This window comes from Micrococcus sp. H39-S4, from assembly GCF_027158145.1.
Classification (GTDB): Bacteria; Actinomycetota; Actinomycetes; order Actinomycetales; family Micrococcaceae; genus Micrococcus; species Micrococcus luteus.
On record NZ_JAPVLT010000002.1, the window covers coordinates 167,656 to 223,800 of the forward strand.

50 protein-coding genes, 1 tRNA gene and 2 pseudogenes (1 of these 53 only partly in view) are annotated in these 56,145 nt (G+C 74.7%); 15 read left to right on the forward strand and 38 right to left on the reverse strand.

Going from position 1 to position 56,145, the window contains the following annotated elements; translation table 11 throughout:
* Positions 1-38 precede the first annotated feature (38 nt).
* The 3 genes from O3T09_RS02795 to trmB all read left to right on the forward strand — a co-directional run bounded on the left by O3T09_RS02795 (position 39) and on the right by trmB (position 3,200).
* On the forward strand, positions 39-785 hold the full coding sequence (locus tag O3T09_RS02795; protein WP_144879565.1) for a DedA family protein: 747 nt from the start codon (positions 39-41) through the stop codon (positions 783-785).
* A 5-nt stretch (positions 786-790) separates the two neighbouring features.
* Positions 791-2,134: a hypothetical protein gene (locus O3T09_RS02800; RefSeq protein ID WP_041105162.1), complete on the forward strand. Its 1,344-nt coding sequence runs from the start codon at positions 791-793 to the stop codon at positions 2,132-2,134.
* A 70-nt stretch (positions 2,135-2,204) separates the two neighbouring features.
* Positions 2,205-3,200, forward strand: a complete 996-nt coding sequence (gene trmB, locus O3T09_RS02805; protein ID WP_041105161.1) for a tRNA (guanosine(46)-N7)-methyltransferase TrmB — start codon at positions 2,205-2,207, stop codon at positions 3,198-3,200.
* Positions 3,201-3,222: 22 nt separating this feature from the next.
* On the opposite strand, the gene O3T09_RS02810 is transcribed toward trmB, so the two are convergent.
* The 5 genes from O3T09_RS02810 to dnaK form a co-directional block, all read right to left on the reverse strand.
* Positions 3,223-4,290, reverse strand: coding sequence for an alpha/beta hydrolase (locus O3T09_RS02810; RefSeq protein WP_230594536.1), 1,068 nt, complete (start codon positions 4,288-4,290; stop codon positions 3,223-3,225).
* Complete coding sequence (locus tag O3T09_RS02815; protein ID WP_269295320.1) at positions 4,269-4,820, reverse strand: heat shock protein transcriptional repressor HspR; 552 nt, start codon at positions 4,818-4,820, stop codon at positions 4,269-4,271. The genes O3T09_RS02810 and O3T09_RS02815 overlap by 22 nt, the downstream gene beginning before the upstream one ends.
* A complete protein-coding gene (locus tag O3T09_RS02820; protein WP_060973522.1) occupies positions 4,817-5,809 on the reverse strand; it encodes a DnaJ C-terminal domain-containing protein in 993 nt (330 codons plus the stop codon). Before O3T09_RS02820 ends, O3T09_RS02815 begins: the two co-directional genes overlap by 4 nt.
* Positions 5,810-5,877: 68 nt before the next feature.
* Positions 5,878-6,540: a nucleotide exchange factor GrpE gene (locus tag O3T09_RS02825; protein WP_036383663.1), complete on the reverse strand. Its 663-nt coding sequence runs from the start codon at positions 6,538-6,540 to the stop codon at positions 5,878-5,880.
* A 166-nt stretch (positions 6,541-6,706) separates the two neighbouring features.
* Positions 6,707-8,566, reverse strand: a complete 1,860-nt coding sequence (dnaK, locus tag O3T09_RS02830) for a molecular chaperone DnaK (RefSeq protein WP_041104534.1) — start codon at positions 8,564-8,566, stop codon at positions 6,707-6,709.
* 325 nt (positions 8,567-8,891) lie between these two features.
* Between dnaK and O3T09_RS02835 the strand changes: the two genes are divergently transcribed.
* Entirely contained in the window at positions 8,892-9,518 is a 627-nt protein-coding gene (locus O3T09_RS02835; protein WP_036317229.1) for a Dps family protein, read from the forward strand.
* A 76-nt stretch (positions 9,519-9,594) separates the two neighbouring features.
* On the opposite strand, the gene O3T09_RS02840 is transcribed toward O3T09_RS02835, so the two are convergent.
* Positions 9,595-11,889, reverse strand: a complete 2,295-nt coding sequence (locus O3T09_RS02840; RefSeq protein WP_036317226.1) for an MMPL family transporter — start codon at positions 11,887-11,889, stop codon at positions 9,595-9,597.
* A 63-nt stretch (positions 11,890-11,952) separates the two neighbouring features.
* On the opposite strand from O3T09_RS02840, the gene O3T09_RS02845 reads away from it, so the two are divergent.
* The 5 genes from O3T09_RS02845 (at position 11,953) to O3T09_RS02865 (ending at position 17,803) form a co-directional block, all read left to right on the forward strand.
* The gene (locus O3T09_RS02845) at positions 11,953-12,429 is read left to right on the forward strand and encodes a MarR family winged helix-turn-helix transcriptional regulator (protein WP_036317223.1); all 477 of its coding nucleotides are present in this window, start codon (positions 11,953-11,955) and stop codon (positions 12,427-12,429) included.
* Positions 12,426-12,938, forward strand: coding sequence for a para-aminobenzoate synthase component I (locus tag O3T09_RS02850; protein WP_036317220.1), 513 nt, complete (start codon positions 12,426-12,428; stop codon positions 12,936-12,938). The genes O3T09_RS02845 and O3T09_RS02850 overlap by 4 nt, the downstream gene beginning before the upstream one ends.
* Before the next feature lie 161 nt (positions 12,939-13,099).
* Complete coding sequence (locus O3T09_RS02855; RefSeq protein WP_095353950.1) at positions 13,100-16,381, forward strand: MMPL family transporter; 3,282 nt, start codon at positions 13,100-13,102, stop codon at positions 16,379-16,381.
* Positions 16,382-16,445: 64 nt separating this feature from the next.
* Positions 16,446-17,447, forward strand: coding sequence for an aminotransferase class IV (locus O3T09_RS02860; RefSeq protein ID WP_036383651.1), 1,002 nt, complete (start codon positions 16,446-16,448; stop codon positions 17,445-17,447).
* A 77-nt stretch (positions 17,448-17,524) separates the two neighbouring features.
* A complete protein-coding gene (locus O3T09_RS02865) occupies positions 17,525-17,803 on the forward strand; it encodes a DUF4235 domain-containing protein (RefSeq protein WP_036383649.1) in 279 nt (92 codons plus the stop codon).
* 78 nt (positions 17,804-17,881) lie between these two features.
* Here O3T09_RS02865 and mnhG read toward each other — a convergent pair whose 3' ends face one another.
* The 9 genes and pseudogenes from mnhG to O3T09_RS02910 all read right to left on the reverse strand — a co-directional run bounded on the left by mnhG (position 17,882) and on the right by O3T09_RS02910 (position 28,013).
* Positions 17,882-18,289: a monovalent cation/H(+) antiporter subunit G gene (gene mnhG, locus O3T09_RS02870; RefSeq protein WP_036383647.1), complete on the reverse strand. Its 408-nt coding sequence runs from the start codon at positions 18,287-18,289 to the stop codon at positions 17,882-17,884.
* A complete protein-coding gene (locus O3T09_RS02875; protein ID WP_036383645.1) occupies positions 18,286-18,624 on the reverse strand; it encodes a monovalent cation/H+ antiporter complex subunit F in 339 nt (112 codons plus the stop codon). The genes mnhG and O3T09_RS02875 overlap by 4 nt, the downstream gene beginning before the upstream one ends.
* Positions 18,624-19,241: a Na+/H+ antiporter subunit E gene (locus O3T09_RS02880; RefSeq protein WP_036383643.1), complete on the reverse strand. Its 618-nt coding sequence runs from the start codon at positions 19,239-19,241 to the stop codon at positions 18,624-18,626. The genes O3T09_RS02875 and O3T09_RS02880 overlap by 1 nt, the downstream gene beginning before the upstream one ends.
* Positions 19,228-20,859, reverse strand: a complete 1,632-nt coding sequence (locus tag O3T09_RS02885) for a Na+/H+ antiporter subunit D (protein WP_036383641.1) — start codon at positions 20,857-20,859, stop codon at positions 19,228-19,230. Before O3T09_RS02885 ends, O3T09_RS02880 begins: the two co-directional genes overlap by 14 nt.
* Positions 20,856-21,416, reverse strand: coding sequence for an NADH-quinone oxidoreductase subunit K (locus tag O3T09_RS02890; RefSeq protein WP_078025521.1), 561 nt, complete (start codon positions 21,414-21,416; stop codon positions 20,856-20,858). The genes O3T09_RS02885 and O3T09_RS02890 overlap by 4 nt, the downstream gene beginning before the upstream one ends.
* Positions 21,413-24,511, reverse strand: coding sequence for a Na+/H+ antiporter subunit A (locus tag O3T09_RS02895; protein WP_041104517.1), 3,099 nt, complete (start codon positions 24,509-24,511; stop codon positions 21,413-21,415). The genes O3T09_RS02890 and O3T09_RS02895 overlap by 4 nt, the downstream gene beginning before the upstream one ends.
* A gap of 68 nt (positions 24,512-24,579) precedes the next feature.
* Positions 24,580-25,947 (reverse strand): annotated as a pseudogene (locus O3T09_RS02900) (MFS transporter); the annotation flags it as partial.
* Positions 25,899-26,480, reverse strand: coding sequence for a dCTP deaminase (gene dcd, locus O3T09_RS02905; protein ID WP_041104515.1), 582 nt, complete (start codon positions 26,478-26,480; stop codon positions 25,899-25,901). The pseudogene O3T09_RS02900 and the gene dcd, both read right to left, overlap by 49 nt.
* 3 nt (positions 26,481-26,483) lie before the next feature.
* Positions 26,484-28,013 (reverse strand): hypothetical protein, encoded by a 1,530-nt coding sequence (locus tag O3T09_RS02910; protein WP_041104513.1) that lies wholly within the window; start codon positions 28,011-28,013, stop codon positions 26,484-26,486.
* 121 nt (positions 28,014-28,134) lie between these two features.
* Here O3T09_RS02910 and O3T09_RS02915 point away from each other — a divergent pair.
* Together O3T09_RS02915 and O3T09_RS02920 are read left to right on the forward strand one after the other, a co-directional pair.
* Positions 28,135-28,323 (forward strand): annotated as a pseudogene (locus O3T09_RS02915) (cation:proton antiporter); the annotation flags it as partial.
* Between the two features lie 99 nt (positions 28,324-28,422).
* A tRNA-Gly gene (locus tag O3T09_RS02920) sits at positions 28,423-28,496 on the forward strand.
* A gap of 167 nt (positions 28,497-28,663) precedes the next feature.
* Here O3T09_RS02920 and O3T09_RS02925 read toward each other — a convergent pair.
* Positions 28,664-29,110: a DUF2087 domain-containing protein gene (locus O3T09_RS02925; protein ID WP_020626108.1), complete on the reverse strand. Its 447-nt coding sequence runs from the start codon at positions 29,108-29,110 to the stop codon at positions 28,664-28,666.
* Positions 29,111-29,370: 260 nt separating this feature from the next.
* Here O3T09_RS02925 and O3T09_RS02930 point away from each other — a divergent pair, with 260 nt between their 5' ends.
* Positions 29,371-30,351 carry an AEC family transporter gene (locus tag O3T09_RS02930; protein WP_020626109.1) on the forward strand — a complete coding sequence of 327 codons (981 nt, stop codon included), beginning with the start codon at positions 29,371-29,373 and terminating at the stop codon, positions 30,349-30,351.
* A gap of 55 nt (positions 30,352-30,406) precedes the next feature.
* Here the strand turns inward: O3T09_RS02930 and O3T09_RS02935 are convergent, their stop codons facing one another.
* The 15 genes from O3T09_RS02935 to O3T09_RS03005 form a co-directional block, all read right to left on the reverse strand.
* Complete coding sequence (locus O3T09_RS02935) at positions 30,407-31,366, reverse strand: diaminopimelate dehydrogenase (RefSeq protein WP_020626110.1); 960 nt, start codon at positions 31,364-31,366, stop codon at positions 30,407-30,409.
* Positions 31,367-31,410: 44 nt separating this feature from the next.
* Positions 31,411-32,004, reverse strand: coding sequence for a hypothetical protein (locus O3T09_RS02940; RefSeq protein ID WP_041104510.1), 594 nt, complete (start codon positions 32,002-32,004; stop codon positions 31,411-31,413).
* A 124-nt stretch (positions 32,005-32,128) separates the two neighbouring features.
* A complete protein-coding gene (locus O3T09_RS02945; protein ID WP_069941971.1) occupies positions 32,129-32,608 on the reverse strand; it encodes a flavodoxin domain-containing protein in 480 nt (159 codons plus the stop codon).
* Between the two features lie 40 nt (positions 32,609-32,648).
* A complete protein-coding gene (locus O3T09_RS02950) occupies positions 32,649-34,748 on the reverse strand; it encodes an NHL domain-containing thioredoxin family protein (protein ID WP_269295321.1) in 2,100 nt (699 codons plus the stop codon).
* A 95-nt stretch (positions 34,749-34,843) separates the two neighbouring features.
* On the reverse strand, positions 34,844-35,698 hold the full coding sequence (locus tag O3T09_RS02955) for a hypothetical protein (protein ID WP_205804840.1): 855 nt from the start codon (positions 35,696-35,698) through the stop codon (positions 34,844-34,846).
* Positions 35,688-37,946 carry a cytochrome c oxidase assembly protein gene (locus O3T09_RS02960; protein WP_269295322.1) on the reverse strand — a complete coding sequence of 753 codons (2,259 nt, stop codon included), beginning with the start codon at positions 37,944-37,946 and terminating at the stop codon, positions 35,688-35,690. Before O3T09_RS02960 ends, O3T09_RS02955 begins: the two co-directional genes overlap by 11 nt.
* A 73-nt stretch (positions 37,947-38,019) precedes the next feature.
* A complete protein-coding gene (locus O3T09_RS02965) occupies positions 38,020-39,456 on the reverse strand; it encodes a Dyp-type peroxidase (protein WP_041104504.1) in 1,437 nt (478 codons plus the stop codon).
* Positions 39,443-40,054 (reverse strand): copper chaperone PCu(A)C, encoded by a 612-nt coding sequence (locus O3T09_RS02970; RefSeq protein WP_041104502.1) that lies wholly within the window; start codon positions 40,052-40,054, stop codon positions 39,443-39,445. The genes O3T09_RS02965 and O3T09_RS02970 overlap by 14 nt, the downstream gene beginning before the upstream one ends.
* A 103-nt stretch (positions 40,055-40,157) precedes the next feature.
* A complete protein-coding gene (locus tag O3T09_RS02975; protein WP_020626118.1) occupies positions 40,158-40,841 on the reverse strand; it encodes a copper resistance CopC family protein in 684 nt (227 codons plus the stop codon).
* Positions 40,842-40,951: 110 nt separating this feature from the next.
* Complete coding sequence (locus tag O3T09_RS02980) at positions 40,952-41,647, reverse strand: hypothetical protein (RefSeq protein ID WP_036316817.1); 696 nt, start codon at positions 41,645-41,647, stop codon at positions 40,952-40,954.
* 157 nt (positions 41,648-41,804) lie between these two features.
* Complete coding sequence (locus tag O3T09_RS02985) at positions 41,805-42,086, reverse strand: HU family DNA-binding protein (protein ID WP_002858339.1); 282 nt, start codon at positions 42,084-42,086, stop codon at positions 41,805-41,807.
* A gap of 229 nt (positions 42,087-42,315) precedes the next feature.
* On the reverse strand, positions 42,316-42,621 hold the full coding sequence (gene rpsN, locus O3T09_RS02990) for a 30S ribosomal protein S14 (RefSeq protein WP_002858338.1): 306 nt from the start codon (positions 42,619-42,621) through the stop codon (positions 42,316-42,318).
* Position 42,622: 1 nt separating this feature from the next.
* Entirely contained in the window at positions 42,623-42,790 is a 168-nt protein-coding gene (rpmG, locus tag O3T09_RS02995; protein WP_002858336.1) for a 50S ribosomal protein L33, read from the reverse strand.
* A gap of 1 nt (position 42,791) precedes the next feature.
* Positions 42,792-43,028 carry a 50S ribosomal protein L28 gene (gene rpmB, locus O3T09_RS03000; RefSeq protein WP_002858335.1) on the reverse strand — a complete coding sequence of 79 codons (237 nt, stop codon included), beginning with the start codon at positions 43,026-43,028 and terminating at the stop codon, positions 42,792-42,794.
* 466 nt (positions 43,029-43,494) lie between these two features.
* The gene (locus tag O3T09_RS03005) at positions 43,495-44,250 is read right to left on the reverse strand and encodes a VIT1/CCC1 transporter family protein (protein WP_095353969.1); all 756 of its coding nucleotides are present in this window, start codon (positions 44,248-44,250) and stop codon (positions 43,495-43,497) included.
* Between the two features lie 169 nt (positions 44,251-44,419).
* Here O3T09_RS03005 and O3T09_RS03010 point away from each other — a divergent pair, with 169 nt between their 5' ends.
* Positions 44,420-45,703, forward strand: a complete 1,284-nt coding sequence (locus O3T09_RS03010) for an NRAMP family divalent metal transporter (RefSeq protein ID WP_070709387.1) — start codon at positions 44,420-44,422, stop codon at positions 45,701-45,703.
* Positions 45,696-46,508 (forward strand): putative hydro-lyase, encoded by an 813-nt coding sequence (locus O3T09_RS03015; protein ID WP_070709385.1) that lies wholly within the window; start codon positions 45,696-45,698, stop codon positions 46,506-46,508. Before O3T09_RS03010 ends, O3T09_RS03015 begins: the two co-directional genes overlap by 8 nt.
* 22 nt (positions 46,509-46,530) lie before the next feature.
* Here O3T09_RS03015 and O3T09_RS03020 read toward each other — a convergent pair whose 3' ends face one another.
* The 6 genes from O3T09_RS03020 to O3T09_RS03045 all read right to left on the reverse strand — a co-directional run bounded on the left by O3T09_RS03020 (position 46,531) and on the right by O3T09_RS03045 (position 54,415).
* Positions 46,531-47,238, reverse strand: a complete 708-nt coding sequence (locus O3T09_RS03020) for a GntR family transcriptional regulator (RefSeq protein WP_002858329.1) — start codon at positions 47,236-47,238, stop codon at positions 46,531-46,533.
* Positions 47,235-49,013 carry an acetyl/propionyl/methylcrotonyl-CoA carboxylase subunit alpha gene (locus tag O3T09_RS03025; RefSeq protein ID WP_269295323.1) on the reverse strand — a complete coding sequence of 593 codons (1,779 nt, stop codon included), beginning with the start codon at positions 49,011-49,013 and terminating at the stop codon, positions 47,235-47,237. The genes O3T09_RS03020 and O3T09_RS03025 overlap by 4 nt, the downstream gene beginning before the upstream one ends.
* A complete protein-coding gene (locus tag O3T09_RS03030) occupies positions 49,010-50,770 on the reverse strand; it encodes a carboxyltransferase domain-containing protein (RefSeq protein ID WP_269295324.1) in 1,761 nt (586 codons plus the stop codon). Before O3T09_RS03030 ends, O3T09_RS03025 begins: the two co-directional genes overlap by 4 nt.
* Complete coding sequence (locus O3T09_RS03035; RefSeq protein WP_145015394.1) at positions 50,767-51,534, reverse strand: LamB/YcsF family protein; 768 nt, start codon at positions 51,532-51,534, stop codon at positions 50,767-50,769. The genes O3T09_RS03030 and O3T09_RS03035 overlap by 4 nt, the downstream gene beginning before the upstream one ends.
* Before the next feature lie 225 nt (positions 51,535-51,759).
* Positions 51,760-53,004, reverse strand: a complete 1,245-nt coding sequence (locus O3T09_RS03040; protein ID WP_119217813.1) for an alpha-hydroxy acid oxidase — start codon at positions 53,002-53,004, stop codon at positions 51,760-51,762.
* 49 nt (positions 53,005-53,053) lie between these two features.
* Positions 53,054-54,415: an MFS transporter gene (locus O3T09_RS03045; RefSeq protein WP_269295325.1), complete on the reverse strand. Its 1,362-nt coding sequence runs from the start codon at positions 54,413-54,415 to the stop codon at positions 53,054-53,056.
* Between the two features lie 39 nt (positions 54,416-54,454).
* Between O3T09_RS03045 and O3T09_RS03050 the strand changes: the two genes are divergently transcribed.
* The gene (locus O3T09_RS03050) at positions 54,455-55,183 is read left to right on the forward strand and encodes a GntR family transcriptional regulator (protein WP_144819996.1); all 729 of its coding nucleotides are present in this window, start codon (positions 54,455-54,457) and stop codon (positions 55,181-55,183) included.
* A 98-nt stretch (positions 55,184-55,281) separates the two neighbouring features.
* Here O3T09_RS03050 and O3T09_RS03055 read toward each other — a convergent pair whose 3' ends face one another.
* Positions 55,282-56,145: the 3' portion of a glutathione S-transferase family protein gene (locus O3T09_RS03055; protein WP_269295326.1), read on the reverse strand. It continues 288 nt past the right edge of the window; the window shows 864 of its 1,152 coding nt (coding positions 289-1,152); its start codon lies beyond the right edge, outside the window; its stop codon occupies positions 55,282-55,284.

Genomic DNA, 56,145 nt, shown 5'->3' on the forward strand with positions numbered 1-56,145 from the left:
CACGTCGCGGAGGCGGTCGATGATGGACAATGGGGCGCATGCTCCCCCTCGTCACACCCCTGACCGTGGCCGCCGCCGCGCCCACCGACTACGGCTGGCTCGGCAACATCGTCGTGGACATCATGGAGGCCGTCGGCCCGATCGGCGTCGGCCTGGCCGTCTTCGCGGAGAACATCTTCCCGCCCATCCCGTCCGAGGTGATCCTGCCCCTGGCCGGCTTCACCGCGGCCGGCGGCGCCTTCAGCCCGCATGCCGCGCTGGTCTGGGCGACGGTCGGCTCGATCGCCGGAGCGCTGGCCCTCTACGGCATCGGCGCGTGGCTCGGCCGCCGCCGCATGTACCGCATCGCGGACCGCATGCCGCTGGTGGACATGGAGGACGTGGCCAAGACCGAGCGCTGGTTCATCCGCTACGGCTACTGGACCGTGTTCCTGGGCCGCATGGTCCCCGTGTTCCGCTCCCTGATCTCCATCCCCGCGGGCATCGAGCGGATGAACCTCGCGAAGTTCACCCTGTTCACGGCGCTGGGCTCCCTGATCTGGAACGCGATCTTCGTCTACGGCGGCTACGCGCTCGGGGAGCGGTTCCACGTCGTCTCCGAGTACGCGGACGTCTTCTCCAACATCGTCCTGGTCCTGATCCTGGCCTTCCTCGCGATCTGGGTGGTCCTGCGCCTGCGCCGCGACGCCCGCCGCCGGAACGACCCGGACTGGCGCCCGCCGACCGCGGACGAGATGGCCGCCCGCGTCGAGGCCATCCTGGAGTCCTCCGACCACCGGAAGTGAATCGCATGCACCCCGTCCTGCCCTCCCCCCGCCGTGGCCGCGCGGCCCTCGGCCTGGCCGCCGTCGCCCTGGTGACGCTGAGCGCCTGTGCCCGCACCGAGCCGCAGCCCGAGCCTGCGCCCGCCACGACGGCGGCCTCCGCCCTGCCGTCCATGGACATGGCCCCGTTCACGGTCGAGGTCCCCTCGCACGACCTCGAGCGGGTGCCGGAGGCGAGCGTCGCCGTGCTCGAGGGCGAGGACCCGGACCACCACGGGGCGTGGCTGCAGGTGCCCGGGGCGCCGGCCTGGACGGAGGCCATGGCCGAGGCCGTGCGCGCCCAGATCGACCAGTACCGCCGGGACACCGACCCGAGCGCGGACCCGCGTCTGGAGATCCAGCCGCAGCTCGCCGTCGTGGCGGAGGACATCGCCGCGGCCCGCCTGCTCGCCACGGAGCGGCGCGGCACGGACTCCGTGTCCACCTCGCACGTGATCTGGTACTCGGCCCGCGAGGACCGCGTGCTCGAGACCGCCGATCTCTTCACCCCCGACGGCTGGGACGCGTTCCGCGCCGAGGTGCGCCAGCGCATGGCCAACGACCCGGACGTGATCGGCTCGCGCCTGGACTCGGCGGTCGACGCCCCGGAGCAGGTGGAGAACCGCCGGGTGTGGGACGCGGTGGTCTTCCTGCCGGACGGCAGCCTGATGCTCGAGGCGGACCAGGCGTCCATGGCGCCGGCCGCCGCGGGCGTGCTGACGGTGCGGATCCCTCGGGACACGGCGACCGCCTGGCTGTCCGACCTGGGCCACGTCGCCGCGGACGCCGCCTCCGCCCCCGCCGACCTGCGTCTGCCGGACCGCTCCACCCCGACCCCCGAGGAGCAGCAGCCGGAGCCCGCCCCCGAGCCGGAGCCCGAGACGTCCTCGTGGACGGAGGAGGCCACCGGCGCACCCGTGCCGCCCCCGTCCGCGCCCGCCGACACGGCGGCCCCGACGCCCAGCGCGAGCACCCCGGTGCCGAGCAGCACGGCCCCGTCCTCCTCGGCCCCCGCGCCCACCCGCTCGGCCACGCCGTCCTCGCCGACGTCGACCCCCACCTCGTCCTCGCCGTCGGGCACGGGATCCGGCAGTCCGACGCCGAGCACCCCCGACCCGACGCCGACCTCCGCGACGCCGACCCCGACGTCCCCGACCCCGACGTCCCCGAGCCCGTCCGGTCCGTCCACGAGCGCGTCCGGTCCGTCCACGAGCGCGCCGGCCACGGACCCTGCGCCGGACCCGACCGAGTCCGCACCCGAGCCGACCGCCACCACGGCCTCCGCGTCCGCGTCGCCCACGTCGGGGGACCGCTCCAGCAGCACCCCCTGACCCCGGCGCCGGGCGCCGTCGTCGGCCGCGGTCTGCACCGTCGACGCGCGGCCGTGGCAGGATCGGGGCGATGACTGAGCACCTGCCCCGCCCCTGCCCGGACGCACCCGGCCCCGACGCCGTGCCGCCGCCCGCCGAGCGCGTCCACGCGCACGACCACAATCGGGACAAGGACCCCGCCCTCGTCCGACGGGAGCCGGTCTCCTTCGTCCGGCGCGGCGCGCGCCTGAACGCGGGGCGACAGGCGGTGTGGGACCGCCAGGCGGAGCGGGTCCTCGTGGACGTGCCCCGCGGCCGCGGCGCCACCTCGGTGGACGCCCGGGCCCGACTGGACTGGGCGGGGGTGTTCGGGCGCGAGGCTCCCCTGCTGGTGGACATCGGCTCGGGGCTGGGCGAGTCCACGGCGCAGGCCGCCGCCGACCGGCCGGACTGGAACGTGCTCGCCGTCGAGGTCTACGTGCCCGGCCTGGCCGCGCTCATGACGCGCGTGGAGCAGCAGGGCCTGGAGAACGTCCGCGCCGTGGAGGCCAACGCGCCCGAGCTGCTGGACGCCCTGCTCACGCCCGGCTCCGTCTCCGAGGTGTGGGTGTTCTTCCCGGACCCGTGGCACAAGAAGCGGCACCACAAACGCCGTTTGGTCTCCCCCGCCTTCGCCGATCGCGTGGCGCGGGTGCTCGCCCCCGGCGGGGTGCTGCGGCTGGCGACGGACTGGTCGGGCTACGCCGTGCAGATGCGCGAGGTGCTCGAGGCGCACCCGGGGTTCGAGAACCTCTTCCCCGGGCGCGCCGCGGGCGAGGACTCCCCGCTCACGCGGGTGCGCCGCGAGGGCAGGGAGACCGAGGTGGGTGCCCAGCCGCTGCCCGCGGGCTGGGAGAGCGCGGCCGAGGAGGAGCGCCCGCTGCGGGCCGGCCTGGGCGAGGCGCGGGCCGGCGCGGCGGCCGCGGACCCCGTGGACCACGACGGCGGCTGGGCGCCCCGGTTCGAGGGCCGACCGATCACGAGCTTCGAGGCGAAGTCCCAGCGGGCCGGGCGGCTCGTGTTCGACCTGGCGTACCGCCGGCGCTGAGCACGGGGCCCGACGGGGTCGCTCAGACCGGGGCGACCGGCCCGGCCGGGTCGGCACCGTCCGGGACGGGCGGCAGCGGCAGGCCGGCGGTCACCCGGGCGGTCGCCGCGAGCGTCACGGACCCGACGTCCCGGTAGCCCCTCGGGGCGTCCTCGGGGGCCGTCGGCGACCAGCGGGCCGTCTGGTGGCCGCGGACGGCGGCCCCCGCCAGACCGGGCCGCGGGGCCACCGGCAGCGCGGCGGCGTCCGTCCAGTCTCGACGTCGGCCCACCGTGCGGCCGACCCGGGCGAGGAGGTCGCCCGGGGCCAGGGCACGGAACGTCCGTCCGGACCGCAGGCCGAGGTGCGCGGCCCGGGCCGCCAGGGCGGTGGGCAGGCCGACCGTGCCCGAGACCACGAGGGCCTCGACGGGACGCTCGGCCGGCCACGGGGCCTCCGCGTCGTCGGGCTGCAGGCCCCGGTCCGCGAGCAGGCGCAGGGCGTGCGCGGCCACGAGCGAGCCGTACGAGTGGGCCTCCACGGCCCCGTGCACGGCGGTCCCGCGGGCGCGCAGGGCCGGGGCGACATCGTCGTCCTCCCCCGGCCCGTGGCGCAGGAACTCCCACCAGGCCCGCACATCCGCGGCGAGCATCGCGCCGCCGCGCCGGCCGGGGCCGTCGAGCACCACCCGCCAGGGCGTGGGTGCGGGGTAGCCGAGCCACCCGATGACGACGGGGCGGGGTGCGCCGGCGGCGCGCTGGGCGGCGGCGAGGTGGGCGGCCTCCCGGGCCGTCCCCCACATGGCCGTCTGGGGGCGGATGCCCATGCCGGAGACGAGCCAGGTCAGGTGGGTGGCGGTCACGGGGTCCCCCGCGGCGACCACCGCGCGCGGCCCGTCCGGGCCCTCGAGGACGTAGTCCAGCAGATGCCGGGCGGGCAGGTGCGGGTCCATGCCCTCCGGCTTGAGGGCGTGGACGATCCCGTCCAGGGCGCTCCGGGCCTGCCGGCCGAGGCCGTCGCGCCGGGCCATGTCGGCGCGCAGCCGCTCCTGCACGCGGGACCGCGCGGCCGCCCCGAACGACGCCCGGCTCAGTCCTGCTCGGACTGCCACGTGGGCACCCGTCGGAGGCCTGCGACGCCGGAGGGCAGCCTCCGCAGGCCGCTCGGGCAGGCCTCGCCCGCGGTGTCCGCCCCGGCCCGTGCCGCGGCGTGACGGCGGACGGCCATCCGGTCGGCGTAGCGGGCCGAGACGTCACCGCCGGAGCCCACGGTGAAGACGCGGGCCAGGCGGGAGGCGTGGTGGAGGCGGTCCACCTGGGCAGCCAGCTCGACCACGGTGTCCTGCAGCTGCTCGACCTCGCGCTGCAGCGCGATCACGCGGCGGATGCCCTCCAGCGAGATGCCTTCGCGGCTCAGGGTCTGCACGGTCTGCAGCCGCTCGACGTCGGCGAGGGAGTAGCGGCGGTGCCGTCCGTCCTGGCGGGCGGGGACCACGAGGCCGAGCCGGTCGTACTGGCGCAGGGTCTGCGGATGCATGTCCGCCATCTCGGCGGCCACGGAGATCACGAAGACCGGGGCGTGCGGGTCGGGACCCCCCTCGCGGCCCCGGTCCGCACGGGCGGCGCCGTCGCGGGCGCTCACCAGGCTGCCTTCCGGGCCAGCTCCCGCCGCGGATCGTCGCCGGCAGTGGCGGCCTGCAGGGCCTCGACGGCGGCGCGGGCGTCGTCGTTGAGCGTGGTGGGCACGGTGACGCGCAGCTCCACGAGCAGGTCACCCGTCGTCTTCCCGCGCTCGACACCGCGGCCCTTCAGGCGCAGCACGCGGCCACACTGGGAGCCCGCCGGCACCTTCACCTTCACGGGGCGCTCCAGCGTCGGCACCTCGATCGTGGCGCCGAGGGCGGCCTCGGGGAAGGTGACGGGCACGGTGATCCGCAGGTCGTCCCCGTCCCGGCGGAAGAACTCGTGCTCGCGCACGTGCACGGTGACCAGCAGGTCGCCGCGGCCGGCCGGGCCGGGCGAGCCCTTGCCGCGGGCACGGACCTTCTGGCCGTCGCGGATGCCCTTCGGGATCTTCACCTCGATCGTCTCGCCGTCCGGGCCGCGCAGGGACACCGTGGTGCCCTGGATCGAGCCGCGGAAGGAGATCGTGGTGGTGGCGGTGCGGTCCGCGCCCTTCGTGGGGCGCGGCCGTGCGTACCCCGCATCGCCGAAGCCGCCGGGGCCGAAGCCGCCGGTCTGGCCGGCGGCGCCGCCGAACATCCCGCTGAACAGGTCCGACAGGTCGGGCTCGGACTGCGTGGTGCGGGGGCCGCCCCCGCCGCCGAACATGCCGCCGAAGACGTCCTCGAAGCCGCCGCCGCCGGCACCGCCCGGGGCGGAGAACCGGGCGCCGCCGCCCATCGCGCGGATCGCGTCGTACTCCTGGCGCTCCTGGGGGTCGCTCAGGACGGCGTACGCCTCCGAGATCTCCTTGAACTTCTTCTCGGCCGCCTCGTCCCCGGGGTTCTGGTCCGGGTGGTGGGTGCGGGCGAGCTTGCGGTAGGCCTTCTTCACATCCGCATCGGAGGCGTCCTTGGACACCCCCAGGGTCGCGTAGAAGTCCTTGTCCATCCAATCCTGCGAGGCCATGGTGCCTCCTCTCGTGTGCATCGGTCAGGGGGTCGGCCGGCGGCGGGGTGGGCCGCCGGCCGACGGGGTCACTCGTCTCCGGCGGAGACCATCACCTGGGCGGCGCGCAGCACGCGGCCGTCCCGGACGTAGCCGTTGCGGAAGACCTGGACCACGTGGTCCGCGGGCACCTCCGCGTGCGGCTGGCGCATCACGGCCTCGTGCAGGGCCGGGTCGAACTCGACGCCGGCCAGCGCCGCCTGGTCGTGGCGCTCGAGGCCGAGGCCGGCCAGGACGGTGTCGAGCTTGGTCGCGATGGCGGCGAACGGGCCGTCCGTCAGGTCGCCGGCGGCGCGGGCGGCGTCGATGTCGTCGAGCACCGGCAGCAGCGCGGTGACGGCCTTGAGCACGCCGGCGTCCCTGGCCAGGTCGCGGTCGCGGTCCACGCGACGCTTGTAGTTCACGAACTCGGCCTGCAGACGTCGCAGGTCGGTCTCGAGCTCGGCCTCGCGGTCCGAGGCCGCGGGCTGCGGCGCCTCGGTCCCGGCCTCCGCGCCGGCCTCGTCGAGGATGCGCTCGGCCTGGGCGAGGGCGTCGCCGTCCTCGGCCTGCTCGGCCGCGCTCTCGGCGGAGACGCGGGGCTCACCGGTCTCGGGGTCGATGCGGCGACGGTCGTTGAACACGATGGGCTCCTCCTCGGAGCCGCGCTCGGCGTCGGAGGAGCCGTGCGGACGCTGCTGGTCGGCGCTCATGGTGTGTCCTTTCGAAGCGGGTGGGCGCGGCGGGTCCGCCGCGCGGGGGTGGTGCGGGAAGGGCCGCGGGGGGGGGGGGCCCGGCAGGGGCGCTGCCGGGCCGGCCCGCCGGCGTCGTGGGCCTCCGGGCGGGGCGGGCGTGGACGCCCGCCCCGGCCCCGGGGTGTCAGGCCTTCTTCTCGTCGTCCTCGTCGACCACCTCGGCGTCGACGATGTCCTCATCGTCGCCCTGCGGGGCGGCGGACTCGGCGCCGGCGTCGGCCGACTCCGCGCCCTGCTGGGCGTAGAGGGCCTCGCCGATCTTGACCTGGGAGGCCTGGAGCTTCTCGAACGCGGCGGCGACCTCGTCATCGTTGTCCTGCTTCTCCAGGGCGGCCTTCAGGGCGTCGACGTCGGCCTGCACCTCGGTCTTGACGTCCTCGGGCAGCTTGTCGCCGTTGTCCTGCAGGAGCCTCTCAACGGAGTAGGCGGACTGCTCCGCCTGGTTGCGGCGGTCGGCGGCCTCGCGGCGCTTCTTGTCCTCGTCCGCGTGGGCCTCGGCGTCCTTGACCATGCGGTCGATGTCCTCCTGGGACAGCGAGGAGCCGCCCGTGATGGTCATCGACTGCTCGGTGCCGGTGCCCTTGTCCTTCGCGGAGACGTGCACGATGCCGTTCGCGTCGATGTCGAACGTGACCTCGATCTGGGGCATGCCGCGCGGGGCCGGGGCGATGCCGGTCAGCTCGAAGGTCCCCAGCGCCTTGTTGTCCCGGGTGAACTCGCGCTCGCCCTGGAAGACCTGGATGGACACGGAGGGCTGGTTGTCCTCGGCCGTGGTGAACGTCTCGGAGCGCTTGGTCGGGATGGCCGTGTTGCGCTCGATGAGCTTGGCCATCACGCCGCCCTTGGTCTCGATGCCCAGCGACAGCGGGGTCACGTCGATCAGGAGCACGTCCTTGCGCTCACCGGCGAGCACGCCCGCCTGCACCGCCGCGCCGATGGCGACGACCTCGTCCGGGTTCACGCCCTTGTTGGGCTCCTTGCCGCCGGTCAGCTCCTTCACGAGCTCGGACACGGCGGGCATGCGGGTGGAGCCGCCGACGAGGATCACATGGTCGATGTCGGAGACCTTGACGCCGGCCTCCTTGATGACGTCCTCGAACGGCTTGCGGGTGCGCTCGAGCAGGTCCTTGGTGAGGTCCTCGAACTTGGCGCGGGAGAGGTGCTCGTCCAGGTGCACCGGGCCCTCGGGGGTCACGGACAGGTACTGCAGCGAGATGCTGGTGGAGGTGGCCGAGGAGAGCTCCTTCTTGGCCTGCTCCGCCGCCTCCTTCAGGCGCTGCAGGGCGATCTTGTCCTTGGACAGGTCCGCGCCCTTGGACTTGGCCTGCTGGAGCAGCCAGTCCACGATCCGCTGGTCCCAGTCGTCGCCGCCGAGGCGGTTGTCGCCGGCGGTGGCGCGCACCTGGATGGTGGCGAAGTCGTCCTCGTCCTTGGCGACCTCGAGCAGGGACACGTCGAAGGTGCCGCCGCCCAGGTCGAAGACCAGGATGAGCTCGTCCTCCTTGCCCTTCTCCAGGCCGTAGGCCAGCGCGGCCGCGGTGGGCTCGTTGATGATGCGCTTGACGTTCAGGCCCGCGATCTCGCCGGCCTCCTTGGTGGCCTGGCGCTCGGCGTCGTTGAAGTAGGCGGGCACGGTGATCACCGCGTCGGTGACCTTCTCGCCCAGGTACTCCTCGGCGTCGTGCTTGAGCTTCATCAGCGTGCGGGCCGAGATCTCCTGCGGGGTGTACTTCTTGCCGTCCACCTCGGTGGTCCAGTCGGTGCCCATGTGGCGCTTGACGGACGCGTAGGTGCGCTCGGGGTTGTTGACGGCCTGGCGCTTGGCGACCTCGCCGACCAGGACGTCCCCGCCCTTGGAGAACGCGACGACGGACGGGGTGGTGCGGGCGCCCTCGGCGTTCGCGATGACGACCGGGTCGCCGCCCTCGAGGACGGCGACGACGGAGTTGGTGGTGCCGAGGTCGATGCCGACTGCACGGGACATGGTGGGGTCCTTCCTGTCTGACGGTGAAGCGGGGGCCGGACCCGCGGGCCGGGGGCACCGACGCCACAGGGACTTGAGCCTTCATGACTCAGGTTGCCACCGGGTCGGTGGACTGTCAAGTGAACCTGAGTCGACTTCACTCACTTCTGCTTCTGCGGGGGTCAACGCGGGCCGTCCGCGATCCATTCCCGGCGCCGCGGATCCGCTCCGGACCCGCCCGCGCACGCCGCTCAGACCTGGAAACACGACGACCTCACGCGGTTGGATGGCGGATCACGGGGCGTCGCCGACGGCGCGCCCACCCCAACGGAGAAGGAGCACCACCATGGCCGAGAAGAACGCCGCCGAGTACACCGTCCCGGGCCTGTCGCTGAGCACGGGCCGACGCACCGCCGAGATCCTCCAGGGCCGTCTGCACGCCCTCAACGACCTGCAGCTCACCCTGAAGCACGCCCACTGGAACGTGGTGGGCCCCGGCTTCATCGGCGTGCACGAGATGCTCGACCCCCAGATCGAGCTGGTCCGCGGGATGGTGGACGTCCTCGCGGAGCGCATCGCCACCCTGGGCGTCTCCCCCGCCGGCACCCCGGGCGCACTCGTGGCCGCCCGCGCGTGGGACGACTACACGCTGGGCCGCGCGTCGACCCTGGAGCACCTGGCCGCGCTGGACCTCGTCTACGACGGCGTCGTGACGGACCACCGCGCCGCGATCGACGCCACCGAGGACCTCGACCCGGTCACGCAGGACATCCTCATCGACCAGGTGGCCCAGCTCGAGCTGTTCCAGTGGTTCATGCGCTCGTTCCTGACCACCGACGACGGCCGGCTGAGCAGCGCAGGCACCACCACCGAGGCCGCCGCCGCGGGCCGCGTGAAGGGCGCCCAGTCCGCGCCCGCCCCGAAGGCCGGGCGCACGAAGAAGTCGGACGCGAAGAAGTCCAAGAAGAAGTGACCGCGCGCCCCTGAGGCGCCCGTGCACCGGAGGGGCCCGACCGCACTGACGGTCGGGCCCCTCCCTCCTGCGCGGTTCAGTCGACCTTCGCCGGCCACCACACCTTCGGGCCGATGTCCCGCACGAGCGCCGGGATCAGCAGGGAGCGCACGATCAGCGTATCGAGCAGCACGCCGAACGCGACGATGAACGCCAACTGCACCATGAACATCAGCGGGATCACCGCGAGCGCGGCGAAGGTGGCCGCCAGCACGACGCCGGCCGAGGTGATGACCCCGCCCGTGACGGTGAGGGCGCGCAGCACGCCCGCCCGCGTGCCGTGCCGCGGCGTCTCCTCCCGCGCCCGGGTCATCAGGAAGATCGTGTAGTCGATCCCGAGCGCCACGAGGAAGACGAAGCCGTACAGCGGCACGGTGGGGTCGGCGTCCTCGAAGCCGAACACGTGCCGGAACACGAGGGCCGAGACGCCCAGGGCCGCGCCGAAGCTGACCACGGTGGCCGCCACGAGCAGCACGGGTGCCAGGAGCGAGCGCAGCAGCACCGCGAGGATGACCAGCAGCATCGCGAGGATCAGCGGGATGACGACCCGCAGGTCGCGCTGCGTGGTGACGTTCGTGTCCAGCGCCTGGGCCGCCGGGCCGCCCACGAGGATCTCGCCCGTGGCCGGGAGGTCCGCGAGCCGGTCGCGCAGGCGGGCCACGGTCTGCTGCGCGGCAAGGGACTCGCCCGGGTCCGCCAGGGTGGCCGAGACCAGCACGCGGCCGTCCACCACGCGGGGCTGCGGCTCCGGCGCGGACGCGGCGCCCGCCCCGCCCTCCGCGTCGGTCACGCCCGGGGGTGGGCCCGCGGCGGCCTCGGGGGCGTCCGTGGTGACCTCGGCCTCGGCCACGCCGGGGTCCTCCGCGACGGCGGCGAGCACCGCCTCCGCGTCCCCGGCCGGGGCGAGGATCTGGGCGGGGGCGCCCGCGCCGGCGTCGAAGTGCTCGCTCAGCAGGGCCTGGGCCTGCCGGGCGTCGGAGTCGCCGAGCAGCACGTCCTCCTGGGCGACGCCGTCCGCGCGCAGCTGCAGCAGACCGCCGCAGAGGGCGAGGAGCACGACCGTCGTGGCGACCCAGACGAGACGGGGCCGGCGCGCGACGACGGCGCCCACCCGCGTCCACACCCCGTGGTCCTCCTCGAGGCCGGCGACGGGTCGGCCCGCGCCGTCGAGCGGCGGGGTGAAGGCCCGGCCCCGGGCGGCTCTGCGCTGCGCGCGACGGCGAGCGCGCTCGGGGGACGGGATCGTGGGCCAGAAGGCGGCACGCCCGGTCAGCCGCAGCAGCGCCGGCAGCAGGGTCAGGGCGGCGAGCCACGCGAACGCCACACCCGTGGCGGCCACGGGGCCGAGGGAGCGCGTCGAGTTGAGGTCCGAGGCCATCAGGATCAGCAGGGCGAGGGCCACGGTCGAGGCGGACGCGGTGATCGCGCCGAAGGACCCGCGCACGGCGGCCCGCAGCGCCTCCCCGACGTCCGCCCGGACCAGCAGCTCCTCGCGGTGCCGGGCCACGAGCAGGAGGCAGTAGTCGGTGGCCGCGCCGATCACGAGGATCGAGAGGATGCCCTGGGCCTGGCCGTTGAGCTGGATCCAGCCCGCCAGTGCCATCCCGTAGACGGCCACGATCGCGCCGCAGAGCGCGGCCACGGCCGTCAGGAGCACGAGGACCGGCAGCAGGACGGAGCGGTAGACCGCCACGAGGATCACGAACACCACCGCGAGCGCCACGAGCAGCAGCAGCCCGTCGATGCCCGCGAACGCGCCGCCCAGCTCCGCGACCAGGCCCGCCGGACCGCCCACGTGCCACTCGGTGTCCGCGGCCACGGTGCCGGCGAGGGCGGGGTCGGCGGCCGCCGGGTCCGCCACGACCTCCCGCAGGTCGGCCACCACGTCGGCCACGGGCCGCTCGGCCCCGGCCGAGGAGTCGACGAAGGCCAGGAACTGCACCGCCGCGCCGTCGTCGGAGGGGATCGGGCCGGCGACGTCGGTCACGCCCGGCACCTCGCCCAACCGGCCCGCGAGGTCCGCGAGCGCGGGGAAGGCGGCCGCGGGGTCCGCGGTGCTCGCCGGGCCCACGACGACGGCGGGCACGGCCTCGCCGTCCTGGAACGCCGCCGCCTCCTGTCCCGCGCGGGTGGACTCGGCCGACGCCGGCAGGAAGGTGGCCTGGTCGTTCGAGGAGACGTCGCCGATCCTGCCGAACACGGGGCCGCCCAGGCCGAGCACGGCGAACCAGACCACGGCCAGCGCCGCGGCCAGGCCCAGCCGCAGCCCCCGAGGGGGACGCCCCGTGGCGGCGGGGGTGCGGAAGGCGGAGAGGTCGGGCGGGGTGGGCATGCCCCGAGCGTAGGGGATGGTTCGATGATCAAACAACCATGGGGGCTGGCTAGACTCCCGGCCATGACCACGCAGCCCCCCTCCGCCCCCGCGGAGCACCTCGCCGTGGTCCACGCCCTGCGCGTCTTCAGCGAGAGCGCGGAGCACGCCGTCGACGAGGCCGGCCGCGGCGTCGGCCTGCACCGCACGGACCTCAGAGCCCTCGCGTACCTGATGGCCCGCGCGGCGGCCGGTGAGCCCGTCACGGCCTCGGACCTCGGCGCCCACCTGCACCTCACCCGGGCCTCGGCCACCGCCCTCGTGGACCGCCTGGCCGCCGCGGGCCACGTCCGCCGCCACCGGGACGAGGGCGACCGGCGGCGCGTGCTGGTGGAGCACACGGACACGGCCCGCCGCGACGGACAGCGCGCGTTCGAACCGATGTCCCAGCGGCTGAGCGCCGCCCTCGAGGGGTTCTCCGCCGCGGAGCTGCGGGCCGCGGTGCGGGTGCTCGAGGCGGCCACCGCCGCACTGACGGACCCCGCCCCGGAGGACCCGTGACCCGACCGGCGCTCATCGGCCTGGACGGCCGCTCGGGGTCGGGCAAGACCGTCCTCGCCGCCGCGCTCGCGGCCCGGATCGCGCCGTTCGCGCGCGTCGAGGTGATCGAGATCGAGTCCATGTACCGGGGCTGGGACGGGCTGGCCGCCGCGGTGGACGACGACGGCCCCTACCCGGGCGTCGTGCGCGCGCTGCGGGAGCGGGGCACGGCGACCTGGACCACGTGGGACTGGCACCGCGCCGCCCCCGGCCCGCCGCGGCGGACCGCGCCGGCCGACGTCGTGGTGTGCGAGGGCGTGGGTGCGCTCAGCACCGCCGCCCGACCGCTGCTCGACCTGGCGGTGTGGCTCGAGCTCGAGACCCCCGCGCGACGCACGCGGGCGCTGGCCCGGGACGGTGAGACCTTCGCCCCGCACTGGGACCGCTGGGCCGCACAGGAGGAGGACTACCTGGCCCGGCACGCCCCGCGCGCCGCGGCGGACCTGATCCTGCGTCTGCCCTCCGCCTGACGGCGGCGGTGCCCGGGGCCGGGGGCGTCGGGGTCTGCGTGCGGGCCGGTCGGGCGCCCGCGCTGGGACCGGAGCGGTTCGCTCCGCTTAGGTGTAGCATCGGAGGCGGCGCGCCGCGTCCGGCCGCGTCCCACCCCAGCGCACGGAGACCTCCCCTTCCCATGGCTACACTGCTCTACCGTCTCGGCCTCGGCGCCGCCCGCCGCCCCCTCCTCGTGATCCTCGCCTGGGTGCTCGCCCTGGCCCTCGCCGTCGGCGGGTTCCTCGCCTTCGGCGGCACGCTCTCCTCCACCGTCACCATCCCCGGCACGCCCACCGCCCAGGTCACGGACCGCCTCAAGGAGGAGTTCCCCGAGGCCTCCCGCGGCAGGGGCCAGGTCGTGTTCACCACCGAGGACGGCTCCCCCCTGACCGACGCCCAGCGCGAGCAGATCACCGCCCTGTTGGACGACGTCGCCGAGCAGCCGGCCGTGGAGGGCGTCGTGAACCCGTTCGAGGCCCAGGCCCAGCAGGACGACGCCCGCACCCGGCTGGACGAGGGCCGCACCGAGCTGGCCGACGGCGAGCAGCGCCTCGCGGACGGACGCCAGGAGATCGAGGACGGCCGGGCCGAGCTCGAGCGTCGCACGGCCGAGGCCGACGCGGCCGAGCAGCGCCTGGCCGAGGCCGCCGCCCAGCTGGAGGAGGGGCAGGCGAAGCTCGACGCCGCGCGCGCCGACCTCGAGGAGCGTGGCCTGGACGCCCTGCCGGCCGAGGCCCTGGCCCCGCTCCGGGAGGCCGAGCAGCAGGTGGCCGAAGGCCAGGAGCAGCTCGACGCCGGCCGCGCCGAGCTCGAGGAGCAGGCGGAGCGCCTCGAGGCCGGGCAGGCCAAGCTCGACGCACAGCGTCAGGAGCTCGAGGCCGCGCAGGCCGAGCTCGACGCCCGGTGGGCCGAGCTCGAGGCCGGGCAGGCCGAGCTCGACGCCCGGGCCGAGCAGCTGGCCGCGGGCCGCGCCGAGCTCGAGCAGGCCCGGGACGCCGCACTGGCCGAGGCCGAGGCCGCCGGCATCCCGGCGGAGCAGGTCACCGAGCAGTTCGCCGACCAGGAGGCGCAGCTCGCCGCCGCCGAGGCACAGCTGGCGGCCGGTCAGGACCAGGCCGACGCCGCCCGCGCCCAGCTGGAGGCCGCCCAGGCCGAGGCCGACGCGGGCGCCGAACAGCTCGCGGCCGCCCAGGCCGAGGCCGACGACGGCGCCGCCCGACTCGCCGCCGGCCGGCAGCAGCTGCAGGAGTCCGAGGCCGAGCTCGAGGCCGGCCGCGAGCAGGTGGCCGCGGGACGGCAGCAGGCCCTGGACGCGGCCGAGGCCGAGCTCGACGCGCAGCAGCAGAAGATCGACGAGGGCCGGGCCGAGTACGAGCGCGGCGTCGCCGAGCTCGAGGACGGCCGGGCCCAGCTGGCCGCCGGCGCGGAGCGCCTGGACCAGGCCGAGGCGGACCTCGCCGACGGCCGCGCCGAGCTGGAGGACGGCCGCGTCGAGGCCGAGCGCGGCGAGCGCACCCTGGCCCTCGCGGAGGACTTCCGCACCGTGTCCGAGGACGGCAGCACCGCCGTCGGGATCGTCACCTTCACCACGCCGACCCTGGACGTCACCGCCGAGGACAAGGAGGCGGTCACCGGCGCCCTCACCGGCGCGGACATCGACGGCGTCGCCGTGCATCCCTCCCAGGAGCTCAACGCCACCGCGCTCTCCCTGCTCGGCCCGGGCGAGGTCGTGGGCCTCGTGGTCGCCGCGATCGTGCTGGTGGTCATGCTCGGCACCCTCGTGGGCGCGGGTCTGCCGCTGGTCAACGCGCTGGTGGGCGTGGGCGTGGGCGCCGCCGGGGCGCTCGCGTTCTCCTCCGCCGTGGAGATGATCTCCGTGACCCCGGTGCTCGGGGTGATGCTGGGCCTGGCCGTGGGCATCGACTACGCGCTGTTCATCGTCAACCGGCACCGCCAGGAGCTGCGTCGCGGCACGGGCCTGCACGAGTCGATCGCGCTGGCCAACGGCACCTCCGGCAACGCCGTGGTGTTTGCCGGCATCACCGTGATCGTCGCCCTCGTGGGCCTGAACGTCACCGGCATCCCGTTCCTGGGCCTGATGGGCACCGTGGGCGCGGTCTGCGTGGCCGTGGCCGTGCTGGTGGCCGTCACCCTGACCCCGGCCCTGCTCTCCCTGGCCGGGATGCGGATCCTCTCGAAGAAGGAGCGGGCCCGCCTCGCCGACGAGGGTCCCGCCTCCGTCGCCGAGGGCTCCGCCGCCGTGCGCCGCGCCGGGCGCCGCTCGACCATGTCCACCCCGGCCGCGATCGCCTCGGCCCTGGCGGCCGTCGCCCTGCTGGTGCTCGTGGCCCTGCCGGTCGGCTCGATGCGCCTGGGCCTGCCGGACGGCGGGTCCGAGCCGGAGGGCTCCGACTCGCAGGTTGCGTACGAGCTCACCGCCGAGAAGTTCGGCGAGGGCTACAACGGCCCGCTCGTGGTGACCGTGGACCTGCCCGCCGGCCTGGACGAGGACGCGGCCGAGGACGCCCGCCTGGCGGTGGGCGAGCAGCTCGCCGGCCTCGAGCACGCGCACGCCGTGGTGCCCGCGGGCTTCAACGAGGACCGCACCGTCACCATGTTCCAGGTGCTGCCCGAGGAGGGCCCGAACGCCGTCTCCACCGAGGAGCTGGTGCGCGACCTGCGCGCCACCGAGCCGGCCGGCGAGGCCTCCAACCTCGGCGTGGCCGGCATGACCAGCGGGTTCATCGACGTCTCGGAGAAGCTCTCCGACGCCCTGCCCCTCTACCTGGGCGTGGTGGTGGGCCTGTCCCTGCTGATCATGGTGCTGGTGTTCCGCTCGATCCTGGTGCCGCTGATCGCCACCGGCGGGTTCGTGCTCTCCATGTTCGCCGCCATGGGCGGCGTGGTGGCCATCTACCAGTGGGGCTGGCTCGGCTCGGTGTTCGGGGTCCACAACCCCGGCCCCGTGCTCAGCTTCCTGCCGACCATCATGATCGGCGTGCTGTTCGGCCTGGCCATGGACTACCAGCTGTTCATCGCCTCCGGCATGCGCGAGGCCTACGCCCACGGCCTGCCCGCCCGCCAGGCCGTGCTGACCGGCCTGCGCTCGGGCCGGGCCGTCGTGATCGCCGCGGCGATCATCATGATCTCCGTGTTCGGCGGGTTCATCTTCGCCCACGACGCGATGATCCGCCCGATGGGCTTCGGCCTGGCCTTCGGCGTGCTGCTGGACGCGTTCGTGGTGCGCCTGCTCCTGATGCCGGCGCTGATGCACCTGCTCGGCGAGAAGGCGTGGTGGCTGCCGCGCTGGCTCGACCGGATCATGCCGGACGTGGACGTGGAGGGCGCCCAGCTCGAGCGCGCCCACGCCCCGGCGCAGCCCTCCGTCCCCGCCCCGGACGGCGGCGCCCACCGGGCCTGACCGCCCCCGACTGATGCCCGCCCCCGGCCCCGATCGGCCGGGGGCGGGCGTCTATCCTGGGCGGATGCGTCCCACCGCCTTCTCCCCCGCCGCCGGCTCGCCCGTCCTCGTCCTGCTCGAGACGGACGCGGACGGCGCCCCCGCCCCGCGGCTCGCGGACCCGGCCGTCCCGCACCTGAGCGTCACGGACCAGGGGGTCACGCGCGGCGACGGCATCTTCGAGACGGCGCTCGCCGTCGCCGACGGGCTCGGGACCCTGCGCATGCGCAAGCTCGGAGCCCACCTCGGCCGGCTGGCCGCGTCCGCCGCCGCCCTGCAGCTGGCCGCCCCCGAGGCGGCGGCGTGGGAGGCCGCCGTCGCGCTCGGCCTGCGGGCGTTCACCGAGGCCAACGACGTCGCGCCCGGGGACCGTCTCGCCGTGCGCCTGACCGTCACCCGCGGCCCGGACGCGGCTCCCGGCGCGGTGCCCACGCCCACCGCGTGGGCGCTGCTGAGCCCGGCCCCGGCGATCCAGGACGAGGAGCGGCAGCGGGGGCTGCGGGTGCTGCTGCTGGACCGCGGCATCGACTCGCAGGCCCCCGAGCGCTCCCCGTGGCTGCTCACCGGCGCGAAGACCCTCTCCTACGCCGTGAACATGGCCGCCCTGCGCTACGCCCGCGCGCACGGCGCCGACGACGTCGTCTTCACCAGCGCGGACGGCTACCTGCTCGAGGGCCCCACCTCCACGGTGCTGATCGTGCGCACCGGGGAGGACGGCGTCCGCCGCCTCCTCACCCCGCTGCGCCAGAAGGGCATCCTCGCCGGCACGTCGCAGGCCGTGATCTTCGCGGCCGCCCACGCGGACGGCTGGGAGCTCGGCTACGGCCCGCTCGTCCCGGCGGACCTCCAGGGCGCCGAGGGCGTCTGGCTCGTCTCCTCGGTGCGCGGCGTCCTGCCGGTGCGCGCCGTCGACGGCGTCGAGATCCCCGTGGACCACGAGCTCACCGGCATGCTGCAGGCCCATCTGGACGCCGACGGCGACCCCGGCCGGCACGTCAGCGGCGACCCGGTGCCCACCGCGGGCTAGGCTGGGGACCGGCCCGTCCGGCGTCGTCGGCCGCGGCCGCAACCGCACGTGAGATCCCCGACCACGGAAGGCGCACCATGAACACGCTCGCCCAGAAGGCCCTGTCCGCCGGCATCACGCTGGTCGGCGGCATCGTCGGCTCCCGCGTGGTGGCGGGCGGCTGGCGGCTCGTCACCGGCCACAGCGCCCCGAACGACGCGGCCGACGAGACGCTGCCCCTCATCGAGGCCCTGTCCTTCGCGTTCATCTCCGCGGGCGTCGCGGCGCTGCTGAAGGTCGCCGGCCAGCGCGGCGCCGGCGCCGCGATCCGCAAGGTGTCCGAGTCCACCGCGCACCGCGTGGACCACGAGGTCTGAGCCGCCCCGCCACCACCACGACGACGGCCGCCGCCCGGAGGGATCCGGACGGCGGCCGTCGTGCTATGCGGGGTGGTGTCAGCGGCGCCCGCGCGGCCGGGCGCCGGCGCGGCGCGGCCCGGGGTCCGCCGGGGGCTCGGCGCGACGGACGACGGCGGCCAGCTCGTCCCGGTGCAACAGCTCACGGCGGGCGTGCTTGGTGCGGTAGCCCGTACGGCCCACCAGGTGGGAGGCCACCGGGGCCGTGACCATCTGGGTGACCCACGCCAGCAACAGCACGGGCAGCCACACCCACGACCGCCACTCGATCGCCAGCCCGGCGAGCATGAGCAGCAGGCCGAGGACCTGCGGCTTGGCGGCGGCGTGCATGCGGGCCAGCAGGTCCGGGAGCACGAACAGGCCCACGCCGGCCACCAGGGAGAAGAAGGCACCGCTGACGAGCAGGAACGCGGCCAGCCAGTCCAGGAGCGTGGCGGTGTCGGTCATCGGCCCTCCTCCCCGCCCGGCACGTCCGTGGTGCCGGGCACGCGCGCCTGGTCCTCGAGCGAGTGGTCCGGGCGCCGGTCCTCCGCGAAGCGCGCCACCGTCACCGAGCCGACGAAGCCGACGGTGGCGGCCAGCACCACGAGGACCACGTGGTGGGTGTGGCGGTGCACGGCCATCTCCAGGACGAGCATCCCGGAGAACACCACGAGCAGCACGTCCGTGGCGACCGCCCGGTCCAGCAGCGAGGGGCCGCGCACGATCCGGTAGAGCGCACCGACGGCGCCGACCACGAGCAGCGCCCCGCCGGCCCACGTGGCCAGGTCCATGGGGTCCATCAGGCCTCCTCCTTCGGGGGGCGGGCGGCGGGGGGCGCCGAACTCGGGAAGCGGCGGACCAGCTCGAGGTCCTCACGCGTGCCGACGGCGCGGATGATGCCCGCCTCCACGTCGAGGGCCTTGGCGCGGAAGCCCGCCACGTCCTCGTCCGTGGTCGCGTCGAGCACGTGCAGGTACAGGACGGAGCGGACCCGGTCCACGTCCAGCACGATCGAGCCCGGCACCAGGGCCAGGGCGTGGCTGACGAGCGTGATGATGAGGTCGTCGTGGCTGCGCAGCGGGACGCCCACGATCGAGCCGCGGGCGCGGCGGCCACGCAGCAGCACCGTCCCGGCCACGTTGACTGAGGCGCGCACGACGTCGACGAGGAACCGCACCGTGAACACGAGGGACCACCAGGGGTTCAGACGGCCGCTGAACGGGATGCTCGGCATCGGGAAGAGCCCGATGATCAGCAGCGCGAAGGCGAGGCCGGTCAGGGCCACGTGCGGAGCGAAGTCCTGCCACAGGGCGCACCACACGGCCACCATCACGAGGATCAGCGGCCACTGGGCCACGATGCCCCGGATCCGGTCGGGGCGCACCACGCCGCGGCGGGCGGAGTCACTTCCGGGCATCGTGCACCTCCGTCGGGTCGACGCTGAGGGTGGCCGCGGCCCGCTCGGCCGCGGCGTCGTCGAGCACCGCCGCGATGTAGGGCGAGCGGTCGAGCATGTCCGTGGCGGCCTCGTCGGCCAGCGCGAACAGCGGACCGGCGGCCACCGTGAACACCAGCGTCAGGCCCACGAGCGCCGTGGTGGGCAGCACGAGGCCCGGCTCGAGCGGGCGGGGGCGCTCGCCACGGGCGACGGCCCGCTCGTAGGCGGCCACGAGCTGGGCGGGCGGGTGCTCCACGTCCTCGACGCGGCGCCAGAACGCGCGGGTCCACACGCGCACCACCACGAGCAGGGTCAGCAGGGACACGAGCAGGGACACGCCCACCAGCGTGTAGGCCAGGGGCGTGGCCTGCTCGACGCCGCCGCGCAGCAGGCCGACCTTGCCGAGGAAGCCGGAGAACGGCGGGATGCCGCCGAGGTTGAGCGCGGGCACGAGGAACAGGACGCTCACGAACGGGGAGACCTTCGCCAGGGACCCGAGGCGGTCGATGTTCGCTGTGCCGGCGCGGTTCTCGATCAGGCCCGTGACGAGGAAGAGCGCGGTCTGCACGGTGATGTGATGGGCCACGTAGTACACGGTGGCCGCCAGCCCCGCCTCCGTGGCCAGGCCCAGGCCGAAGATCATGTAGCCGATGTGGGAGACGAGGATGAAGGACAGGATGCGCTTGATGTCCGTCTGGGCCAGCGCGCCGAGGATGCCCACCACCATGGTCAGCGCGGCCACCACGAGCAGGAGCGCGTTGACGTGCTCCCCCGGGAAGAGCAGCGTCTCGGTGCGGATCATCGCGTACACGCCCACCTTGGTGAGCAGGCCCGCGAACACCGCGGTCACCGGGGCGGGCGCGGTGGGGTACGAGTCCGGCAGCCAGAAGGACAGCGGGAACACGGCCGCCTTGATGCCGAAGCCCACCAGGAGCAGCACGTGCAGGACCATCTGCACGTCGGTGGGCAGCTCGCCCAGCTTCACGGCCAGGTCCGCCATGTTCACGGTGCCGGTGGCCGCGTAGATCATCGCGATCGCGATCAGGAACACCACCGAGGAGAGCACGGAGACCACCACGTAGGTGACGCCCGCGCGGATGCGCTGGGCGGTGCCCCCCATGGTCAGCAGCACGTAGGAGGACGTCAGGAGGATCTCGAAGCCCACGTAGAGGTTGAACAGGTCGCCGGCGAGGAACGCGTTGGACACGCCCGCCACGAGGATCAGGAACGTGGGGTGGAAGATCGAGACCGGCCCACCCTCGTCCCGGTTGATCAGCCCCTGCGCCGAGGCGTACAGCAGCACCGCCAGGGTGATCAGCGCCGACACCACGAGCATGAGGGCCGAGAGCCGATCCACCACGAGGCTGATGCCCAGCGGGGCCGGCCAGCCGCCGAGGTGGACGGCCGCGACCCCGGTGTCCCAGACCGCGGCCAGCAGCAGCGCGTCCAGCACGAGGGTGAGCACGAGCGCGGAGACCGTGACGGTGATCTGCGCGCGGGGGCGGCGCACGAGCATGAAGGTCACGGCCGCGCCCAGCACGGGCAGCATGACGGCCAGCGGGGCCAGGTCGGTCAGGGGGAGGGTGCCGATGCTCACGGGCGCGGCCCCCCGTCGGCGCGGTGGGCACGGACGGCGGACGCCGGGCCGGGATGGGCGGGCGGCGTGGGTGAGGCGTGGCGCACGTGGGGTCGGGACTCCGTGGCGTGCTCGTAGTGGGCGTTGGGGTCCGCGGCGTCGTCCAGGAACTCCGAGGACTCCTCCACGAGCTCCGCGTCGTCCTCCGCGTCCCAGGCGGGCATCCGGGCGATCTTGACGTCCTCCGCGTCCACCTCGACCTCGTCCTCGCGGACGAGCAGCCACGAGCGGTAGATCATGGCGGTCAGGAACGCGATCACGGCGAAGCCGATCACGATCGCGGTGAGGATCAGCGCCTGCGGCAGCGTGTCCGCGTACTCGTGCGGGTCCCGTCCGCGCACGAACAGCGGGGCCAGGCCCGTGCCGCCCGAGGAGAGGAACAGCAGCATGATGGCGCCGTTGTTGATCAGCACGATGCCGAGCAGGATGCGCGTCAGGCTGCGCTCGAGCACGAGGTAGATGCCCCCGGCGAACATCACGCCCATGGCCAGGAGCAGGGCCAGGTCGACGGTCATCATCGGGCGGCCTCCTGGGTGGACGGAGTGGACGGGGTGGGCATGCGCGGATGGCGACGGCGGGCCGCGGCGCGCAGGCGGGCGCGGCGGGCCTCCTCGCCCCGGCGGTCCACCTCACCGCCGAGCGAGCGCAGCACGTCGATCACGAGCCCGACCACCACGAGGTACACGCCGATGTCGAACGCCGTGGCCGAGACCAGCTTGAGGGCGTCGCCGAACAGCGGCAGGTCGGTGAACTCCACCACATAGGACTGCAGGATCTGCCCGCCGAAGAAGAGCGGGGCGATCCCGGTGAGCGTGGCGATCGCCAGGCCCAGGCCGATCATGGGCCCGGCCGGGATCACGGAGGCCTCCTGCAGCTCGTACCGGCCGCCGGCGAGGAAGCGCAGCGTGAGGGCCAGGCCTGCGAGCAGGCCGCCGGCGAAGCCGCCGCCGGGGGTGTTGTGCCCGGCCAGCAGCAGGTAGACGGAGAGCAGCATCATGATCGGGAACATGAAGCGGGTGACGACCTCGAGGATGATCGAGCGCCGCTCGGGGGCCATCGTGTGGCCGGCCACGAGCCACTGGCCCTTGCGATCGTCCACAGCGAAGCTGCGCACGACGGACAGCTCGCGGGCCCCGAGCGAGGAGTCGGCGCCGAAGTCGCCGACGGAGCCGGGGGCGACGTCGTCGATGCTGCGGGTGCGCCCGTCGCGGTGCTGCAGGAAGATCAGGGAGGCCACGCCGGTGGCCGCGGCGGCCAGCACCGTGATCTCGCCCCACGTGTCCCACGCGCGGATGTCCACGAGGGTGACGTTCACGGCGTTCGTGCCGTAGCCGTCCGTGTAGGCGAGCTCCGGCATGGGCAGCGAGATCCGCTCCGCCGTGCGGGCGGCCAGCGCGGTGGCGGCGATCCACATCATGGTCAGCGCGAACCCGACGGCCACGGCCAGGCGGCCCAGCCGCCGCGAGCCGGTGCGGCGGTCGTACCAGTCCGGCGGCAGCACGCGCAGGCCCAGGATGAGGGTGACCAGGATGATGGTCTCCACGAGCACCTGGGTGATCGCGAGGTCCGGGGCGCCGCGCATCGCGAACAGGGCGGCGGCGCCGTAGCCGGTCACGGACACCAGCATGATCGCCTTGAAGCGGCGGCGCGCGCGGACGGCGAAGACGGTGGCGACGGCGATCATCAGCACCACGACCAGCTGCGCCGGGGTCTGGAACCAGGCGACGTCCGCGGAGAGGAACGAGGTGGCCAGCGTGCGCTCGCTGCGCCCCACGGGGAAGAGCAGGAACGCGGCCGGCAGCAGGAACGCGGTGGCCAGGATGATGCCCAGGTAGCGGCGCAGGGAGCCGGTCTGGGTGCGCCCCGTGACCCAGATGGCGACCTCGTCGAGGGCGCCGGTGATCTTCCGGTACGTGCGCAGGGCGTCGACCGGGAACTCGACGCGGCGCTGGAACGCCTCGACTCCCGGCCGGCCGAGGGCGAGCAGCGCGCCGAGCACCCAGACCCCCGCGGAGAGGGCGAGGATGGGCGTCCAGCCGTGCCACAGGGCCAGGTAGGCCGGCGCCTCCTCCGGGTCCAGCGGCGGCAGGGAGCCCGTGTGGGCGGTGATGATCCCCTCCACCGGGCCGGGCAGGAAGGCGAGCACCAGGCCGGCGAGCGCGAGCAGCGCGGCCGGGGCCAGCTCGAGGGTGGTGACGCGGGTGTGGAAGCGCGTGACGGGGACCGCGGCCCCCTCCTCGTCCCGCTTGGCGGCGAACGAGCCCCACAGGAACCGCCACGTGTAGGCGAAGGTGAGCACCGAGCCCACGGTCATGAGCACGAGCGGCGTCCAGCCCCACACGTCCGCGTGCGCCACGCCGTGGGCGGCCAGGCCCTCCAGGACGGACTCCTTGGCCACGAAGCCGAACAGCGGAGGCAGGCCGGCCATGGACAGGCCCGCCACCACGGCGACGGCGGCCAGGGCCGGGTGGCGGCGGCCGATCCCGGAGAGCTGGCGCAGATCGCGCGTGCCGGCCTCGTGGTCGATGATGCCGACCACCATGAACAGGGGGGCCTTGAACACCGCGTGGGCCAGGAGCATGGCGAGGCCGGCCATGGCGGCGTCGCGGGTGCCCAGCCCGTTGGCCACCATGAGGAAGCCGAGCTGGGAGACCGTGCCATACGCGAGGACGAGCTTGATGTCTGTCTGCCGCAGGGCGCGCCAGCCGCCGAGCAGCAGGGTCCACAGACCCACGCCGATCACGAGGACCTGCCACATGGCGAGGCCGTGGAACTCCGGGGCCAGGCGGGCCACGAGGAAGACGCCGGCCTTCACCATGGCCGCCGCGTGCAGGTACGCGGACACGGGGGTCGGCGCGGCCATCGCGCCCGGCAGCCAGAAGTGGAAGGGGGCCTGGGCGGACTTCGTGAGGGCGCCGATCAGCACCAGGGCGACGGCGACCTCGAGCAGCCCGCGCAGCCCGGCGTCGGCCATGAGGGCGGGGGCGGCCTCGAGGACCCCGGAGATCCGCCAGGACCCGGCGAAGTGGGCCAGCATGATCAGGCCCGCGAGCATGGCCAGGCCGCCGAACGTGGTGACGATCAGGGCGGTGATGGCGGAGCGGCGGGCGAAGATGCGGTGGCCCGAGTAGCCGATCAGCAGGAAGGACAGGACGGACGTGATCTCCCAGAAGGTGTAGAGCACCATCAGGTCGTCCGTGGTGACGAGCCCGAACATCGCGCCGGCGAACGCCAGCAGCTGCCCGCCGAACACCGCGTTGCGCGGCTCGTGCTCCCGGAAGTAGCGGGCGCAGTAGGCCAGGACCAGCGCGCCGACTCCCAGCACGATCAGGGACATGAACGCGGCCAGCACGTCCATGCGGAACGCGAGCTCGGTCTCGAGGTACGGCACCCACGGCACGGCGCGGTCCAGGCGCGCCGCCGAGGCCGGGACCGGCCGGCCGGCGTCGAGCGCCTCCTGCAGCGCGAACACGTGCGGCAGCTGAGTGAGCAGCCAAACGAAGCCCGCCGCGGGAGCGGCGGCGAGCAGATAGAACCCCTGACGTCCCGTCCACCGGAAGAGCACCGGGGCGGCGAGCGCGACGACGAAGAGCGCGGTCAGGATGACGAGCATGCGGTCCCTTCGTCAGGCACGGGCGAGGGTCCGGTCCAGCCTAACGGAGGGATGCGCCCCACCCGGGGTCAGCGGACCGATTCCGCGCTCCGCGTGATCGGCTCCGTGACCCGGGCGAACAGCAGCCCACCGGCCACGAGCACGACGGCGATCACGGGGATGACCACCCGGTTGTCCGGGTGCAGGGCGAGCGCGAGCGTGACGAGCGCGGGCGTGATGAACCCGACCGCGCGGCCCGTGGTGGCGTACAGCCCGAACACCTCGCCAGCCGTCCGCGGCGTGGTGAGCCGGCCCAGGAACGCGCGCGAGGCCGACTGCACCGGGCCCACGAACAGGCACAGCGCCAGCCCGCCGACCCAGAACGCGAGGGTGCCCGAGGCGAAGAAGAGCGCCCCGGCCACGAGGACCATGGCGGCCAGCGAACCGAGGATCACCCGGCGCGGACCGACCGCGTCGTCGAGCCGCCCGCCCACGAAGGCGCCCAGGGCGGCCACCACGTTGGCCGCGATCGCGAACAGGATCACGTCCGAGGCCGCCAGCCCGTAGACCGTGGTGCCCAGGATGGCGCCGTAGACGAACACCGCGCCCACGCCGTCGCGGAACACCGCCGAGGCCACGAGGAACCACAGCGTGTTCCGGTCCTCGCGCCACATCCGGGCCAGCGTGGCCCCCAGCTCGCGGTAGGAGCCCAGCACCGACTCACGGCGCGGCCCGCCGTCCGCCGCCGGGGCGGGGGCCGGGTCCGGCACGGCCACCAGCACGGGGATCGCGAACACGAGGAACCACGCGGCGGCCACGAGCGCGACCACCCGGATGTTCAGCGCCGCGTCCTCCGTGACGCCGAACCAGTGCGCGTCCCCCGAGACGAAGCCCACGAACACGATCAGCAGCAGCAGGATGCCGCCGAGATACCCCGCGCCCCAGCCGATGCCCGAGATCCGGCCGATCGTGGCCGGCGTCGAGATGTGCACGAGGATCGCGTTGACCTGCACCTCCGCGAACTCGAAGAACACCGTGCCCAGGGCGATCAGGGTGACGCCCAGCAGCAGGGAGGACTCCTCCGGGGTGACCCAGAAGCAAGCTGCGGTGCACGCGATCACGGCGCCCGTGGTCAGCGCCAGCCAGAGGCGGCGCCGTCCCGCGCCGTCCGCCCGACGCCCCAGCACGGGCGCGGTGACCGCGATGACGACGCCGGCCACCGCCATCGCCGTCGAGAGCCAGGCCGTGCCCCGCTCGTCCGGCCCGAACGCGTCCGAGGCCAGGTAGGTGCCGAACACGAAGGTGACCATGACCGCGTTGAACGCGGCCGAGCCCCAGTCCCACAGCGCCCACGCGGCCACCTGGCGGCGCGGGGCGGCGGAGGCGACCGGCGGGAGCGCGACGTCGGTCATCGCTCGATGCGGGTGAGGTGGAAGTCCCGGTGCGCCCGGGAGGCCGTGGGCCCGCGCTGACCCTGGTACCGGTTCTGGTTGGCCCCGGTGCCGTACGGCGACTGGGCCGACGAGGAGAGCCGGAAGAAGCACAGCTGGCCGATCTTCATCCCCGGCCACAGCGTGATGGGCAGCGTGGCCACGTTGGACAGCTCGAGCGTGACGTGCCCGGAGAACCCGGGGTCGATGAACCCGGCGGTCGAGTGCGTCAGCAGGCCCAGCCGCCCCAGCGAGGACTTGCCCTCGAGGCGGGCGGCGAGGTCGTCCGGCAGGGTGACCTGCTCATAGGTGGAGCCGAGCACGAACTCCCCCGGGTGCAGGATGAACGCCTCGTCCGGGTCCACCTCCACCAGCCGGGTCAGCTCGTCCTGCTTCTGGCGCGGGTCGATGTGCGCGTACCGGTGGTTGTCGAAGAGCCGGAAGAACCGGTCCAGGCGCACGTCCACGGACGCGGGCTGGACCATCGCCGGGTCGAGGGGGTCCAGGCCGACGCGCCCGGAGTCGAGCTCGGCGCGGATGTCGCGGTCGGAGAGCAGCACGGCTCAGTCCATTCGCACGACGACGGCCAGCGGGGTGCGCTCGCGGCCCTGGCCCAGCGGGTTGTCCGCGAAGGCGGCTTCGAGGACGGCGGCCGACGCGGCGGTGTCCTTGCCGAGGGCGTTGCGGCCGATGTCGTTGGCGTCCATCACGACGGTGCCGGCGAAGGAGGCCTTCGCCCAGGCCGGGATGTCCGCCGCCCGGATCATCGCCGAGACCTCGGCGGCCACCCGGTCCGGCTCGGCCGGCGGCAGCTTGGCCGAGACGTTGGCCGGGAACGTGGAGTAGGTGGTGGGCCCGTCGATCGCGCGGACGTTGCCGCCCACCACGTTGTAGAACACACCGCGCTTGCCGGCGACCTTGCCGGCGGCGCCGGCCGCCGCGGAGAGCACGATGCGCGGCAGGCCCGCCTCCTGGATGGCCAGCTGCATGGTGGTGGGATCGCCCAGGCCGATGCCCGCGGGCGTGCGGGTGACCAGGCGGGAGAGGACGCGGGCGGCCACGGAGGGGCGGACCTCCCACGTGTAGTAGGAGCGACCCTGGGTGATGGCCACGATCTTCTCGGACACGGAGAAGTGCCACGGGGCGTCCTGCGGCATCGCGTCCGCGGGCAGGTCGCGGAAGAAGTCCTCGATCTCGCCGCGCAGGTAGGCCTGCAGGTCCGTGTCCCGGTCCACCAGGCCGGTCTGCACCGGGAAGCGGCGGTAGCGGCGGCCGTCCTCGGCGGAGACCAGGTCGAGCTCCTTGCCCGGGTTCGGCTCGTGGTCCGGTTTGGCCGGTGCCGGGGCGGTGGGGGCCTCGTCGACCGCGGTGGCGGGGCCGGCCGGGGCGGCGTCCGCGTCCACCGCGTCGCGCAGCCAGAGCTCGAGGTTGAGCAGGCGCCAGAAGCGCTCGGGGTCGTGCCGGCGCGGGTGGGCGAGGAAGTCCTCGAAGAGCGCGCGGACGGTGGGCGCGTCGGCGTACGGGCGGGCGGCGAACGAGTCGGAGGCGAACACCTCGCGGACCGGCTCGCGCAGGGCGAGCAGCAGGCCGGCCGCGGCGTCGTCGTCCGCGTGGCGGGCCGGCGGGAGGACGGCGTCCACCAGGCCGGCGAGCCGCCCGCGCGGCACGCCGCGATCGGCGGGGCGCTCGTCCGCGTGGGCGTCGACGAAGGCCGAGTTCAGCAGCGCCTCGACGGGCACGTCGGCGCGCTCGCGGGAGTCGGCCAGGCGTGCGGCGACGTCGCGGCGGGTCGCGGTCAGGGTGCGCGCGGCACCGCGCAGGCCGCGGGGCGCGTCGGCGGCCGAAGGCGTCGGGGCGGGGCGGCCGCACACGTGCGCGGTCGAGGCCAGGGGGCCGCCGTGGGCGCGGATCGCGGCGCGGACCGACTCGAGGTCGGCGACCGGGGACGGCGTCGCGGCGGGGGCCAGCGGTGCGGGCCGGGGACCGCCGACGAGGAAGGGGCGGTCCGCCTCCCCGAACGCGAGGTAGCGGTACACCGCCGCGTCGTCGGGGCGGGCGGGGACCTGGGCCGCGTCGGCCGTGGTGTCGCGCATGGGACGTCCTTCCGGGACAGGGGCTGCCGGACGCGTCCGGCCGCGGCCGGGCGCGGTTCGGACTCTACCAGCGGCCCCCGGCGCGCTTTCGTTCGGGAAACGGCGGCCCCTGGTGCGCTTTCGTTCGGGAAACGGCGTGGCCGGCCGCTGGCGCGCGGGTGCGGCCCTGACCATCCGCGGGGAGTTCTCCATCGTGATCGCCGGGCCGGTGCTCACGCGGTACGCGGACGCGTTCGGTCGTTCGCGCGCCCGGGCGGCGACGCGGCGGGTGCAGGCGCGCGAGGTCGCCGTGGCGGACCCGGTGCACTGACGTACGGGGCCGTGGGGCGCGAGGACGACGCGGGGCCGGTGCACCGGCCGGGCTGGTGTATGGTGGTGCCCGCGCCGCAGGCGGAAGCCGAGCGGTTGCGCGGGCGTAGCTCAATGGTAGAGCGCTTGCTTCCCAAGCAAGATACGCGGGTTCGATTCCCGTCGCCCGCTCCACACCACGACGACGGCCCCGGGCCCCTCACGCGAGGGACCCGGGGCCGTGTCGGCCCACGTCGCCCCGCCACGGCCGCACCGGGAACGCGAGACGTCGGAATGCGGCCACATTCCGGCGTCATGGCGACCGCTGGCGTTCCAGGTCGACGTGCGGGGTCCCGCTCCCCTCAACGGCCCGCGCGGATCTCGCGCAGCCGGCGTTCCAGGTCGACCGGCAGGTCCGCGGCGAAGCGCGGGTCGAGGTCGGGCCCGGCGTCCGCCAGCCGGTAGACGCCGTCGGCGCGGTCGAGGAACCCGTAGTCCACGAGTTCGCGACGCAGCGTGGCCACGTCCTCGTGGGCGGGGCGCAGCAGGTCGTTGACCTCGGCCTCCGCGTAGGCGCGGCCCGCTCTGAAGCGACGCAGCAGCTCGAGAAGGACGGCCACCCGCGGCTTGCGACGCGCAGGGATGGAGCGCAGCCGGTCCCCGTCGAAGAAGCGGGTGAGCACGGTCGCGTGGTAGCGCTCGGCGGACTGCCACTCGTCGGCGAGGGCCGCCGCCGCGGCGGTGTACCGCTCACCGGTGACGGCCATGCGGGCGCGGATCAGGGTCTTGAGGTCGGACTGACGGGTCATGGTGCATCCTCGCCGGCGCGCTCCCGGCCATGCCGCGCCGCGGGTCGGGGACGACGTCCGTCGCGTGCGGGTGGGCCCGAGGATCCGCTCCCCTTCGCGCCGGGCCGCAGGGCCCTGCCGCGCGGGGCCGGGCCGCGTGGCGCGCTCGGCGGTGGGCGCCGCCGTCGTGATCCAGGCTAGCCCACGCCCGCGGCGTAGGATCGCGCCATGCCCCTGACCCCTCCGCGGACCGCCCCACCCCGACCCGTGGAGGCCCGTCCGTGACCCAGGTGCTCTCCGGCTTCGCGGTCGTGTGGGTGATCATCCTCGTGGGCGTCCTGGTGGGGCGCACGGGGGTGCTCGGCGAGCACGGCCGCACCGTGCTCTCCCGCGCGGCGTTCTTCATCGGCAACCCGGCGCTGCTGTTCGTCACGCTCTCCCGCGCGGACGTGGGCGCCGTGCTGGGCCCCCAGCTGTGGGTGGCCACGCTGTCCGCGTTCACCGCGGCCGCACTGTACCTCGCGGTGACGGTCCCGCTGCTGAAGGGCAGGTCGGCCTCGGAGCGGATCATGTCCGCGCTCAGCGCCTCGCTCGTGAACTCGGCGAACCTCGGCATCCCCATCGCGGCCTACGTCCTCGGCGACGCCGCCCTGGCCGCCCCGGCGCTCATCTTCCAGCTGGCGATCTACACGCCGCTCTACGTGGCCGCGATGGACGCCGCCACCGCGCGCGAGGTCCGGCGACGCACGACGGCGGGCCGGCGCCGGGCGGTGCGCCGCTCCCCCGGGCGCGCCGTGGCCGACCAGGTCCGCCACACGGTCACCAACCCCCTGATCCTGGGCTCGGTGGCCGGCCTGGTCTTCTCCCTCACCGGCTGGTCGTTGCCGGGCCCCCTCATGGAGTCCGTGGAGCTCATCGGCGGGCTGTCCATCCCGGCGATGCTCCTGGCGTTCGGCATGTCGCTGGTCGGCTCGCGGCCGCTCGAGCGGGCCGGCGGGCGACGCGCGGACGTGCTGCTCGCCTCGGCGGTGAAGCTGGTGGTGCATCCGCTGCTGGCCTGGCTGCTCGCGCAGTTCGTGTTCGGCCTGGACGCGCGGCACGTGTTCGTCGCCGTCGTCCTGGCCTCCCTGCCGACCGCACAGAACGTGTTCGTCACCGCCGTCCGCTACGACACGGGCCTGCGCGTCTCGAAGGACACGATCCTGGTCACCACGATCGTCGCGATCCCCGCGATGATCGCCGTCGCCCTGCTGCTGGCCTGAGGCCGACGACGGCGGCGCCCGGCCCGGTGCCCCGCGCCGGACGCCTCGCCGCGGCTCAGACGTCCCGGCGGATCAGCTCGTCCAGCCCCGTGGGCGAGAGCAGGTACGGGGCGACCTCGAGCACGGTGCGCGCCCCCGTCTCCCCCTGGGCCTTCAGCCGCGCGGCGGCACGGCCGTAGGCGACCTGCGCGGCGGCGGTGAAGTCGGGGTTGGACTCCAGCTCCAGCACGAACTCGACCGCGCTGCGCGAGCCGCCGAGGTCGCCCGAGGTGACGACGTGGCCGCCGTGCGGCATGCCCTGGTGGTCGCGCTCGAACTCCTCCTCGGAGATGAAGTGCACGGTGGTCTCGTACGGGGCGAAGTAGTCGGGCATCGTGGTGATGGCCTCGGTGATGGCCGCGTGGTCGGCCTCGTCGGCCACCACGTAGCACTCACGCACGTGCGCGGAGGCGCCGGTGATCTCGGCGCCCCGTCCGGCGCGGGCCTCGGCGATCGCCTCCTCGCTGGGGATCGTGTACTGCACGCCGCGCCGCACGCCGGGGACCCGCCGGACGGCGTCGGAATGGCCCTGCGAGAGGCCCTTGCCCCAGAACGTGTTCTGCTGCGGCTGCGGGAACAGCGCCGCGCCCAGCACCCGGTTCACCGAGAACAGGCCCGGGTCCCAGCCGGTGGAGATCATCGCCACGTGCCCGCCCTCCCGGGCCGCGGCGTCCATCTCGGAGCGGTGCCGCGGGATGAGCTGGTGGTTGTCGTAGGTGTCCACGGTGGTGAAGTGCCGCGCGTAGCCGGCCGCCTGCTCGGGGATGTCCGTGGCGCTGCCGAGGCAGAGGAACAGCACGTCGATCTCCCCGGCGTGCTCGGCGGCCCGCTCCGCCGGGAGCACGGGCGTGTCCGTGTCCAGGCCGGTGCGGCGCGAGAAGATGCCCACCAGCTCCATGTCCGGCTGGAGCTTCACGAGCTTCTCCACACTGCGGCCGAGGTTCCCGTATCCGACGATGCCGGCGCGGATGGTCATGTGCGTCCTCCTGGTGGGGTCGTGGTCAGGTCGGTCCCGCCAGCCTAGGCCCGGCGCCGCGGGGCGCCGAGTCCGCCCGCCGGACCGCGCAGCAGGAGCACGACGACGGCGACCAGCCCCGCCGACGCCAGCATGCTGACCACGTAGATCGGCCAGGACCACGGGCTGTGGTCGCCCCCGCCGATGCCGTAGGTGTCCGCGAGCGCCATGCCCGGCCCGAACGAGGCCATGAAGTAGGCCGGGGACGCGGCGACGAGCGAGGCGAGGCCCAGGGCGAGGACCGCCAGCGGGTCGACCTCCTCGCGACGCCACGTGAGGAACCACAGGACGGCGGCCACACCGAGCCCGGCCGCCAGGATCACGGCCGACAGGACGAAGGGGACGCCGAGCTGGCCCGCCGCGCTCAGGTCCGCGTAGATCCTCCCGAGGCTGCGGTCGCCGGGCGCGGCGGCCAACGGGTTGAGGACGAACACCTGCAGGGCCGCGAGCGCCGCGGCGGCGGCGATGACGCCCGGGACCACCGCGCCCGCGGCGAGCCGCACCCACCCGGGCCGGTCGGGCAGGGCGAGGGGCGCCGTCGTCGGGCGGGGCCGGGCGGGGCGGGAGGACGCGGCGGGGCGACGGGCGGAAGGGGACATGCGGCCAGGCTAACCGCTCGCCTCCGCCGCGGGCACGAGCGCCTCCGGCGCCGTTTCGTCAACGACAGCGGCTGTGGAGGCTCCTGCGCCCCCGCCGTCTCGTCGACGAGCGCGGTGGGTGAGGTCAGCGGACGCCGGCGCCGGAGAGGGTCTTGGCCCAGGCCTCGATGGCGTCCCAGTCGCGGTAGTCGCCGTAGTGCTCGTTGCGGGAGAGCTTGAGCTTGAGCTTCTCCAGCCGGCCCAGGCGCTCCTCGACGAGCGCCCCGCGGAAGTACGCCACCTCGCGCGGACCGTAGGACTCGAGCTTCTCCCGCACCGGCGGGGCCAGCTCGGGCGCGCCGCCGGAGGCCAGGATCACGAGCGGCAGGTCCGCCAGCTCGGCCCGACGGGTGTCGAGGAACGCCCGCGCGTCGGCGGCGAGCGAGCCCGTGTAGACCGGGGCCGCGACGATCACCGCGTCCGCCGTGGCCAGCCACGCGGCGGCGCCCTCGACGTCCTCCACCACGGTCGGGACGGCCTGCGACGTGCGCAGCACCTCCGCGACACGCTCGGCGATCTCTCGCGTGGATCCGTGGGCGGACGAGGTGACGATGAGCGTGGTCATGGTGGGGCGCAGCCTTCGGGGTCGGGGGCGGACGACGCGCTCAGTGTATCCCGCGCAGGTCCAGGTCCAGGCGGGTCTCGGCGCCCTTCGGGGCCCGGTCCGGGGTGTGCACCGTGACCGGGATGCCCCAGTCCTGCTGGTACAGGTGGCAGGCGGCGTGGTCCGGGATGGGCTGCCCCTTCTCCCCGTCGCACGCGGCGGCCCGGGCGGTGATGTGCAGGACGCCCTCCTCGACCTCGGGGTTCAGCCGCAGCGTCCGGTGCAGCCCCGTGGACGTGCCGGCGCCCTCGAGCAGCAGCTCCTCCGGGGACGAGGAGACCTTCAGCTGCGTGGGGTCGCCCCAGCGGTCGTCCAGCTTCTGCCCCGTGGGCGCGGCGAAGCCGATCGTCAGGTCCAGGTCGCCGGCCACCACCGGGGTGCGGGGACGCTGCGTCTGCCGCGCGCCCTCGTCCACGGTGAGGAACTCCTCCGGCACCGCCAGCCGCGTGAGCCGGTGGGCGTTGGACTCGACCACCACGATCGCAGTGTCGTTCCCGTCCGCGTCGTGCTCCACGAGCACGTCCGAGGGCTCGAGCAGTCCGCGCGCCACCGTGGTCACCGTGGCCGGGACCGCCCGGCCCGCGGCGTCCTCGCCGGCCGGGGCGTACCGGCGGATCGCGCCGTTGTACGTGTCGGCGATCAGCACGGAGCCGTCCGGCAGGGCTGTGACGCCCAGCGCGTGCTGCAGGCGCGCGCGGTCCGCCTCCCCGTCCACGTGGCCGAAGTCGAACAGGCCCGCCCCGACGGCGGTCCCGACCTCGCGGCGCCCGTCCTCCCCGGTCCGCACCCAGCGCACCGCGGAGGTCTCCGAGTCCGCGACCCACAGCGTGCCGTCCGCGCCCACGGACAGCCCCGAGGGCTGCGCGAACCAGGCCCGTCCGGCGTCGCCGTCCAGCAGGCCCTCGAGCGCCGTGCCCGCGTGCACCGCGAGCGCGCCCGTGACGGGGTCGAAGTCGAAGAGCTGGTGCGTGCCGGCCATCGCGATCACCACACGCCCCAGGGCGGGGTGCCACACGACGTCCCACGGGGAGGACAGCGAGATCGCGGTCGGCTCCCCGGGCAGGTCCGCGAGGTCGACGGCGACGTCCCCCTCGTCGTCGACGGCGGCGGCCTCCTTGGCGCGCTCGGAGTCGATGAGCTTCTGCACGCCGTTGCCGGCGAGGGTGCTGACGCGCCCGTCCGACAGGCGCAGGCCCCGCAGCCGGTGGTTGACGGAGTCCGCCACGACGACGTCGTAGCCGACGCGCCCCGCGACGTCCTCGGGCAGCAGCGCCAGGCCCTGGGGCTCGTTGAACAGCGCCTGGTCCGGCCCGCCGTCCGCGTGGCCCTTCTCCCCGGGCGTGGGGAATGCGAGCTCGGCCTGGCCCGCGTCCGCCGCGGCGGGGTCCCCGCCGCCGAACGCGCGGAGCACCGTGGTCAGGTCCTCGGCGACCTCCAGGAGGCGGTGGTGGCCGGTGTCCGAGACGAGGAACGTGCCCGGGCGGGAGCCGCGGCCGCCGAGGGACACGGCCTTGCCGGGGAACGACAGGTCCCGGGCCACGGGCGTGGGCGGGACGTAGGGGCCCGAGCCGCGGTGCAGCGTGCCCTTGGCCTCGTGCTCGGCCACGAGCTCGCGCACGAGCCCGTAGAGCCCGGCCACGTGCCCCTCGCCGGACAGGTGCGCGGCGATGTAGCCCTCCGGGTCCACCACCACGAGGGTGGGCCACGCGCGCGCCGAGTACGCCTGCCACGTGGTCAGCTCGGGGTCGTCCAGCACGGGGTGCTCGATGGCGTAGCGCTCGACGGCGGCCGCGAGCGCGTCCGGGTCCGCCTCGTGCTCGAACTTGGGCGAGTGCACGCCCACCGTGACGAGCACGTCCGCGAACTCCTCCTCGAGCGGGCGCAGCTCGTCCAGGACGTGCAGGCAGTTGATGCAGCAGAACGTCCAGAAGTCGAGGAGGACGACCTTGCCGCGCAGGTCCTCGAGGGCCACCTGCTCGCCGCCGGTGTTCAGCCAGCCGCGGCCCACGAGCTCGGACGCGCGCACCCGGGTGGCCGCGCGCGGCACGGCGGCGGGGGCGTCAGCGGACGGGGCGGGGTTCGGGGTCTGCGGTGCGGTCATGCCCACCATCATGGCGCACGTCCCGGACGCGTCAGCCGTGAGCGGACGCCGGCGGCGTCACAGGGGGAAAGACGACGCCGCCGGGCGGGCCCGGCTCAGTCGGCGGCCAGGGCGGCGGCCAGCATCTCCTCGGCGATGAGCGTGAACTCCTTGCGCCCGGCCTCGGGCCGGCCCACGAAGGAGACCATGACCACGGCGTCGGAGGTGACGGCGGTGAGCACCTGGGCCGTGAGCTGGGGCTCGGACTCCGAGGCCAGGGTCCGCTCCCACACGAGGGCGGACTGCGCGGGGGTGCCGTCGGACAGCGGCGCGTCGGAGACCTCGAGGCGGTAGTCGACGGTCGCGTCCCCCTCCTGCACGGTCATGGTCATCTCGCGGCAGTCGGCGCGCAGGGCGTTGACGGTCTGGAGGTGCCGCTCGACGTCCTGGCGGCCCTGGCCCGTGAGCCGGGCGACCTCCACGGTGCCCGTGCCCGTGAAGGTGTCGGCGCCGACGTCCACCCGCGTGGCCTCGGCCGCGTCGAGGATGATCGGAGAGAAGTCCAGGGCGGTCAGCGGCGCCTTGCACTGCGCCGGCTGCACGGTGGTCCGGTCCGCGTCCGCACGCCGGTCCCGGGAGTCCTCGCGGGCCGCGTCGATCTCCTCCGCCGTGGCGGCCCGCTGCCGGACGAAGCCGAATGTGGCCGCACGCTCGGCCGCGGCCTCCGCCATGCGCTCGTCCTGACGGTCGCCCAGGCCGAGCCCCTCCGGGGCCGCCGACTCCGTGGGCGCCGCGGTGCCGGCGTCGTCGTGGACTCCGTCCGCGGGCGCGGACGCGGCGGCCGGATCGCCGTCCCCGGCCCCGCAGCCCGTCAGGGCCAGCAGACCGGCCGCGACGGCGGCCACGAGGCGCAGCCGACCACGCCGGGGCGCGGCCGGGCTGCCGAGGGGAGGGAGGAGGTCAGCGGACATCACGGGCCTCCTCGGGGCCGGTGGAGGAGTCACGGGCCGCGGGCTCGGCACCGCTCGGGGCGTCGGTGACCGGGGTGCCGTGCATGCGGGCGTACATCTCGTTCCAGCGACGCAGCTCCGCGTCGCCGTCGCGGTCGGCCTGCCGGTCCAGCCGGACCGCGTTCTTGCGGTCGCTGCGATACCAGAGCACGGCCACCATCACCGCCATCATCACGGTGGGGAACTCGCCGATGCCCCACATCACCGCGCCGCCGATCCGCTGGTCCTCGAGGGCAGTGGGACCCCAGTCGCGGCCCATGTTGCCGAACCAGGACGCCTGCATCAGGCCGGTGGAGGTGGTCATGGCCACGCCGATGAAGGCGTGGAAGATCATCGTGGCCATCAGGAGCACGAGCCGCAGGGCGTACGGGGGCCGGCGCGGCAGCGGATCCGAGCCGATCATGACCAGGGCGAACAGGAACCCGGTCAGCAGGAAGTGGACGTTCATGAACTCGTGGCCCACGTGGGTCTCCAGCGAGAACCGGAAGAAGTCCGTGTAGTAGAACACCAGGATCGAGCCGGCGAAGTTGACCCCCGCCACGATCGGGTTCGTGATGAACCGACCCCACGGGGAGTGCACGATCCACAGGATCCACTCGCGCGGGCCGCGCGTCCCGTCCGTGCGGGACGGCAGGGCCCGCAGCGCCAGGGTGATCGGCGCGCCCAGGACGAGGAAGACGGGGCTGAGCATCGTCAGCGTCATGTGGCCCACCATGTGCGCGCTGAACAGGACGCGGCCGTACACGGCCGGGGACCCGGAGGTCGCCCACAGCAGCACGGCCAGGCCCGCGAGCCACGCGACGGTGCGCAGCACGGGCCAGCGGTCGCCGCGGCGGCGCAGCTGCCACACGGAGCGCAGGTACCAGAGGGTCAGGAACGCGATGATCGCGACCCACAGCCAGTCGAACCGCCACATCGTGATCCACCGGGCGCCCTCGAGGGCCGGCGGCAGCTCGTAGCCGGTGAGGATGCGGGCCGGGGAGGCGTCCGGCGCGATCTCCTCCGGCACGGGCGGGGCCGTCCGGGAGAGCACGGAGGAGACGCCCATGACGGCGCCCATGATCACGGCCTCCACGGCGATGAGCTGCCACAGCAGGCGACGCGCGGGGGCGGGGCTGGGACGGTCCGGACCGGCGTCGAGGCGGGGGATCACCCACCGGCGGTGCAGCAGGCCGATCAGGCCGAGGCCCAGGGCCGCCAGGAACTTGGCCGACACGAGGATGCCGTAGGGGCTCAGCAGCTGAGCCGGATCGTCCATGCGGATCGACGCGTTGACCACACCGGACAGCGCCACCGTGACCAGGCCCAGCCCGGCGAGCACGGAGTACCGGGTCAGGACCGTGTGCAGCAGGGGCGCCGGACCCTGCCGGCGCAGGCTGCGGCCCCGCCCCTGCGCCCCGTTGGGCCCGACGAGGGTGTCCGAGATCGCGACGAGCACGAGCAGTCCGCCCACCCACACGACGACGCCGAGCAGGTGCAGGCCGATCGAGTTCACGGCGCCGTTGTGGTCGTCACCGCCCGCCGCGTGCCCGATCAGGGCCAGGGGCACGAGGGCGAGCATCGCCAGGATGCCGGTCCAGAACAGGCCGTTGTGGGAGCGGACGGCGATCGCCAACGTGGTCACGACGGCGGCGATCACGGTGACCCAGAACCACGCCTGGCCCACCGAGATGCCGACCACGTAGGCCGCCAGGCCGTCCGTGAAGCCCTGCCCCGCCGTGACGGGGATGCCGGCGAGGTCCGAGTAGGACAGCACGCCGACGGCCAGCGCGGCCACCGTCCACACGCCGGCGCTGACGGCGGCGATCCGCATCACGCGGGTGAACGCGGGGTGCTCGGGCAGCGGTGCGGCGTCCGCGTCCTCGCGCCGCTGCCGGGCGGAGCGGTGCCACCGTTCCGTGCCCGCCGCGTGGGGCGGCAGGACCCCGGCCGCGAAGATCAGCGCGGCGATGGTCAGGGACATCGCCAGGTTGGAGACGAGCTCCCCCACGGGCACGCCCCAGCGGGTGATCCACCCCGGGTCGGAGAGCTGGCGCGCGGCGGTGACGCCGGTCAGCCAGCCGGCGGCGGCGAGGCCGGCGGCTCCCGCGGCGGCCACGAGCACCCAGATCCACCGGGGCACTCCGACCGGCCCCGACGGACCGGGGCGGGCGGCGTCGTCGTTCTCGGTGGGGTGGCTGCCCCGGGCGGGGGCGGTGGCGGCGGACATGGGGTCCATCCTCTCAAAGCATGCGGACGCCCGAAGACGGCGGGAGCGGCCCCGCCGTCGTCGGGCCCCTGGGTCAGGCGAACAGGGCGTCGCCCACGAACCCGCCCTCGGCGCAGCCCGGCGGGATCGCGAAGACCGCCGAGCCCACGGGCACGGTCCACAGGTTCAGGTGGTCCGACTCGGCGAGCCGGGCCTGCACCGGGACGAACTGCCGGTCCACGTCCGCCTGGTAGGCGGCGAAGATCAGGCCGGAGCCCGCCTCCAGCGCCCCGCGCGGGTCGTCGTAGTTGTAGCCGCGGCGCAGCATCCCGTACTCCGGCACGTCCATCCGGGCGCGCCGCAGGTGGGAGATGTCCGGGATCACGGGGAACCCGGCGGGGCCGAGCGCCGCGAAGTCCGGCTCGTCGTGCTCCTGCTCGCCGGTGAGCGGCGCCCCGGTGCCGAGGCGACGGCCGATGACCTTCTCCTTGGCCGGGCGGTCGAGCTCGTCCCACGTGTCCATGAGCATCTCGATGCGCCGGATCACCACGGACGTGCCGTCCGCGATCCACGGGGTGACGCCCACCTGCTCGGCGCCCACGCCCCACACCACGCGGTCGAGATGCGGGGTGTCCGCCGCCGGGTTGCCGGTGCCGTCCACCTGCCCGAAGAGGTTGCGCATGGTGGTGCCGGTGGGATGGGCGCCGCGGGCGGAGCGGAAGCCCTCCTGCACCCAGCGCTCGGTGGCGAACGGCCGGGCCGCCTTGAGGAGCATGCGCCGGGCGTGGGCCACGGACATCCGGTCGTCGCCGCAGATCTGCAGCAGCAGGTCGCCGTCGCTGAACGCGGGGTCCAGGCGGTCGATCTGCTCGAACGCCGGCAGCGGGCGCAGCCAGGCCGGGGCCCGGTCCGGGGCCACGCGGCGGACGAGCTCCGGGCCGAAGCCGAACGTCACGGTGAGCCGTGCGGGGGCGGCGGCGAGCTCCGGCTCGGTGTCCGCGATCGTGGCCCGGCCCTGGGTGAGGCGCGCGGCGTCGTCGGTGAGCAGGCGCAGCATCCGCTCGATCCCCAGCCGGTCCGTGTCCGGGAGCAGGTCGAGGGCGAGGAACACCGCGTGGGCCTGGGCCGGGGTGTCGACGCCGGCCTGGCGCGGCCCGTGGAACGGCACGGTGTCCGTGCCCACGGGCGAGCTGACGGCCACCCGGGCGGACTGGCCGCCGGGCTCGGCCCAGCCGGCCCGGCCGACCTCGCCCTCGATGCCGGTGTCGCCCATGACCTCGGAGGGCGAGGCCCCCGCCCCGGCCGCCCCCGACGCGGCGGGCGCGTCCGGGGTGGCCGAGGCGTGGCCGGCGCCGTAGCCGAGCGCGGTGCCCAGCAGGCCGCCGCCCACCGCGCCCGCCCCGAAGAGCAGGCCGCGGCGGGAGGGCCCGGCCGGGAGGGCCGGGCGGGCGTCCTCCCCGCGGGGGGACGCCTGGCGGGCGTCCTCCCCGCGGGGGGCGTCCGGGTGCTCGGCGGGGTCAGTGGTCGGCATGCTCGTCCGACTCCTCCGCCTCGCCGCCGTGGTAGGACTCGTTGGCGCCGCCGAACGGGCGGGCCACGGAGACGACCTCCATGGTGGAGCCGTCCTCCAGCTCGAGCTCGTAGGCGACCTCCTCGCCGGGCTCGATCGGCTCGGTCAGGCCCATCAGCATCACGTGGGCGCCGCCGGGGGCCAGCTCGAAGGACCCGCCGGCGGGCACCGTGAAGCCGTCCGGGGACTGCTGCATCACCATTTGGCCGTCCTCGTCGGAGACCATCTCGTGGAGCCCGACCGTCTCGCCCAGCTCCGAGCGGACGCCGACGATGTGCAGGTCCTGGTCCGAGGAGTTCTCGAGCATGCCGAAGGAGCCGGTCATGCCCTCCTCGGTGGCCTTCGTCCACGGGTCGGTGATCGTGAGGCCGGCGGCCTGGCCGTCCGCGGTGGACGCGGCCGACGAGGCGTCCGTGGCCGGCGCGACGCTCGAGGCGTCCGACGCGCTCGGGGCGGACCCGACGTCGTCTCCGGCGCAGGCCGTCAGGCCGAGGGCGGCGACGGCGAGCACGGCGGCGGCGCCGAGGCGGCGAGGGACGCGGGGGGAGGTGGTGGTCATGTCTGTGGGGTTCCTTGTCATGCGGGCGCGCGACGACGCGCGGGGCGTGCGGGCGCGCGAGGGCGGGGCCGGTCCCCTCAGGGGGCCGGCCGGGGATCAGAGGTCAGCGGCCGTCGTCGAGGTGGCCGAGTGCGCGGGCGCGGCGGCCCATCAGGAGGAAGGCCACCACGAGCACGGCCAGGCCGGCGATGCCGGCGACCCACACCCAGGCGGGCAGCGCGTCGGAGTCCGCGGGCTGCGCGGCGTCGGAGCCGTCCGCCTGCGCGGTCGCATCGGCCGAGGCGGCGTCGCCCTGGCCTGCCGTGGCCTCCGGGGAGGCGGCGGTCGAGGCCCCGGCGACGGCGGTGCCGCAGCCCTGGGGCGCGGTGCCGGCGGCCGGTGCGGCCGGGTCGTCCACCGCGAAGTCGAACGAGCGCTCCTCGGAGTGTCCGTCCGAGTAGACGACGCGGTAGGCGACCTCGTAGTCGCCGTTGGGCAGGCCCTCGCACAGCGGCGCGGAGAAGGTGGGGCCGTCCCCGGTGCCGGCGGCGGACTGCCACTGGTTGCCGTCGGCGTCGCGGACCTGCACGAGGTTCTGGATGCCCTCGCCGTCGATCAGCTCGCCGCTGAAGGTCAGTGAGACCTCCGACGGCGCCGTCGTGACCGTCTCGCCGACCGCGGGGGCGGTGCGGATGAGCTCGTCGTGCGCGGCCGCGGGGGCGGCTCCGGCGACGACGAGGGCGGGCAGCAGGGTGAGTCCGGCTGCGGCGCGAGCGGCGCGGCGGACAGGGGTGGTCTGGTGATGCATGGTGGTGTCCTCACGGGTCTGCCGCGGTCCCGGACGGGAGTCGCGGGCGGACCGTTCCGAAGGGTCGTCGGGCGCGGTCGGGGCTCGAGACGCGGACGGAGCCGGCGTCCTCAGGCCGCGAGGGCGAACGGCGGGCCGCGCCGCCCCGGAGAGCTGAGGAGGGCGAGGGACGTCACCGGCCGGAGCACCGGCGGGACGGGGACACGGAGGCGGGCCGGCGTCGGCAGGGGGCCGTGCGCTGCCGGCGGCGGGCAGACGACGGCCACCACGCGTTCGGCGATGGTGAGCACGAGGGCCTCACCGCGCCGCAGCACCAGCACGGTGAGGACCGCGGCGATCACGTGGGCCGCGAGCATGCGCAGGTCGGTCAGGTGGCCGGCGGGGGCGCCGGACAGGGCCTCCCCCGGTGCCAGGAGGGCCCCGGCGCCGGGACGGGCGTGGCCGAGGTGGGCGGGGTCGACGCCGGCGGCAGGCGCCACGGCGTGGCCGCCGGCGGCGAGCCCGTAGAGCACGTGGAACAGCCCCTGGGCGATCGCGACGGCGGCGGCGGTGCGCCACAGCGAGAGGGCGCGGCCCGCCAGGGCGGTGCAGAGCGGGGCGGCGAGGACGGCCGCGAAGGCGACCACGCCGACCTCGGGGAACCCGTGGCCGGGCTCGGCGGCGGTGTGGAACAGCGCGGCCAGGGCGGTCATCGCCAGGGCCCCGGCCCAGCCCCGGGCCAGACGGGCCGGCCCACGCACGACGCGCGGAGGGGCGTCCTCGAGGCCGGACGGGGCCCACGGAGCGGCGGCGACGGCGCTGCGCATGCCACGACTCCTCTCCTGACGGCCCCGGTCCACGTCGGCCGGACGATCGTCCGCCCATCCTACGCGGCCGGACACGACGACGGGCGCCCCACCCGAGGGTGGGGCGCCCGTCCTGCGGTGTCCGACGCGGGTCCGGGGACCCGCGTCGCGACCGGGATCACTCGGAGGCGGCGGCCTTGAGCTTGGAGCCGGCGGTCACCTTCACGGAGTGACCGGCCGGGATGGTGATCTCCTCACCGGTGCGCGGGTTGCGACCGGTGCGCTCCTTGCGCTCGGTGCGTTCCACGGCCAGCCAGCCCGGGATCGAGACCTTCTCGCCCTTCTTGACCTGAGCGGTGAACACCTCGAAAAGGGCGTCCAGCACGTCGCTGACAGCGGCCTGGGTGTTGCCGGAGCGCTCTGCGACGGCGGCGACGAGTTCCTTGCGGTTCATGGCCATGGGTCCTCCCTATGGGACGTCGGTTACGGTTCCCGGACCGTTCGGACCGGGCTGCCAGTTGTGAACGTACCACCTCCGGGCCGGCGATTCGCCCCCCGAACGGCGAGAATCCGCGATTTCCTGTGACCCTGACGGCCTTCGCCCCCGATGCACGACGACGGCGGCGCCCCTCTCAAGGAGGGGCGCCGCCGTCGTGGTGGTGCCTAACGCCCGGAGACCGGGCCGCGGGTCACCAGGAGGACTTGGTCACGCCGGGCAGCTCGCCACGGTGCGCCATGTCGCGGAAGCGCACGCGGGAGATGCCGAAGCGCTGGAAGGTGCCGCGCGGACGGCCGTCGATGGCGTCGCGGTTGCGCACGCGCACCGGGGAGGCGTCGCGGGGCAGCTTCTGCAGGCCCAGGCGAGCGGCCTCGCGGGCCTCGTCCGAGGCGTTCGGGTCCACGAGGGTCTTGCGCAGCTCGAGACGCTTCTCGGCGTAGCGGGCGACGATGGCCTTGCGCTGCTCGTTCTTGGCGATCTTGGACTTCTTGGCCATCTCAGCGCTCCTCTCGGAAGTCGACGTGCTTGCGGACCACCGGGTCGTACTTCTTCAGGGTGATGCGGTCCGGGTTGTTCCGGCGGTTCTTGCGGGTCACGTAGGTGAACCCGGTCCCGGCGGTGGACTTCAGCTTGATGATCGGACGAACGTCCTTGTCCTTGGCCATGTCAGAGCTTCACTCCCTTCGCGATCAGGTCCGCCACGACGGCGTCGATCCCGCGCACGTCGATGGTCTTGATGCCCTTGGCGGACAGCGTCAGCGTGACGTTGCGGCGCAGGGAGGGGACCCAGTAGGTCTTCTTCTGGATGTTCGGGTCGAACCGGCGCTTGGTGCGACGGTGCGAGTGGGAGATGCTGTGGCCGAATCCCGGCCCAGCCCCGGTTACCTGGCAGTGAGCTGCCATGATCACTCCTCGTGGCAAGTAGTAGTAAAAGGACGGGCGGAACCCGCATGGCGGCGAGCCGCGGACCTGTCCGCGGACACCTGTTGTGAGCCCCGCCCCGGGTGTGGACACCGCACTCTTACTGCGACTTCTCGAAAAGGGGGACCAGGCTGGGTGAGAGCCAACCGAAGTTCCTTATGGGATCGCTGGTGTGGACGGTGAGCCCCGGTCCGCCCTGAGGACGTCCCGGGATCCGGTCTGCGGGAGCGCGTTGCTTTTCCGACCCGCCGTCCGCCCGGTCACCTGACCGATGGAACGACGAGAACAACGCGGCGTGCGCCGTCCCACCTTACGCGAACCGTGGGCGTCGCTTCAACTCGACGGGGGGGCGCCTGTGGTATGCGCACGGTCCTCGGCCCCCGGGGCCGCTCCGCGCGCGCCACGGCGCGGCCACGGGCGCTGGGCCGGCCCACCCCTCCGGCGTGGATCAGGCGACCGACGCCCCCAGCAGCGAGCCCACCGCGAAGGTCAGGCCGAGCGCCAGGGCGCCGCCGAGGACGACGCGCACGGCCGCCCGCAGCGCGGGCGCGTCGCCGAGCCGGGCCCCGACCCAGCCGGTGACGGCGAGGGCCACGAGGGTGACGGCGAACGTGAACGGGACGCGGAGGCCCACCGGCGCCAGGACGACCGTCAGGAAGGGCAGCAGCGCGCCCACGAGGAACGCAAGGAAGGACGCCCCGGCGGCGGCCCACGGGCTGACGACGTCCTCCTCCGCCATGCCCAGCTCCATGCGCAGATGCGCGGCGAGCGCATCCTTCTCGGTGAGCTCCCGCGCGGCGGCCTCGGCCGTGGCCCGGCTCAGGCCGTCCGCCTCGTAGAGCTGCACGAGCTCCTCCAGCTCACCCTCGGGATCCTCCTCGAGCTCACGGCGCTCCTTGGCGATCAGCGACTTCTGCGAGTCGGAGGACGAGGAGACGGACACGTACTCGCCCAGCGCCATGGAGAAGGCGCCGCCGACCACGGCCGCGGCGCCGGCCAGCAGGATCGGGGTGAACGCCGTCGTCGCACCGGCGACACCGACGACGGTGGCCGCGACGGACACGATGCCGTCGTTGGCACCGAGCACGCCCGCGCGGAGCCAGTTGAGGCGGGCATGCACGCCGCCGGTGGCGTGCGGCTCGTCGGGACCGCCCGGCGGGAGCTGATCTGCCAGGGGCGAGGACTGTTCAGACGTGTGCGACATGTCTCCATGCTCGCGGCGCCGGGCGGGGCGCGCCAGACAGGTGAGGCGTTCCTTCGGACGGGGACGCCACGACACCCGGTCTCGCTGTTGCCAGGATTGTTCAACAACAGCTACCGTCTCCCCCAGCGCCTCGTGACGCCCGTCACCTCGCCCGGCGCCCTCGACGAAGGTGACCACCGTGTCCCACGCAGACATCCCCCACGCCGGGCCGGACGGCGCGACCCCCTCGGGCACCGCACCGAAGACGGACTCCCGTGCCGCGAGCGCCACCCGGCGCACCGCACTGCTCGGCGCCATGTTCCTCATGGCCACCTCGGCCATCGGCCCCGGCTTCATCACGCAGACCGCCACGTTCACCGTCCGGATGGGCGCCGCGTTCGCGTTCGCCATCCTGGTCTCGATCCTCATCGACATCGCCGTCCAGATGAACGTGTGGCGCGTCATCGGCGTCTCCGGCATGCGCGCCCAGGAGCTGGCGAACCGCGTCCTGCCCGGCCTCGGCTGGGTCCTCGCCGCGCTCGTGTTCCTCGGCGGCATGGTCTTCAACATCGGCAACATCGCCGGCACCGGCCTCGGCGCGAACGCCATGCTCGGCGTCGACCCCCTGATCGGTGGCGGCGTCTCCGCGCTCATCGCGCTGCTGATCTTCCTCTCCAAGCGCGCCGGCGTGGCCCTGGACCGGATCGTGGTGGCGCTCGGCGCCGTCATGATCCTGCTGATGCTGTACGTGGCCATCACCTCCGCCCCGCCCGTGGGCGAGGCCCTGCGCCAGTCCGTGATGCCGGAGGAGGTCGACTTCTTCGTGATCGTCACCCTCGTGGGCGGCACCATCGGCGGCTACATCACCTACGCGGGTGCCCACCGCATGATCGACTCCGGAGTGAAGGGCGTGGACGACGTCCAGGACATCACCCGCAGCTCCGTGGCCTCGATCCTCGTGACCGGCCTGATGCGCGCCCTCCTGTTCCTGGCGATCCTCGGCGTCGTCGCCTCGGGGGCGGTGCTGTCCAAGGACAACCTGGCCGCCTCCGCCTTCCAGGCCGCCGCCGGCGACATCGGCCTGCGCATGTTCGGCATCGTCCTGTGGGCCGCCGCCGTCACCTCCGTGATCGGCGCGTCGTACACCTCGATCAGCTTCGTCACCCGCTCCACCACCAGCGCCCGCACCCGCAACCTGCTGACGGTCGCCTTCATCGTGGTCTGCACCGCCCTCTACCTGGCGCTGCGCCAGGCCCCGCAGACGCTGCTCGTGTTCGCCGGCGCGTTCAACGGCATGATCCTGCCGGTCGGCTTCGCCGCCCTCCTGTACGTGGCCTGGCGCCGCCGCGACCTGCTGCACGGCTACCGCTACCCCGGGTGGCTGCTCGTGATCGGCGCGCTCGCGTGGATCGTCTCCGTGTTCATCGCGGTGCGCGGGTTCATCCCCATGGTCGAGATGATCACCGGTGCCTGAGATGACCACGACGACGCCGCTGCCGCCGCTGGACGGCGCCACGACCCCCGCGCAGGCCCGCGAGCGGTTCCGCGCGGGGCTCGTGCGGCCGACCTCGGGGATCGCCGACGGCTACGCGCAGGCGAACCTCGTCTCGATCCCGCAGGACCACGCCTACGACGTCCTGCTCTTCGCCCAGCGCAACCCCCAGGCCCTGCCGCTGCTCGGCGTGTTCGAGGCCGGCGAGGTCAACGGCCCCGCGCTGGACGGCGACGTCCGCACGGACGTGCCGCAGTACGTGGTGTACCGCGACGGCGTCGAGACGGACCGCCCCACGGATCTGCTCGACGTGTGGCGGGACGACCTCGTGACGTTCGTGATCGGCTGCTCGTTCACCTTCGAGTCCGCCCTGGTGGCCGAGGGCATCCGGATGGCCCACCAGGACGCCGGTGTGAACGTGCCGATGTACCGCACCACGCGGCGCTGCGCCTCGGCGGGCCGCCTCTCGGGCCCGCTCGTGGTCTCGATGCGCCCCATCCCCGCCGACCGTGTGGCCGACGCCGTGCGCATCACCTCCCGCTACCCCGCGGTGCACGGCGCGCCCGTGCACGTGGGCGACCCGGCCGGCCTCGGGATCACGGACCTGTCGGCACCGGACTTCGGCGACGCCGTCGAGGTCCCGCAGGGCCACCTGCCCGTGTTCTGGGCGTGCGGGGTGACGCCGCAGGCGGCGATCATGGAGTCCCGCCCGCCGCTGGCCATCACGCACGCGCCCGGGCACATGCTCATCACGGACCTGCCGGACCGGATGTTCCAGGTCCCGTGACCGTCAGGGCCCGGGCAGGCGGTCAGTCCCCCACGGCGGCGAGGTGCGCCAGGACGAACTGCTCCGCCTCGTCCAGGTAGTCGCCGAACATGGCGTGCACCGCGGGGAGGTCGCCGGCCAGCAGCCGCTCCACGATCCACCGGTTGCGGTCCGCGAACTGCACGTGCAGGCGCGTCTGCTCGTCCATGGGATGGAACGCCAGGCGCACGCGGGCCTGCACCGACGCCATGAGCCGCGTGAGCTCGGGGGCGCCGGCCAGGTCCACGATGCCGACGTGGACGCGATGGTTGGCGTCGCCCAGGACCCGCGCGGGGGTGTCCGGGCCGCCCGAGAGCAGGTCCTGGGCACAGCGCAGCTGGCGGGCCGCGCCGGGGGTGAGCTCGCCGTGTTCGAGGGCGCCGAGCTGGATCACCCGACGCGTGCGGTACAGCCCGCGCACGTCCTCCGGACCGGGCGCCGCCACGAACACCCCGCGGTGCGGCCGGCGCTCCACGAGGCCCTCCGAGGCCAGCATGGTGAACGCCTCGCGCAGGCTGTTGCGGCTGACCTGGAGCTCGGCGGCCAGCGCCACCTCTCCCAGCCGCTCCCCCGGCACGAGCCCGGCCGCCGCGATCCGCTGCCGCAGCTGCGCGGCCGCGGCCACGGGGGCCGGAGCCGGGGCGGACTCCCCGCCGCCGACGCCGGGCGCGAGGCCTTCCCCGGTGACACCGCCGCGCGCCGGCACCGTCACGCCCCCAGCCGGGCGATCGCCTGGCCGCGCGTCACCGAGGCCGGGGTCTCGGCCACGAGGAGCTGGATCCGGCCCGCACGCGGGGCACGGATCGGCGTCTCCATCTTCATCGCCTCCACGATCGCGACCGTGTCACCCTCGGCCACCTCGGCGCCGTCCTCGACCTTCCACGAGGCCAGGGTGCCGGTGACCGGCGAGGCCACGGCGCCGTCGTCGTCGGCCTTCCCGGCGCCTGCGGCAGCGCCGGCCGGAGCCGCGGCACCCGCGCCGCCGCCTCCGAGGAGGGCCGCGTAGAGATCGGCGGGCAGGCCCAGGCGCACGGCGCGGCCGTCCAGCTCGACGGTGACGGCGGTGCGGCCGCCGGCGGGCACCTCGGCGCCCAGGTAGGGGGACTCGGCCAGCGGCTCGGCGAACTCGGACTCGATCCACGTGGTGTAGACGCCGAGGCGGTCCCCCGAGGTGAAGGCGTCCTGCTCGAGCACGGCGCGGTGGAACGGCACCACGGTGGGCACGCCGTCGATGCGCAGCTCGGCCAGGGCGTCGCGGGCGCGGGCGACGGCCTGGGCGCGGTCCTCGCCCCACACGATGAGCTTGGCGAGCAGGGAGTCGTACTCGCCCGGCACCACGGAGCCGGTGCGGACGCCGGAGTCCATGCGGACCCCGGGGCCGGTGGGGGCCTCGAACGCGTCGATCGGGCCGGGCACGGGCAGGAAGCCGTACGCCGGGTCCTCGGCGTTGAGGCGGAACTCGAGGGCGTGGCCGCGCGGCGTCGGGTCCTCGGGGATGCTCAGCGGCTCGCCGGCGGCGACGCGGAACTGCTCGCGCACCAGGTCCACGCCGAAGACCTCCTCGGTGACCGGATGCTCCACCTGCAGGCGGGTGTTCACCTCCAGGAAGCTGATGAGGCCGTCCGGGGCCACGAGGTACTCGACCGTGCCGGCCCCGGTGTACCCGGCGGCGCGGCAGATCTCGCGGGCGGAGGTGTGGATGCGCTCGCGCTGCTCGTCCGTGAGGAACGGCGCCGGGGCCTCCTCCACGAGCTTCTGGTTGCGGCGCTGCAGGGAGCAGTCGCGTGTGCCGAGCACGGCCACGTGGCCGTGCTCGTCGGCGAGGACCTGGGCCTCCACGTGGCGGGGGCGGTCCAGGAAGCGCTCCACGAAGCACTCGCCGCGGCCGAACGCGGCGACGGCCTCGCGGACGGTCGCCTCGAACGCGTCCTCGACGTCGCCGAGCTCGCGCACCACGCGGATGCCGCGGCCGCCGCCGCCGAAGGCCGCCTTGATGGCGATCGGCAGGCCGTGCTCCTCGGCGAACGCGCGCGCGGCGGCGGCGTCCGGCACGGGGCCGTCCGAACCCGGCACGAGCGGGGCGCCCGCCTGCTGGGCGAGGGAGCGGGCGGTGATCTTGTCGCCGAGGGCGCGGATGGCGTCCGGCGACGGGCCGATCCAGGTCATCCCGGCGTCGATCACGGCCTGCGCGAAGTCGGCGTTCTCGGAGAGGAAGCCGTAGCCCGGGTGCATGGCGTCGGCGCCGGCGCGGCGGGCGACGTCGAGGACCGCGTCGATCTTCAGGTAGGTGTCCGCCGAGGACGCGCCCGGCAGGTGGAAGGCCTCGTCCGCGACGGCCACGTGCAGGGCGTCGGCGTCCGGATCCGAGTAGACGGCGATCGAGGCGATGCCGTGGTCGCGGGCGGCGCGGGCCACGCGCACGGCGATCTCGCCGCGGTTGGCGATGAGCACCCGCGTGACGGGGCGGGCGGCGGGGGTGGTGGTCATGCGGGGGTCTCCTCGGAGGGCGATGCGGAGTCGACGACGGTCTCGGCGCCGGGGCGGGGATGGGGGACGAAGCGGACGCGGGCGCCCGGCGGCAGCTGGGCCGCCAGGCTGAGGTCCGCGCGGGCCACGACGCCGATCACCGGGTAGCCGCCGGTGACCGGATGGTCGGAGAGGAACAGGACGGGCTCACCCGAGGGCGGCACCTGCAGCGCGCCGCGCACGGCGCCCTCGGACTTCAGCTCGCCCTCCCGCACGCGCTCGAGCGGCGCGCCGTCGTCGGGGGCCGTGAGGCGCACGCCGATCCGGTCGGTCTGCTGGCTCACGTCCCAGTCCTGCGTGAACAGGCGCTCCAGGCCCGCCTCGCCGAACCAGTCGTCGCGGGGGCCGGGGACCACGCGCAGCACGGCCACCTGGCCGGGCGCGGGCATGGGGCGCAGCGAGGTCTCCGGGTCCCCCACCGTCGCGACGCCGGCCTCCGCCGAGGCGGGGGCGCCGGCGGCGGTCGGGCTCGCGGCGGAGGCGCCGGCGGCGCCCCTCGCATCCGGGCCGACGCGGCGGGCGAGGCGGTCCCCCGCCGTCAGCGGGGCGGGGCCGAGCCCGGACAGGGTGTCGGTCGAGCGGCTGCCGAGCACGGGCGGCACGTCGATCCCGCCCCGGAGGCCCACGTACACGCGCAGGCCGCCGACCGGCTCGTCCACCGTCAGCGTCTGGCCGTCCAGCACGACGAACGGCGTGCGGGCGAGCACCCGGCGCGTGGCGCCGTCGGCCGCGGTGATCGTCCCGCCGGCCTCGGCGCCGGCCAGGGCCATCACCTGGTGGCCGTGCGCGGTGAGGGTGAGGCCGCCCAGGACGGTCTCCAGCACCGCCTCGCGTGAGCGGTTGCCCACGAGCCGGTTCGCCTGGCGCGCCGCGTCCCGATCGGCCGCGCCGGACGCGACGACGCCGAGGTCGCCCAGGCCCGGGCGGCCCAGGTCCTGGACCAGGGTCAGGAGCCCCGGGTCCACGACGGTGACGCCGCGGCGGCCGGCCACGGACGGGAGGCCGGCCGCGGCGTCGGCGGGCGGGGTGGCGTCGACCGCCGCGTCCGCGCCGGAGGTGAGGGACGCCGTCGGGCGCACGGGGACGTAGCGGACACGGTCGCCGGGCTGCAGCAGGGCGGGCTGCTCGCGGCCGAGGTCCCACAGGGCCGCGGTGGTGTGTCCGAGGAGCTGCCAGCCGCCGGGCGAGGTGCGCGGGTAGACGGCGGAGAAGGCCCCGGCGACGGCGACGGCGCCTGCCGGGACGGCCGTGCGGGGCGAGCTGCGACGGGGCGCCTCGAACGGGGCCGCCTCGGAGGCGCAGTACATGAACCCCGGCGCGAAGCCGCCGAACGCGGCGAACCAGTCGGCCTCGCTGTGGGCCCGGATGACGCCGTCGACGCCGAGCCCGGTGAGCCGGCCGACCTCGGCGAGGTCCTCACCGTCGTAGACCACGGGGATCTCGACTATGCGGCCCCCCGTCAGCTCACCGGTGTCCGGGGTGAGGGTGCTGACCCGCGGTGCGGCGTGCTCGGCGGCGGCCTGCGAGGTGAAGGTCACCAGGACGGTCGCGGCGGCGGCCATGACCTGGCGCTGGCCGCGCGCCGGGTGGGCCGTGAGGTGGGCGTGGACGGCCATGACGTCCTCGAGCGAGGCGCACTCGACGAGGAAGCCCTGCGTGCCGACCCAGCGGATCGGGCGGGCCGGCGGTGTGGCGGCGGGGTGACGTGGGGCGCTCATGCGAAGGCCTTGATGGACACGCCCGCGCCCTCGAGCGCGCGGCGCACGGCCGCGGCCATGGCCACGGCGCCGGGCGTGTCGCCGTGCAGGCAGATGCTCTCGGCGTCGACGCGCACGTCCGTGCCGTCCACCGCCGCGACGACGCCCTCGGTGGCCAGGCGCACCATGCGGGCGGCGACGGCGTCCTCGTCGTGGAGGACCGCGCCGGGCTCGCGGCGGGAGACGAGCGTGCCGTCCGGGTTGTAGCCGCGGTCCGCGAAGGCCTCGGCGACGCCGCGCAGCCCCGCGGCGGCCGCCTTGTCCAGGGCGACGGAGCCGGGCAGGAGCAGCAGCGGGAGGTCGGAGCCGAACGCCCTGACGCCGTCGACGACGGCCTGGGCGTGCGCCTCGTGACGGACGATCGTGTTGTAGAGGGCGCCGTGCGGCTTCACGTAGCGGACCCGGCCGCCGGCCGCGCGGGCGAGCGCGTCGAGGGCGCCGATCTGGTAGAGGACGTCGTCGGCCAGCTCGGTGGGCGTGCAGTCCAGGAAGCGGCGGCCGAAGCCGGCGAGGTCGCGGTAGCCCACGTGCGCGCCGATCGTGACGCCTGCGGCGACCGCGTCACGGCAGGTCTGGGCGATCCCCGAGGGATCGCCCGCGTGGAAGCCGCACGCGACGTTGGCAGAGGAGACGGAGGGCATGATGGCGGCGTCGTCCCCCATCGTCCACGAGCCGAAGGACTCGCCGACGTCGGAGTTCAGGTCGATCTGCGGCGCGTGAGACACGGTGCAGTCCTCTCGGATCGGGCCCGGCTGAGGTGCCGGTCACACAATCTTGAGGCATGAAGGATGATTGTTCAACAATCCCCGGCGCGCCTCCCTGGCGCCCACCCGCACCGCATGCCAACGCGGGTTGAGTTCTCACGGGTGTCCCCGCCCAGGACCCGCGACAACTCAACCCGCGTTGCAGGCCGGGCCGAGCGACGTCAGCGCGGCGCCGCGATGGCGCGCTCAGCCTTCGAGCCAGGGCGCGCGGACGCTGGCGGGGGTGAGGTCCGCCGTCGTCGCGGCGCCCATGAGGGACATCGCGACCTCGACCTCCTTCGCGAGCAGCTCGATCACGCGACGCACGCCCTCCTGGCCGCCGGCCATGAGCCCGTAGAGGTACGCCCGGCCGATGAGCGTGAAGTCGGCGCCCAGGGCGAGGGCGGCCACGATGTCCTCGCCGGTCAGGATGCCGGAGTCGAGCACGATCGGCACGTCCGCCCCGGCCTCCTCGCGCACCGCGGGCAACGCCTGCAGGGAGACCGGCGCCCGATCCAGCTGCCGGCCGCCGTGGTTGGACACGACCAGCCCGTCCGCGCCGACGTCGAGCGCCCGCCTCGTGTCCTCCCGCGTGAGGATGCCCTTGACCATCAGCGTGCCGGGCCACACCGAGCGGATCCACTCGAGGTCGCGCAGGCTCAGCGTGGGGTCGAACATCCCGTTGATGATGCTGGGCAGATCGCCGGCGGAGTCCGAGAGCGAGGCGAAGGTCAGCGGGTCCGTGGTCAGGAAGTTCCACCACCACTCGGGACGGTACGAGGCGTCCACGACGGTCTTGGCGCTCAGCCGCGGGGGGATGGTCATGCCGTTGCGGACGTCGCGCAGCCGCTGGCCGGCCACGGGCGTGTCCACGGTGACGAGCAGGGCGCCGTAGCCCGACGCGGCGGCGCGCTCGATGAGGTCGCGGGCGCGGTCGCGGTCCCTCCAGAGGTAGAGCTGGAACCACCGGTCGCCGTCGCCGGACGCTGCCGCCGTCTCCTCGATCGAGCGGGTGCCCATCGTGGAGAGGCTGAACGGGATGCCCGCGGCGGCCGCGGCCGCGGCGCCCGCGTCCTCCCCCTCGGCGTGCATGAAGCGTGTGAAGCCGGTGGGCGCGATCCCGAACGGCAGCGCGGACCGGGCTCCCGCGATCTCGACCGACAGGTCCGGGGCGGCCACGCCGTGCAGGATCCGCGGCAGCAGCTCCACCGAATCGAAGACCTCGCGGGAGCGGCGCGCGGTGACCTCGCGCTTGGCGGCGCCGTCCACGTAGTCGAACGCGGCGGCCGGGGTGCGACGCTTGGCGATCGCGCGCAGGTCCGCGACGTCGGCCGCCCGGGCGAGCCGGGCCTGGCGCCCGAGCCCAGGCGGGGAGAACCGCATCAGCGGGGCGAGCTCGGCGACGTCGGGCAGGCGGCGGGTCAGCGGGGTGAGGCGGGAGGGGCGGGACATGGGGTCCTTTCGGGGTCGGTGGATCGGAGGGGCGAGGGCGGGCGTCGGCTCAGTGTTCGGCGGCGGGGCGGGCGCGGAGCCAGAGGACGACGGCGGCGGCGGACGTCAGGCAGCACGCCGCGACGAAGCACGCCGCCGGCCACCAGGCACCGCCGGCCTGCCCGACGAGCCACGCGGCGACCATGGGGGTGAATCCGGCGACGACGGCGCCGTTGGCCTCGCGGGCGATGCCGATGCCGGAGAAGCGCTGACGGGGCGGGAACAGCCCGGCGAGGAAGGAGCCCTGCGCGCCCGAGGTCAGGGCGATGACGAACGCGTAGCCACCCGCGATGGCCAGGCCTGCGGTCACAGCAGAACCGCTGGCCATGCCTGCGAACAGCACGAACACGTACCCGGCCCCCAGGAGGGAGCCGAGGGCCAGCACGCGGCCCGCGTCGAAGCGGTCCGCCGCCCAGCCGCCGACGGGGGTGGCGAGGACGCCGGCCAGGGACCCGAGGGTCACGGCGCCGAGCGCCTCGGGCCGGGTCAGGCCCACCGACGCGGAGGTCAGGAACGAGAGGGCGAACACGGCCATGGCGTAGTTCAGTGCGTTGTGGCCCGTGATGGAGAGGAAGCCCGCCATGAGGGCCCGCCCCCGCGTCCGGACCAGCTCGACGGCGGGGGTCTTCTCCCGCTCGCCCCGTTCGGCGGCGCGGCGCTGCGCCTCGCGGTATTCCGGTGTCTCGTCCAGCCTGCGGCGGATGAACCAGGCGAGCACGAACAGCACGGCCGAGGCGAGGAACGGCCAGCGCCAGGCGCCTGCCAAGAGTGCCTCGTCGCCCAGGGAGGCCACACCCAGGAACGCCGCGGTGGCCAGGGCGATGCCCGCCGGCGGTGTGGCCAGCACGAAGGAGGTGTAGAGGCCGCGGCGGGCCGGCGGCGCGAACTCCGCCACGAGCGTCATGGCCCCCGCGAGCTCGGCGCCGGCTCCCATGCCCTGGAGCAGCCGCAGGAGGACCAGCAGCACGGGCGCCAGGGCACCGACCGCCGTCGCAGTGGGCAGGAGGCCGATGCCGACGGTGGCCACGCCCATCATGAGGATCGTGAGCAGCATGGCCGGGCGGCGACCATGGCGGTCGCCGAGATGGCCGATGAGCGCCCCGCCCAGCGGGCGCGCCACGAAACCGACCGCGAAGGTGGCGAAGGCGGCCAGCGATGCACCCGAACCGACGCCGGCGAAGAAGAGCGGGCCGATGACGAGGCCGGCGGCGGCCCCGTAGAGGGCGTAGTCATACCACTCGATGAGCGTGCCCGTGACGGCCGCCGTCAGGGCGCGACGTGCGCCAGGGGTCATGCCGCGGGAGTGGTCCGGGCGGGAGTCGACGGAAGGCTCCGGGGTGTGGGGGCTTACCGCGGATCGAGTGGTGTCCATGAAATATCTTTCTATCAGCACGGTGATACAGTCCACAACATGCATGACGGGACAGGTGGGCGGAGCGACGACGGTCGCGACGGCCCGGCCCTGGGCGCCCCAGCACCGGGTGCCTCCCGGACCCCTCGCGGTCAACGGGTGCTCTCCGAGCTGCGCGGCCTGATCCTGACCGGGGCGATCCGTCCCGGTGAGGTGCTCGTGGAGCCCCAGCTCGCCGCCCGCTTCGCGACCTCCAAGACCCCTGTCCGCGAGGCCCTCCACGTCCTCGCCGCCGAGCACCTCGTGACCGTGCTGCCGAAGAAGGGGTATCTCGTCGCCACGATGACGCCGCAGGACCTCGCCGAGGTGCTCGATCTGCGCATGCTCCTGGAGCCGCACGCCACGGCCGAGGCGGCGCGGTACGCGGATGCCGCGGGCGTGGCCCGTCTGCGCACCCTCCTCGCGGACCAGGGCGTCGCCACCGATCCCCTGGAGCGGATGCGACACGCGGCCGACCTGCACCGATCCCTCGCCCTGCTCGGACGGAACGGGCGCCTGTCCACGTCGCTGGAGCGGTGCTTCGATGAGACGGCCCGGGCCCATCACGTCCTCGGCGGTCTCAACGCGCACATGGAGTCGGACGTCGAGCTCGATGAGCATGCGCGCATCGTGGACGCGGTGGAGTCCGGAGACGCGGAGGCCGCCCGCGAGGCCATGCGCACCCACCTGCGCACGATCCGCCGCGTCACCCTGCGTCAGTGGACCGACGGCCCGGGGCTCTGGGACTGACCCCCGCACCGCACGCCAACGCGGGTTGAGTTCTCACGGGTGTCCCCGCCCAGGACCCGCGATAACTCAACCCGCGTTGCGGGCCGGGCCGAGCGGCCTCACCGCAGCGGCGTGTGCTCCGGGTCCACGCGCTCGCCCTCGCGCACGGGCCCGGGTGCGGTGCCGCCGCCCCACGGGTCCCCGCCGAACGCCTCACGCCCGTGCTCGCTCAGCCAGCTCGCCAGCTCCGGGCCCGCGGGCACGATGCCCGTCGGGTTGATGTCCTCGTGCACCACGTAGTAGTGCTCCTTGATCTGCACGAAGTCGATCGTGTCGCCGAAGCCCGGGGTCTGGAACAGGTCGCGCGCGTAGCCCCACAGCGCCGGCATCTCGGTCAGCTTGTTCCGGTTGCACTTGAAGTGCCCGTGGTACACGGGGTCGAACCGCACCAGCGTGGTGAACAGCCGCACGTCGGCCTCGGTGATCCGCTCCCCCATCAGGAAGCGGCGCGTCGTCAGGCGCTCCTCGAGCCAGTCCATCGCGGTCCACAGCCGCTCGTACGCGGCGTCGTACGCCTCCTGCGAGCCCGCGAAGCCGCACCGGTACACGCCGTTGTTCACCTCGGTGAACACGCGCTCGATCACCTCGAACATCTCGTCCCGCTCCGGCCCGGCGTCGGGGATCAGCTGCGGGGCGCCGTCGCGGTGGAACGCGGTCCACTCCGTCGAGAGGTCGAGGGTGATCTGCGGGTAGTCGTTGGTCACGACGCCGCCCGTCGGCACGTCCACGATCGCCGGCACCGTGATGCCCCGCGGGTAGTCGGGGAACCGCGTGAAGTAGTTCTCCTGGATCCGCTCGGTGCCGAGCACGGGGTCCTTCCCGCCGGCGTCGAGGTCGAAGGTCCAGGAGCGCTCGTCGTGGGTCGGCCCCGGGGTGCCCAGCGAGATCGCGTCCTCCAGGCCGAGCAGGCGCCGCACGATGAT

Coding starts and splice junctions, on each gene's coding strand:
- dnaK (WP_041104534.1), bottom strand. CDS start 8,566: ATGTCCCGTGCAGTCGGCATCGACCTCGGCACCACCAACTCCGTCGTC.
- O3T09_RS02985 (WP_002858339.1), bottom strand. CDS start 42,086: ATGGCCATGAACCGCAAGGAACTCGTCGCCGCCGTCGCAGAGCGCTCC.
- O3T09_RS02860 (WP_036383651.1), top strand. CDS start 16,446: ATGCGTCCCACCGCCTTCTCCCCCGCCGCCGGCTCGCCCGTCCTCGTC.
- O3T09_RS02965 (WP_041104504.1), bottom strand. CDS start 39,456: ATGCCGACCACTGACCCCGCCGAGCACCCGGACGCCCCCCGCGGGGAG.
- O3T09_RS02865 (WP_036383649.1), top strand. CDS start 17,525: ATGAACACGCTCGCCCAGAAGGCCCTGTCCGCCGGCATCACGCTGGTC.
- O3T09_RS03040 (WP_119217813.1), bottom strand. CDS start 53,004: ATGTCCCGCCCCTCCCGCCTCACCCCGCTGACCCGCCGCCTGCCCGAC.
- O3T09_RS03030 (WP_269295324.1), bottom strand. CDS start 50,770: ATGAGCGCCCCACGTCACCCCGCCGCCACACCGCCGGCCCGCCCGATC.
- O3T09_RS02925 (WP_020626108.1), bottom strand. CDS start 29,110: ATGACCCGTCAGTCCGACCTCAAGACCCTGATCCGCGCCCGCATGGCC.
- O3T09_RS02960 (WP_269295322.1), bottom strand. CDS start 37,946: ATGTCCGCCGCCACCGCCCCCGCCCGGGGCAGCCACCCCACCGAGAAC.
- O3T09_RS03005 (WP_095353969.1), bottom strand. CDS start 44,250: ATGTCGCACACGTCTGAACAGTCCTCGCCCCTGGCAGATCAGCTCCCG.
- O3T09_RS02825 (WP_036383663.1), bottom strand. CDS start 6,540: ATGAGCGCCGACCAGCAGCGTCCGCACGGCTCCTCCGACGCCGAGCGC.
- O3T09_RS02820 (WP_060973522.1), bottom strand. CDS start 5,809: ATGGCCTCGCAGGATTGGATGGACAAGGACTTCTACGCGACCCTGGGG.
- O3T09_RS02845 (WP_036317223.1), top strand. CDS start 11,953: ATGACCACGCAGCCCCCCTCCGCCCCCGCGGAGCACCTCGCCGTGGTC.
- O3T09_RS02795 (WP_144879565.1), top strand. CDS start 39: ATGCTCCCCCTCGTCACACCCCTGACCGTGGCCGCCGCCGCGCCCACC.
- O3T09_RS02975 (WP_020626118.1), bottom strand. CDS start 40,841: ATGCATCACCAGACCACCCCTGTCCGCCGCGCCGCTCGCGCCGCAGCC.
- rpmB (WP_002858335.1), bottom strand. CDS start 43,028: ATGGCAGCTCACTGCCAGGTAACCGGGGCTGGGCCGGGATTCGGCCAC.
- O3T09_RS02855 (WP_095353950.1), top strand. CDS start 13,100: ATGGCTACACTGCTCTACCGTCTCGGCCTCGGCGCCGCCCGCCGCCCC.
- O3T09_RS02945 (WP_069941971.1), bottom strand. CDS start 32,608: ATGACCACGCTCATCGTCACCTCGTCCGCCCACGGATCCACGCGAGAG.
- O3T09_RS02940 (WP_041104510.1), bottom strand. CDS start 32,004: ATGTCCCCTTCCGCCCGTCGCCCCGCCGCGTCCTCCCGCCCCGCCCGG.
- trmB (WP_041105161.1), top strand. CDS start 2,205: ATGACTGAGCACCTGCCCCGCCCCTGCCCGGACGCACCCGGCCCCGAC.
- O3T09_RS02895 (WP_041104517.1), bottom strand. CDS start 24,511: ATGCTCGTCATCCTGACCGCGCTCTTCGTCGTCGCGCTCGCCGCCCCG.
- O3T09_RS02840 (WP_036317226.1), bottom strand. CDS start 11,889: ATGCCCACCCCGCCCGACCTCTCCGCCTTCCGCACCCCCGCCGCCACG.
- O3T09_RS02835 (WP_036317229.1), top strand. CDS start 8,892: ATGGCCGAGAAGAACGCCGCCGAGTACACCGTCCCGGGCCTGTCGCTG.
- O3T09_RS02800 (WP_041105162.1), top strand. CDS start 791: ATGCACCCCGTCCTGCCCTCCCCCCGCCGTGGCCGCGCGGCCCTCGGC.
- O3T09_RS02880 (WP_036383643.1), bottom strand. CDS start 19,241: ATGCCCGGAAGTGACTCCGCCCGCCGCGGCGTGGTGCGCCCCGACCGG.
- O3T09_RS03050 (WP_144819996.1), top strand. CDS start 54,455: ATGCATGACGGGACAGGTGGGCGGAGCGACGACGGTCGCGACGGCCCG.
- O3T09_RS02955 (WP_205804840.1), bottom strand. CDS start 35,698: ATGTCCGCTGACCTCCTCCCTCCCCTCGGCAGCCCGGCCGCGCCCCGG.
- O3T09_RS02875 (WP_036383645.1), bottom strand. CDS start 18,624: ATGGACCCCATGGACCTGGCCACGTGGGCCGGCGGGGCGCTGCTCGTG.
- rpmG (WP_002858336.1), bottom strand. CDS start 42,790: ATGGCCAAGGACAAGGACGTTCGTCCGATCATCAAGCTGAAGTCCACC.
- O3T09_RS02935 (WP_020626110.1), bottom strand. CDS start 31,366: ATGACCATCCGCGCCGGCATCGTCGGATACGGGAACCTCGGCCGCAGT.
- O3T09_RS02950 (WP_269295321.1), bottom strand. CDS start 34,748: ATGACCGCACCGCAGACCCCGAACCCCGCCCCGTCCGCTGACGCCCCC.
- rpsN (WP_002858338.1), bottom strand. CDS start 42,621: ATGGCCAAGAAGTCCAAGATCGCCAAGAACGAGCAGCGCAAGGCCATC.
- O3T09_RS02980 (WP_036316817.1), bottom strand. CDS start 41,647: ATGCGCAGCGCCGTCGCCGCCGCTCCGTGGGCCCCGTCCGGCCTCGAG.
- mnhG (WP_036383647.1), bottom strand. CDS start 18,289: ATGACCGACACCGCCACGCTCCTGGACTGGCTGGCCGCGTTCCTGCTC.
- O3T09_RS02890 (WP_078025521.1), bottom strand. CDS start 21,416: ATGATGACCGTCGACCTGGCCCTGCTCCTGGCCATGGGCGTGATGTTC.
- O3T09_RS03045 (WP_269295325.1), bottom strand. CDS start 54,415: ATGGACACCACTCGATCCGCGGTAAGCCCCCACACCCCGGAGCCTTCC.
- O3T09_RS02970 (WP_041104502.1), bottom strand. CDS start 40,054: ATGACCACCACCTCCCCCCGCGTCCCTCGCCGCCTCGGCGCCGCCGCC.
- O3T09_RS02910 (WP_041104513.1), bottom strand. CDS start 28,013: ATGCGCGACACCACGGCCGACGCGGCCCAGGTCCCCGCCCGCCCCGAC.
- O3T09_RS03025 (WP_269295323.1), bottom strand. CDS start 49,013: ATGACCACCACCCCCGCCGCCCGCCCCGTCACGCGGGTGCTCATCGCC.